The 56360-nt window shown below is 70.7% G+C and carries 56 protein-coding genes (2 of these 56 only partly in view); 39 read left to right on the top strand and 17 right to left on the bottom strand.

Annotation, left to right across the window (positions count from 1 at the left end; translation table 11 throughout):
• The 7 genes from JO379_RS15935 to JO379_RS15905 form a co-directional block, all read left to right on the top strand.
• Positions 1–471, top strand: partial view of an MFS transporter gene (locus JO379_RS15935; RefSeq protein WP_209515446.1) — the final stretch only. The gene continues 798 nt to the left of window position 1, outside the view; only the last 471 of its 1269 coding nucleotides appear in the window; its start codon lies beyond the left edge, outside the window; its stop codon occupies positions 469–471.
• Complete coding sequence (locus tag JO379_RS15930) at positions 422–1594, top strand: acetoin utilization protein AcuC (protein ID WP_209515445.1); 1173 nt, start codon at positions 422–424, stop codon at positions 1592–1594. Before JO379_RS15935 ends, JO379_RS15930 begins: the two co-directional genes overlap by 50 nt.
• A gap of 212 nt (positions 1595–1806) precedes the next feature.
• Complete coding sequence (locus JO379_RS15925; protein ID WP_130878850.1) at positions 1807–2622, top strand: phosphatase; 816 nt, start codon at positions 1807–1809, stop codon at positions 2620–2622.
• Positions 2623–2750: 128 nt separating this feature from the next.
• Positions 2751–2960 carry a helix-turn-helix domain-containing protein gene (locus JO379_RS15920; protein WP_067299677.1) on the top strand — a complete coding sequence of 70 codons (210 nt, stop codon included), beginning with the start codon at positions 2751–2753 and terminating at the stop codon, positions 2958–2960.
• 110 nt (positions 2961–3070) lie between these two features.
• Complete coding sequence (locus JO379_RS15915) at positions 3071–3169, top strand: 30S ribosomal protein bS22 (protein ID WP_003948845.1); 99 nt, start codon at positions 3071–3073, stop codon at positions 3167–3169.
• Positions 3170–3398: 229 nt separating this feature from the next.
• Positions 3399–4445, top strand: coding sequence for an NAD-dependent epimerase/dehydratase family protein (locus JO379_RS15910; protein ID WP_130878851.1), 1047 nt, complete (start codon positions 3399–3401; stop codon positions 4443–4445).
• Between the two features lie 14 nt (positions 4446–4459).
• Complete coding sequence (locus JO379_RS15905; protein WP_130878852.1) at positions 4460–5482, top strand: lysophospholipid acyltransferase family protein; 1023 nt, start codon at positions 4460–4462, stop codon at positions 5480–5482.
• Positions 5483–5772: 290 nt separating this feature from the next.
• Here the strand turns inward: JO379_RS15905 and JO379_RS15900 are convergent, their stop codons facing one another.
• From JO379_RS15900 to JO379_RS15885, 4 genes are all read right to left on the bottom strand, one after another.
• A complete protein-coding gene (locus JO379_RS15900) occupies positions 5773–6984 on the bottom strand; it encodes a DUF5667 domain-containing protein (protein WP_130878853.1) in 1212 nt (403 codons plus the stop codon).
• A gap of 203 nt (positions 6985–7187) precedes the next feature.
• The gene (locus JO379_RS15895) at positions 7188–7970 is read right to left on the bottom strand and encodes an ECF subfamily RNA polymerase sigma factor, BldN family (protein WP_130878854.1); all 783 of its coding nucleotides are present in this window, start codon (positions 7968–7970) and stop codon (positions 7188–7190) included.
• A gap of 438 nt (positions 7971–8408) precedes the next feature.
• Entirely contained in the window at positions 8409–9368 is a 960-nt protein-coding gene (locus JO379_RS15890; RefSeq protein WP_130878855.1) for an HAD family hydrolase, read from the bottom strand.
• 125 nt (positions 9369–9493) lie between these two features.
• The gene (locus JO379_RS15885) at positions 9494–9772 is read right to left on the bottom strand and encodes a glutaredoxin family protein (protein ID WP_130878856.1); all 279 of its coding nucleotides are present in this window, start codon (positions 9770–9772) and stop codon (positions 9494–9496) included.
• 347 nt (positions 9773–10119) lie between these two features.
• On the opposite strand from JO379_RS15885, the gene JO379_RS15880 reads away from it, so the two are divergent.
• The 6 genes from JO379_RS15880 to JO379_RS15855 all read left to right on the top strand — a co-directional run bounded on the left by JO379_RS15880 (position 10120) and on the right by JO379_RS15855 (position 16696).
• On the top strand, positions 10120–10887 hold the full coding sequence (locus tag JO379_RS15880; RefSeq protein ID WP_130878857.1) for a redox-sensing transcriptional repressor Rex: 768 nt from the start codon (positions 10120–10122) through the stop codon (positions 10885–10887).
• A 70-nt stretch (positions 10888–10957) separates the two neighbouring features.
• Positions 10958–12400, top strand: a complete 1443-nt coding sequence (locus JO379_RS15875) for a glutamyl-tRNA reductase (protein ID WP_130878858.1) — start codon at positions 10958–10960, stop codon at positions 12398–12400.
• 83 nt (positions 12401–12483) lie between these two features.
• Positions 12484–13473, top strand: a complete 990-nt coding sequence (gene hemC, locus JO379_RS15870) for a hydroxymethylbilane synthase (protein WP_278046324.1) — start codon at positions 12484–12486, stop codon at positions 13471–13473.
• Complete coding sequence (locus JO379_RS15865; protein WP_130878860.1) at positions 13470–15119, top strand: bifunctional uroporphyrinogen-III C-methyltransferase/uroporphyrinogen-III synthase; 1650 nt, start codon at positions 13470–13472, stop codon at positions 15117–15119. The genes hemC and JO379_RS15865 overlap by 4 nt, the downstream gene beginning before the upstream one ends.
• Positions 15116–16105 carry a porphobilinogen synthase gene (gene hemB / locus JO379_RS15860; RefSeq protein WP_130878861.1) on the top strand — a complete coding sequence of 330 codons (990 nt, stop codon included), beginning with the start codon at positions 15116–15118 and terminating at the stop codon, positions 16103–16105. Before JO379_RS15865 ends, hemB begins: the two co-directional genes overlap by 4 nt.
• Positions 16106–16270: 165 nt before the next feature.
• On the top strand, positions 16271–16696 hold the full coding sequence (locus tag JO379_RS15855; protein WP_130878862.1) for an ATP-binding protein: 426 nt from the start codon (positions 16271–16273) through the stop codon (positions 16694–16696).
• Between the two features lie 66 nt (positions 16697–16762).
• Here JO379_RS15855 and argS read toward each other — a convergent pair whose 3' ends face one another.
• The gene (gene argS / locus JO379_RS15850; RefSeq protein WP_130878863.1) at positions 16763–18520 is read right to left on the bottom strand and encodes an arginine--tRNA ligase; all 1758 of its coding nucleotides are present in this window, start codon (positions 18518–18520) and stop codon (positions 16763–16765) included.
• Between the two features lie 156 nt (positions 18521–18676).
• On the opposite strand from argS, the gene lysS reads away from it, so the two are divergent.
• Positions 18677–20425 carry a lysine--tRNA ligase gene (gene lysS / locus JO379_RS15845; protein WP_209515442.1) on the top strand — a complete coding sequence of 583 codons (1749 nt, stop codon included), beginning with the start codon at positions 18677–18679 and terminating at the stop codon, positions 20423–20425.
• Between the two features lie 81 nt (positions 20426–20506).
• Here lysS and JO379_RS15840 read toward each other — a convergent pair whose 3' ends face one another.
• Both JO379_RS15840 and JO379_RS15835 read right to left on the bottom strand, forming a co-directional pair.
• Positions 20507–21214, bottom strand: a complete 708-nt coding sequence (locus tag JO379_RS15840) for a hypothetical protein (protein ID WP_130878865.1) — start codon at positions 21212–21214, stop codon at positions 20507–20509.
• Between the two features lie 129 nt (positions 21215–21343).
• Positions 21344–22222, bottom strand: a complete 879-nt coding sequence (locus tag JO379_RS15835; RefSeq protein WP_130878866.1) for a hypothetical protein — start codon at positions 22220–22222, stop codon at positions 21344–21346.
• 163 nt (positions 22223–22385) lie between these two features.
• Between JO379_RS15835 and JO379_RS15830 the strand changes: the two genes are divergently transcribed.
• Entirely contained in the window at positions 22386–23579 is a 1194-nt protein-coding gene (locus JO379_RS15830) for an RtcB family protein (RefSeq protein ID WP_130878867.1), read from the top strand.
• A 79-nt stretch (positions 23580–23658) separates the two neighbouring features.
• Here JO379_RS15830 and JO379_RS15825 read toward each other — a convergent pair whose 3' ends face one another.
• The 3 genes from JO379_RS15825 to JO379_RS15815 form a co-directional block, all read right to left on the bottom strand.
• Positions 23659–24054, bottom strand: a complete 396-nt coding sequence (locus JO379_RS15825; RefSeq protein ID WP_242626148.1) for a VOC family protein — start codon at positions 24052–24054, stop codon at positions 23659–23661.
• 176 nt (positions 24055–24230) lie between these two features.
• Positions 24231–24989 carry an SDR family NAD(P)-dependent oxidoreductase gene (locus JO379_RS15820; RefSeq protein ID WP_130878868.1) on the bottom strand — a complete coding sequence of 253 codons (759 nt, stop codon included), beginning with the start codon at positions 24987–24989 and terminating at the stop codon, positions 24231–24233.
• Between the two features lie 119 nt (positions 24990–25108).
• The gene (locus tag JO379_RS15815) at positions 25109–25462 is read right to left on the bottom strand and encodes a YnfA family protein (protein ID WP_209515439.1); all 354 of its coding nucleotides are present in this window, start codon (positions 25460–25462) and stop codon (positions 25109–25111) included.
• A gap of 502 nt (positions 25463–25964) precedes the next feature.
• On the opposite strand from JO379_RS15815, the gene JO379_RS15810 reads away from it, so the two are divergent.
• The 3 genes from JO379_RS15810 (at position 25965) to JO379_RS15800 (ending at position 27883) form a co-directional block, all read left to right on the top strand.
• Positions 25965–26348, top strand: coding sequence for an anti-sigma factor antagonist (locus JO379_RS15810; RefSeq protein WP_165451568.1), 384 nt, complete (start codon positions 25965–25967; stop codon positions 26346–26348).
• Between the two features lie 69 nt (positions 26349–26417).
• The gene (locus JO379_RS15805) at positions 26418–27149 is read left to right on the top strand and encodes an ANTAR domain-containing protein (RefSeq protein WP_242626149.1); all 732 of its coding nucleotides are present in this window, start codon (positions 26418–26420) and stop codon (positions 27147–27149) included.
• A 5-nt stretch (positions 27150–27154) separates the two neighbouring features.
• Complete coding sequence (locus JO379_RS15800) at positions 27155–27883, top strand: ANTAR domain-containing protein (protein ID WP_242626150.1); 729 nt, start codon at positions 27155–27157, stop codon at positions 27881–27883.
• Between the two features lie 22 nt (positions 27884–27905).
• On the opposite strand, the gene JO379_RS15795 is transcribed toward JO379_RS15800, so the two are convergent.
• The gene (locus JO379_RS15795; protein WP_130879193.1) at positions 27906–28463 is read right to left on the bottom strand and encodes a hypothetical protein; all 558 of its coding nucleotides are present in this window, start codon (positions 28461–28463) and stop codon (positions 27906–27908) included.
• 127 nt (positions 28464–28590) lie between these two features.
• On the opposite strand from JO379_RS15795, the gene hemL reads away from it, so the two are divergent.
• The 8 genes from hemL (at position 28591) to JO379_RS15755 (ending at position 37072) form a co-directional block, all read left to right on the top strand.
• The gene (gene hemL, locus JO379_RS15790) at positions 28591–29907 is read left to right on the top strand and encodes a glutamate-1-semialdehyde 2,1-aminomutase (protein ID WP_209515436.1); all 1317 of its coding nucleotides are present in this window, start codon (positions 28591–28593) and stop codon (positions 29905–29907) included.
• Positions 29907–30626, top strand: a complete 720-nt coding sequence (locus tag JO379_RS15785; RefSeq protein WP_372449141.1) for a histidine phosphatase family protein — start codon at positions 29907–29909, stop codon at positions 30624–30626. The genes hemL and JO379_RS15785 overlap by 1 nt, the downstream gene beginning before the upstream one ends.
• Before the next feature lie 189 nt (positions 30627–30815).
• A complete protein-coding gene (locus tag JO379_RS15780; RefSeq protein ID WP_130878873.1) occupies positions 30816–32018 on the top strand; it encodes a polysaccharide deacetylase family protein in 1203 nt (400 codons plus the stop codon).
• Positions 32019–32158: 140 nt separating this feature from the next.
• A complete protein-coding gene (locus JO379_RS15775; RefSeq protein ID WP_130878874.1) occupies positions 32159–32782 on the top strand; it encodes a TlpA family protein disulfide reductase in 624 nt (207 codons plus the stop codon).
• Between the two features lie 4 nt (positions 32783–32786).
• The gene (locus JO379_RS15770; protein WP_130878875.1) at positions 32787–33560 is read left to right on the top strand and encodes a cytochrome c biogenesis CcdA family protein; all 774 of its coding nucleotides are present in this window, start codon (positions 32787–32789) and stop codon (positions 33558–33560) included.
• 4 nt (positions 33561–33564) lie between these two features.
• A complete protein-coding gene (gene resB, locus JO379_RS15765) occupies positions 33565–35307 on the top strand; it encodes a cytochrome c biogenesis protein ResB (protein WP_130878876.1) in 1743 nt (580 codons plus the stop codon).
• Positions 35308–35336: 29 nt separating this feature from the next.
• Positions 35337–36458, top strand: coding sequence for a c-type cytochrome biogenesis protein CcsB (ccsB, locus tag JO379_RS15760; protein ID WP_130879195.1), 1122 nt, complete (start codon positions 35337–35339; stop codon positions 36456–36458).
• 83 nt (positions 36459–36541) lie between these two features.
• Entirely contained in the window at positions 36542–37072 is a 531-nt protein-coding gene (locus JO379_RS15755; RefSeq protein ID WP_130878877.1) for an SRPBCC domain-containing protein, read from the top strand.
• A gap of 1 nt (position 37073) precedes the next feature.
• Here JO379_RS15755 and JO379_RS15750 read toward each other — a convergent pair whose 3' ends face one another.
• Positions 37074–37397: a PLD nuclease N-terminal domain-containing protein gene (locus JO379_RS15750; RefSeq protein WP_130878878.1), complete on the bottom strand. Its 324-nt coding sequence runs from the start codon at positions 37395–37397 to the stop codon at positions 37074–37076.
• 86 nt (positions 37398–37483) lie between these two features.
• Here JO379_RS15750 and JO379_RS15745 point away from each other — a divergent pair, with 86 nt between their 5' ends.
• The 3 genes from JO379_RS15745 to JO379_RS15735 all read left to right on the top strand — a co-directional run bounded on the left by JO379_RS15745 (position 37484) and on the right by JO379_RS15735 (position 40635).
• Complete coding sequence (locus JO379_RS15745) at positions 37484–38935, top strand: menaquinone biosynthesis decarboxylase (RefSeq protein WP_130878879.1); 1452 nt, start codon at positions 37484–37486, stop codon at positions 38933–38935.
• The gene (gene mqnP, locus JO379_RS15740; RefSeq protein ID WP_130878880.1) at positions 38932–39849 is read left to right on the top strand and encodes a menaquinone biosynthesis prenyltransferase MqnP; all 918 of its coding nucleotides are present in this window, start codon (positions 38932–38934) and stop codon (positions 39847–39849) included. The genes JO379_RS15745 and mqnP overlap by 4 nt, the downstream gene beginning before the upstream one ends.
• Positions 39850–39948: 99 nt before the next feature.
• Positions 39949–40635, top strand: a complete 687-nt coding sequence (locus JO379_RS15735; protein ID WP_130878881.1) for a UbiX family flavin prenyltransferase — start codon at positions 39949–39951, stop codon at positions 40633–40635.
• Here the strand turns inward: JO379_RS15735 and JO379_RS33700 are convergent.
• Entirely contained in the window at positions 40632–40760 is a 129-nt protein-coding gene (locus JO379_RS33700; protein WP_278046327.1) for a hypothetical protein, read from the bottom strand. The genes JO379_RS15735 and JO379_RS33700 overlap by 4 nt on opposite strands.
• A 123-nt stretch (positions 40761–40883) precedes the next feature.
• Here JO379_RS33700 and JO379_RS15730 point away from each other — a divergent pair, with 123 nt between their 5' ends.
• The 6 genes from JO379_RS15730 (at position 40884) to JO379_RS15705 (ending at position 46330) form a co-directional block, all read left to right on the top strand.
• The gene (locus JO379_RS15730) at positions 40884–41339 is read left to right on the top strand and encodes an Lrp/AsnC family transcriptional regulator (protein WP_130878882.1); all 456 of its coding nucleotides are present in this window, start codon (positions 40884–40886) and stop codon (positions 41337–41339) included.
• Between the two features lie 260 nt (positions 41340–41599).
• The gene (gene mqnE / locus JO379_RS15725) at positions 41600–42763 is read left to right on the top strand and encodes an aminofutalosine synthase MqnE (RefSeq protein ID WP_130878883.1); all 1164 of its coding nucleotides are present in this window, start codon (positions 41600–41602) and stop codon (positions 42761–42763) included.
• Positions 42764–42881: 118 nt separating this feature from the next.
• Entirely contained in the window at positions 42882–43418 is a 537-nt protein-coding gene (locus JO379_RS15720) for a GNAT family N-acetyltransferase (protein ID WP_209515433.1), read from the top strand.
• A 67-nt stretch (positions 43419–43485) separates the two neighbouring features.
• On the top strand, positions 43486–43776 hold the full coding sequence (locus JO379_RS15715) for a DUF4229 domain-containing protein (protein ID WP_130878885.1): 291 nt from the start codon (positions 43486–43488) through the stop codon (positions 43774–43776).
• A 375-nt stretch (positions 43777–44151) separates the two neighbouring features.
• On the top strand, positions 44152–45474 hold the full coding sequence (locus JO379_RS15710; RefSeq protein ID WP_130878886.1) for a dicarboxylate/amino acid:cation symporter: 1323 nt from the start codon (positions 44152–44154) through the stop codon (positions 45472–45474).
• Positions 45475–45703: 229 nt separating this feature from the next.
• A complete protein-coding gene (locus JO379_RS15705) occupies positions 45704–46330 on the top strand; it encodes a TetR/AcrR family transcriptional regulator (RefSeq protein ID WP_130879196.1) in 627 nt (208 codons plus the stop codon).
• 116 nt (positions 46331–46446) lie between these two features.
• On the opposite strand, the gene JO379_RS15700 is transcribed toward JO379_RS15705, so the two are convergent.
• Positions 46447–47607, bottom strand: a complete 1161-nt coding sequence (locus JO379_RS15700) for a lipase family protein (RefSeq protein ID WP_209515430.1) — start codon at positions 47605–47607, stop codon at positions 46447–46449.
• A gap of 85 nt (positions 47608–47692) precedes the next feature.
• Positions 47693–48757 carry an AraC family transcriptional regulator gene (locus JO379_RS15695; RefSeq protein ID WP_130878888.1) on the bottom strand — a complete coding sequence of 355 codons (1065 nt, stop codon included), beginning with the start codon at positions 48755–48757 and terminating at the stop codon, positions 47693–47695.
• 113 nt (positions 48758–48870) lie between these two features.
• Here JO379_RS15695 and JO379_RS15690 point away from each other — a divergent pair, with 113 nt between their 5' ends.
• Entirely contained in the window at positions 48871–50754 is a 1884-nt protein-coding gene (locus tag JO379_RS15690) for an AMP-dependent synthetase/ligase (RefSeq protein WP_209515427.1), read from the top strand.
• 214 nt (positions 50755–50968) lie between these two features.
• Here JO379_RS15690 and JO379_RS15685 read toward each other — a convergent pair whose 3' ends face one another.
• Positions 50969–51172: a cold-shock protein gene (locus JO379_RS15685; protein ID WP_003984261.1), complete on the bottom strand. Its 204-nt coding sequence runs from the start codon at positions 51170–51172 to the stop codon at positions 50969–50971.
• Positions 51173–51464: 292 nt separating this feature from the next.
• Here JO379_RS15685 and JO379_RS15680 point away from each other — a divergent pair, with 292 nt between their 5' ends.
• Complete coding sequence (locus JO379_RS15680) at positions 51465–52358, top strand: menaquinone biosynthetic enzyme MqnA/MqnD family protein (RefSeq protein ID WP_130879197.1); 894 nt, start codon at positions 51465–51467, stop codon at positions 52356–52358.
• Positions 52359–52448: 90 nt separating this feature from the next.
• Here JO379_RS15680 and JO379_RS15675 read toward each other — a convergent pair whose 3' ends face one another.
• Complete coding sequence (locus tag JO379_RS15675) at positions 52449–53558, bottom strand: alpha/beta hydrolase (RefSeq protein WP_130878890.1); 1110 nt, start codon at positions 53556–53558, stop codon at positions 52449–52451.
• Between the two features lie 165 nt (positions 53559–53723).
• Here JO379_RS15675 and JO379_RS15670 point away from each other — a divergent pair, with 165 nt between their 5' ends.
• On the top strand, positions 53724–55382 hold the full coding sequence (locus tag JO379_RS15670) for a serine/threonine-protein kinase (RefSeq protein ID WP_209515424.1): 1659 nt from the start codon (positions 53724–53726) through the stop codon (positions 55380–55382).
• Positions 55383–55482: 100 nt separating this feature from the next.
• A protein-coding gene (mqnC, locus tag JO379_RS15665) for a cyclic dehypoxanthinyl futalosine synthase (RefSeq protein ID WP_130878892.1) crosses the window boundary here: on the top strand, positions 55483–56360 show its 5' portion. The gene runs 334 nt beyond the window's last position; the window shows 878 of its 1212 coding nt (coding positions 1–878); it begins with the start codon at positions 55483–55485; its stop codon lies off the right edge, out of view.

Here is a 56360-nt window from a genome sequence, read left to right as displayed (position 1 = left end):
TTGCTCGGCCGCGCCGTCGGGGATGCAGGGGTGCGGCGCTTCGGGCCTGACGCGGTCGTGCGGGCCGGGGCGGTGATCGCGGCCGGGGGCTTCGGGGTGGTGGCCGTGGCGCCGGGGGCGTGGGTGGGGATAGCGGGGTTCACGGTGCTGGGGCTCGGGCTCTGTGTGATCGTGCCGCAGACCTTCGCCGCGGGCGGCCGGCTCGCCTTTGAACGTCTCGGCCCGGAGGGCTCGGACGCCGCAGTCGCACGGCTGAATATCTTCAACTATGTGGGTTTTCTGGTGGGTTCGCCGCTTGTGGGGGCACTCGGGGAGGTGTGGAGCCACCGCGGGGCCATGCTCGTACCGCTGCTGCTCGTGCTCGTGACCGCGCCGTATGCCCGCGCCTTCGGCCCCGCCGCCCGCCCTATACCGTGTCGCCATGAGCGGCCGCGCACAACTGATGTGGGACGAGGCAGTAACGGGCTATGACTTCGGGCCCGGGCATCCGATGGATCCGGTGCGGCTCGCGCTGACCATGCGGATGGTGGAGACGTTCGGGCTGGACCGCGCGGTCCGCCTGGCGGCGGCCAAGCCCGCGGGGGAGTCGACGCTGCGGCTGGTGCACCGGCCGGACTATGTGGCGGCGGTGCGGCGGGCGTCGGCCGATCCGGGGTCGGCCGACGGCTCGTACGGGCTGGGTACCGAGGACGATCCGGCGTTCGCGGGGATGCACGAGGCGTCGGCGCTGATCGCCGGGCAGTCCGTGGGCGCGGCCGAGGCGGTGTGGCGCGGTGACGCGCTGCACGCGGTGAACTTCGCGGGTGGGCTGCACCACGCCATGCCGGGGTCGGCCGCGGGTTTCTGCGTGTACAACGACGCCTCTCTCGCGGTGGCGCGGCTGCTGGAGCTGGGGGCCGAGCGGGTCGCGTACGTGGATGTGGACGTGCACCACGGGGACGGGGTCCAGGCGGCGTTCTGGGAGGACCCCCGGGTGCTCACGATCTCGCTGCACGAGCACCCCCGGACGCTCTTCCCCGGGACCGGGTGGCCGGAGGAGGCCGGCGGGCCGGGGGCCGAGGGCGGCGCGGTGAACCTCGCGCTGCCGGCGGGGACGGGGGACGCGGGGTGGCTGCGGTCCTTCCACGCCGTCGTGCCGGAGCTGCTGGCGGAGTTCCGGCCGCAGGTGCTGGTGACGCAGCACGGCGCGGACACCCACTTCGACGATCCGCTGGCCCATCTCGCGGTGTCGCTGGACGCGCAGCGGCTGGTGATGGAGGCGTGCCACGACCTGGCACACGCGTACGCGGACGGGCGGTGGGTCGCGCTGGGCGGTGGGGGATACGCGGTGGTGGACGTGGTGCCGCGGTCGTGGACCCATCTCGTCGCGATCGCCGCGGGGCAGCCGGTGGACCCCGAGGCGGCGGTGCCGCAGGAGTGGCGGGACGAGGTGTACGCCCGTACCCGGCAGCTGGGGCCGCAGCGGATGACGGACGGGCTGCGGCCCCAGTGGCGGGACTTCGAGGCGTCCGGGTACGACCCCGCCGACCGGCTCGACCAGGCGATCCTGGCGACGCGCCGCGCGGTGTTCCCGGCGCACGGCCTGCTGCCGTAGCCCGTCCTTCGGAGGGCGCGGCGGCCACGGCGGCCGGAGCCGGCCTTCCTGGTCGTCATCCGGCCTTCCCGGTCCGGCGAGAACCTTCCCGGTCCGGCGAGAGCTGTCCCGGTGCGGCGAGAACCGTCCCGGACCCCCCCTCGTTAGCCCACGCGTGGGACGCCGGGGACGAATCGCGGTGGGGTGCGGGGCGGTCCGCCAGCATCGGGAGCGTGTTGAGCCCCCGCGCCCTGCGCGCACATCTGCTCGTCGCCCGACTGGCCGGCACGGTGGCCACGACCCGCGAGCGGAGTCTGAGCCGGTACCGGATGTTCGCGGCCCGTGATCCACGGGCGCTGATCGGGTTGGAGCCCGAATACGACTGGTGTTTCGATGAGTTGTTACAGCTGATGGGTCAAAAGTGCGGAGTTTCGGCCGATCCCGCGCGCACTTCAGGGCAGGATGTGATCGACCCTGATCGCACGATCGCGGCACTCGATGCCTTCGCCGACCGCCTCGCGACGGTGGCCGCGACAGGCGCTCCGGTGCTGATCGGCACCGGCCACCCCCACCGGCTCCTCGGTTTCTACGCCGCGTTGGCCGCCGGTCTCTCGGCGGCCGGATGCGGTGTTCTCACCCCGGCGCAGGGTCGAAGTGTCGACATAACGACCCGGTTCGGCGTACGCACTTACAACCTTGACTACGTCAGGGGAGTCGCGCTGATGCGTGAACCCGGCGCGCGAGCGCCCCGGAGTGAGCCGGGCGCGCATACCCATTCTCCCCTCCCGGTTCGGGTCGCTCTGGGGGCCGCGGCGGACTCCGGCGGACCCCTTCCGGCCCTGGTCATCGGGGACCACGGATGGGTCTGCGCGGCAGGTCAGCTGGGTTTTGAGGCCATCGGCCTGGCGGACTCCGACGACCCGGCGCCCTTCGTCGGAGAGGCCGAGGGACGGGTGTCCGTGGTCGTTCCGCTTGATGACGCTGTGCGGTCTGATTACTACCGACCGCTTACTCGCTATGTACTCAATCGAGCGTGTCTGTCACAGTAGGCGGCCGATGGCTGCTCCTCTTCCCCACTCGCATCACACGCCCCTAATCTGGGGAGTGAGCGCGCAGCGACGAGGAGTCACCGGAGGGGAAGCCGGTGCGCGTCATGTGCGGAAGGTTCAGGTGTGTCATGGCTGCTGGCGAAAGGCCTCTCAACGAGGTCGTGTTCCTGACCGTGGCGGAAGTCGCCGCGGTGATGCGAGTGTCCAAGATGACCGTGTACCGCTTGGTGCACAGTGGTCATCTGCCGGCGATCCGGGTGGGTAGGTCGTTCCGGGTCCCAGAGCAGGCGGTGCACGAGTACCTCCGTGAGTCCTATGTGGGGGTGGAAACCGCCTAACGAGGACCTCGGATTACGCTGTTCGCCCGGTGCCGGGTAGGCTGGCCCGATGTAGGTCGTGTGGGCTCGGACGCCCCGCACCGAGTGAATCGATGTAAGCGAGGGTAGTCGTGGGCTCTGTTATCAAGAAGCGGCGCAAGCGGATGGCCAAGAAGAAGCACCGCAAGCTGCTCAAGCGCACGCGCGTTCAGCGTCGCAACAAGAAGTAAGCAGCGCCGCTGTGATCATCCCGCAGCCCTCCCACCGGTCCACGGTGGGAGGGCTGCGGTGCTTTCCGGGCCCGGCACCGCCCGCCTTACGTCGCGGTCAGTAAAGCCATCGCTACGGCTTGAAATATCGCCCGGGGGATCGGGTGGTCATCACAGCGCAACAACGAGCCGCTACGGTTGCCGCCAGGCACCGCTCGTCGCGTAAGGGTGGGAAGGGAAGGCGCTGATCTTGGGCAAGGTCGTGCTCGTCACCGGGGTCGCACGGCAACTGGGCGGACGCTTCGTCCGCAGGATCCAGCGCGAGCCCGAAGTCGACCGGGTCATCGGGGTGGACGCGGTGCCACCCGAGCACCACCTCGGCGGGGCCGAATTCCTACGGGCGGACATCCGCCACCCCGCGATCGCCCGGGTCCTCGCGGAACACGCCGTCGACACGGTCGTCCACATGGACGTCAACGGCACCCCGCTCGGCAAGAGCGGCAGCCGGGCCACGGTCAAGGAGACCAACGTCATCGGCACCATGCAGCTGCTCGGTGCCTGCCAGAAGACCCCGTCCGTCAGACGGCTGGTCGTCAAGTCCAGTACGAACGTCTACGGTTCCGCGCCCCGCGATCCCGCGATCTTCACCGAGAGCACGCCGCCCAAATCGCTGCCCAGCGGAGGCTTCGCGAAGGACGCCGTCGAGGTCGAGGGCTATGTGCGCGGCTTCGCCCGCCGCAGGCCCGATGTGGCCGTGTGCGTGCTGCGCTTCGCCAACATCCTCGGGCCCTGCGCCGACTCGCCGCTCGCCGAGTACTTCTCGCTGCCCGTCCTGCCCACGGTCCTCGGCTTCGACCCCAGGCTCCAGTTCGTGCACGAGGACGACGCGATCGAGGTCCTGCGGATAGCCGCCGGGGAGCCGCGCCGCGGCACGCTCAACAGCGGAACGTTCAATGTCGCGGGCGACGGCGTGCTGCTGCTCTCACAGGCCGCCAGGCGCCTCGGGCGCCCCACGCTCCCCTTCTTCCTGCCGACCGTCACCTGGGTCGGCTCAGCGCTGCGCTCGGTCGGCGTCCTGGACTTCTCGCCCGAGCAGATCCGGCTGCTCACCCACGGGCGGGTCGTTCAGACCGCCCAGATGCGCGAGACACTGGGCTTCCACCCCCGCTATACGACCGCTGAGGCCTTCGCGGACTTCGCGCGCAGCCGCGGCACGGGGCTGCTGCCGCCCGAGACCCTCGCCCGTACCGTCGACCGGATCGCCGCGGTCCTGCCTGCCGGCCGCGGCCAGAACTGAGGAGCGCAGCCACCATGGCGGATGCGAAGGTCATCCCGTTCGGCGAGGAGCCACGGTCGAAGCGGAAGGGCAAGCGGGTGGGCCGCGCCCGGACGAACCAGCCTCCGGTGCCGCTCGCGCCCGTACCGCCGCAGCGTGACGAACCCTCGGGGACGGCCGAGCAGGCCGAGCCGGCCGGGAGCCCGCGCGAGCCGGACGGCGGCTGGGACCGGAAGCTGGCCAACGGGCTGAGCTTCCTGCGCCGCCGCGTCACGGGCGAGTACGAGGTCGACGACTTCGGGTACGACCAGGAGCTGACCGACCAGGTCCTGATGTCCGCGCTGCGCCCGATCTACGAGAAGTACTTCCGCGTCGAGGTGAAGGGCATCGAGAACATCCCGGAGAAGGGGGCGGCGCTGATCGTCTCCAACCACTCGGGGACGGTCGCCGTCGACGGTCTGATGCTCCAGATGGCGATCCACGACCAGCACCCCGCCAACCGCAATGTACGGATGCTCGCGGCGGACCTCGTCTTCATGCTGCCGGTCGTCAACGAGCTGGCCCGTAAGTTCGGGCACACCCTCGCCTGTGTCGAGGACGCGCAGAAGCTGCTGGAGCGCGGCGAGCTGGTGGGCGTGATGCCGGAGGGCTTCAAGGGGGTCGGGAAGCCGTTCTCGGAGCGGTACAAGCTGCAGCGCTTCGGGCGGGGCGGCTTCGTCTCCACCGCGCTGCGGGCCGGGGCGCCGATCGTGCCGTGCTCGATCGTCGGGGCGGAGGAGATCTACCCGATGGTCGGCAACGCGAAGACGCTGGCGCGGCTGCTCGGCATTCCCTACTTCCCGCTGACGCCCACCTTCCCCTGGCTCGGGCCGCTCGGCATGGTGCCGCTGCCGACGAAGTGGACGATCCAGTTCGGCGAGCCGATCCCGACGGACGGCTATGCGCCGGAGGCTGCGGACGACCCCATGGTGATGTTCAACCTGACCGACCAGGTGCGCGAAACGATTCAGCACACGCTGTACAAGTTGCTGGTGCAGCGGCGGTCGGTGTTCTTCTAGACGGAAGCGAGCCTTGCCCGGGGTCGGCGGACGGAGTCCGACGCGATGGCCCTTCGGGCCGGATTTCGCAGCGGCGGCCGGTCACGCCCCCCTGCCGGAGGCAAGCCGCCGCGGCGGTTTCGTTCTGAGCGGGAGCGCGCCTTGCGTGAGAAAAGCGGACGGAGTCCGACGCGGTCGGCGCGGCGGTCAGCCTTGCCCCGCCGGAGGCGAAGCGCGGCGGCCGGTGTTCTTCTGAGGCGTTGTCCGCGCCTCTGTCCGAGTGAAGAACACCGACCGCCTGTTTCCGCCGTCTAGCTCGCGTCCTCGCCGTGGATGCCGAGGCCCGGGAGGATGTCCGGGAGGAGGGGCGGGATGGTGATGTCCGGCTGCTTGGACGGCTTGCCGTCCTTGCCGTGCTGGGGCTGCTTGGCCGATCCCGAGCTGTCGGAGCTGGGCTGGGGCTGGAGCAGGCCCGTGCCGCCGAGGAGGCCCTGGCCGTCGTCGTGGCCGCCGGGGGACGCCGAGCGGGGCTTGCCGCCCGAGCGCTTGCCGTCGGAAGTGGACGACGCCTGGGGCGGCTGCGCGGAGTGACCCGCGCGTCCCGGGGTGCCGTGCTTGGGTGCGTGCGGGGCACCCGGCGCGTCGTGCTTGCCCCCCGGGGTGGTGGGCAGCAGCGGTCCGACCTCGTCGTCTATGGCGGCGAAGACCGAGCTGACCTGGTCGCCCACGTCGTGCAGCTGGAGGGGCAGCTTCTCGCGCAGCTGGCTCCAGCCCTCGCGGTGCGAGGAGGCGAACGAGGACAGCCGCTGGATCGCGCCGAGCGAGCCGTCCCGCTCGTAGGCCTTGTGGAGCAGGCGGTGGCCCTCCGAGGCGTCGTGGGTCATGCCGGAGAGGGTCTTGCGGATCTCGCCCAGGGACTCGTGGTCGAGGTGGCCCACCCGGCCGCGCTCCATGAGGCGGCGGGCCTCGAACAGCCGGGTGGAGGCCCGGTCGAGGAACAGACTGCCGCGGTCGGCCTCGTCGTCGGTCAGACCGAGCCTGAGGTCTTCCATGCCGCGCTTGAGTCCGTAGAGCGAATCGCCGGGCAGGGCATTGGAACTCGCCGCGGCCACGCCGCCGAACGCGCCTGCCGCCACGCCCACGGTGAGCCCGCCGGCGGCGAGCCCCTTGGACCAGCGGGAGCGTGGCTTGAGCCGGCTCAGTGGCCCGGCCCGGTGGGTGCCCTTGCCCGCGGTCCGGCCGCCCGCCGCGCCCGTGCGGGGCTCGGGGACCGTGGCCGCTTCACCGGCGAAGTGGGACTCCATGGCAGCGATCAGCTGCGCCCGCTGCACGGTCCTGACCTCGGGATCCAACTCGGGTGCGGGCAGCTCTCCGAGCCCGCTCGCCAAGGCCAGCAACTTCCCCTGCTCGGTGTCGTCCACCGATGGGCCGGGCTGTGCGGCCGCCGCGCCCTGGAGTTCCTGGTCCTCCAGGGCCTGGGCGAAGGCGTTCGCCCGCCGGTGCGCCGAAACGTTCGCGATCACAGGCGGCACCTCCTCTCGTCATGACGGTCGACTCCCCTGAAACCTGGAGGGTTGCACGCCTTGAGCGCATCCACTCGATCGAGTGAGTTGCTACGGGCATGGCGCGACGGCAGGGAGTCTGCATCCCGCACAACGAGCGGTTCCGCAGTCGGGTTACGCGATCGGGGCGATGTGACCGCTGGTGAGTGAACGGGTGCACAGGGTCAGCGCGCGTCGTCCGGGAGGAGCCGGGCCAGAGTGCGCACGGCTCGGTACTGGAGGGTCTTGATCGCGCCCTCGTTCTTCCCCATCACGCGGGCGGTCTCGGCGACGGACAGGCCCTGGAGGAAGCGCAGGGTGACGCACTCCTGCTGCTGTGGGTTGAGCTTGCGCACCGCCTCCAGGAGGGCGGCGTTGGAGAGGGACTCCAGGACGGAGTCCTCGGGGCTGCGCTCGACCTCGTTGGCGTCGAGCATCTCGCCGGTGGTCACCTCGAGCCGGAACCGCGACGACTTGAAGTGGTCGGCGACCAGATTGCGCGCGATGGTCACCAGCCAGGCCCCGAAGTCGCGGCCCTGCCAGGTGAACGTGCCGATGCGGCGCAGGGCGCGCAGGAACGTCTCGCTGGTGAGGTCCTCGGCCGTGGCCCGGCCGCCCACGCGGTAGTAGATGTAGCGGTAGACGGTGTCGGCGTACTGGTCGTAGAGGCGGCCGAAGGCTTCGGCCTCGCCGGCCTGGGCGCGCTCGACCAGGTCGAGCATGCGGGCGCTGTCGCTGTCGGCACTCGGGCGGCGGGTCGTAGTGGACGTACCGGCGCCGGCGCCGCGGCGGGCGCGTCTGCCGACCGCCGCACTGCCCTCGGCGAGGGCGTAGCAGGGGCCGGCGGGGACGGGTGTGGCGAAGGCGGGGACGGCGTACGCGGTGGGGACGAAGCCGCGCAGACGGTCGATGACCGTTGCGCGCAGCGTAGCCAGGCCCGAGGCGTCAACCCCGACGTGTGGGTACACGGGACTCCCAGAGGCAGAGCTTCCATCACGTGCAGTGCGGGACCGTTCACTCGTCGTAGGGACAAGGGGGTACCGGTTTGCGTCTGAGGAGAATAACGCTTCGTACAGGCAGCGCTACACCGAGTTGCTCAAATCATCGTTTCCGTTCGATCTCTTACTGATTGACGCTCGATCAAATATCGAACTGTGAACGGAAGTTGACGCAATGGGGCACATGTGTGGCCGATTGGGCAGCGTGTTGTGGCAATCCGGACACGGAAGGACTGTCGGGGGCCGTGTGGGGGTATGACAACAGGATTGCCTGTGGGTCACCTTCGGTTACGCCCTGTTGCCGCCCGTTCGGCACAGATGGCCGAATACGGGCCGACAACGGCAGCGGGGGGTGACACCCGCCCGGGGGAAGGCGACGCGGGGAGCGCTCCCCGATCGGTCAGGTCGTCAGCGGCGGCGGCGGTGCAGGGCGACGGCCGCGGCCGCGCCGCCCGCCAGGGCGCCCGCGGCGGCCGCTGCCGGGATGCCGACCTTGGCCGCCTTGCGGCCCGTCCGGTAGTCGCGCAGCCGCCAGCCGCGCTCCCGCGCGTGCTTGCGCAGCCGGCTGTCCGGGTTCACGGCGTAGGGGTAGCCGACGATCGACAGCATCGGGATGTCGTTGGCGGAGTCGCTGTAGGCCGCGCAGCGGGAGAGGTCCAGGCCCTCGGCCGCGGCCAGCGCCCGCACCGCCTCGGCCTTCGCGGGGCCGTGCAGCGGCTCGCCGACGAGCTTGCCCGTATAGACGCCGCCGACGGACTCGGCGACCGTGCCGAGCGCGCCGGTCAGGCCCAGCCTGCGGGCGATGATGGTCGCGGTCTCGACGGGCGCGGCGGTCACCAGCCACACCTTCTGGCCCGCGTCGAGATGGGCCTGGGCCAGCGCCCGGGTGCCCGGCCAGATGCGCTCGGCCATGTACTCGTCGTAGATCTCCTCGCCGATGGACATCAGCTCCGAGACCCGGTGGCCCTTGACGATGGACAGGGCGCTGTCGCGCGCGTCCTGCATGTGCTCGGGGTCCTCGACGCCCGCCAGCCGGAACCACGCCTGCTGCCAGGCGAAGCGGGCCAGCTCGCGCTTCTGGAAGAAGTGCCGTTTATAGAGGCCGCGGCCGAAGTGGAAGAGGGCGGCGCCCTGCATGACGGTGTTGTCGAGGTCGAAGAAGGCCGCGGCCCGTACATCGCCGGCGACGGGGAATTCGGGCTCGGCGGGCTTCTCCGGGGCGGGTGGCCGCCGCTCGGCCTGCGCGGCGGTCTCGTCCGCGTTCTCCTGCGCGGACTTGCGGGCTGCCTCCGCCGCGGCCTCGCCGGCCAGCACGCTGCGTGCGGTGGCGGAGCGCCTGCGCGGAGTGATCCATCCCAGTGCGGCCATGTCGGGAGCATAGCCAGTTTGTTCGGGGTAACCGGAGTCGGAACGATTCAGTGACGTGAACTTCACGAGACGTGTTCGTCACTCTCCGCGCGGGGAGTGGCCGCGGGGCCGTGCGGGCAGCGGGGTCAGCCGCCGAGGGCCTTCCGCAGGCGCGCCGGATTCACCCGCCAGAAGTCGTGCTGCGCGCCGTCGACGAGGATCACCGGAATCTGCTCCCAGTACTTGCGGTACAGCTCCTCGTCCTCGGTGATGTCCTTCTTCTCCCAGCGGGCGCCCAGCTCGCCGCAGATCTCGGCGATCACGGCCTCCGCGTCGTCGCACAGGTGGCAGCCGGGCTTGCCGATCAGCGTCACCGTGCTGTCGGCGGGGTTCTTACGGGCGTTTCGGCGCAGCAGCGGGCTCATGCAGGCCATTGTGCCCGTAGGGCGCGCGAGCTCGGCGGCTCGATTGGGTGCCTGAGTCGACTACCATCATGTGGCGATTTGTTGGTGTCCGGGGGTATGGCGATGAGGAGTGAGCGCGCGTGTCCCCGTCGGCGCACCCTTGGTGCGGGAGTGATCGGTGTGGCGGTCGCGATGGTGCGGGCAATGGTTCCCGGACCGGGCCGAAACACCGCGTGACGCCGGTCACTTTGCCCGGACAAAGCGGACACCATCTTTGTGCACGCGTTCACAAAGGCATAGCCTGCGTTCGACGGGGCGGTCCTGGGACAAGGCGCCGCCCGCAGCCCCGCTCTACCCGCAGGAGCACCGTGGCAACTGGCCGAACTCACCGACCGGCGACCCGAAGCCGAGGGATTCCCGAGGCCACCGTCGCCCGGCTTCCGCTGTATCTGCGTGCGCTGACCGCGCTCTCCGAGCGTTCGGTCCCCACGGTCTCCTCCGAGGAGCTCGCGACCGCGGCGGGGGTCAACTCAGCCAAGCTGCGCAAGGACTTCAGCTACCTCGGCTCGTACGGCACCCGCGGTGTCGGCTACGACGTCGAGTACCTCGTCTACCAGATCTCCCGTGAGCTCGGCCTGACCCAGGACTGGCCGGTCGTCATCGTCGGCATCGGCAACCTCGGCGCCGCCCTGGCCAACTACGGCGGCTTCGCCTCCCGCGGCTTCCGTGTCGCGGCGCTGATCGACGCCGACCCGGCCATGGCCGGCAAGCCGGTCGCCGGCCTGCCCGTGCGGCACACCGACGAACTCGAAGCGATCATCACGGACAACGGCGTCTCCATCGGCGTCATCGCCACCCCCGCGGGTGCCGCACAGCAGGTCTGCGACCGGCTCGTCGCGGCCGGGGTCACGTCCATCCTCAACTTCGCGCCCACCGTCCTCTCCGTGCCCGAGGGCGTGGACGTCCGCAAGGTCGACCTCTCGATCGAGCTGCAGATCCTCGCCTTCCACGAGCAGCGCAAGGCCGGCGAGGACGCCGCGCAGACCACCGCCGCCACCCCGCCCCGCGTGCCGCGCACGGCCGGCGGCGGCCGAAAGGGACCGGACGGGGATGTCCCCGCCGTGATGCCGGCATGAGCGAGCGCATCGAGCGATCCGACGGGCGCGTCGGGGACGCAGGCCTGCCCGAGCGAAGCGAGGGTGGAGCATGAGCCTGCTCGTCGTCGGCCTGAGCCACCGCAGCGCGCCCGTCAGCGTGCTGGAGCGCGCCGCCCTCACGGCGGACGCCCAGGCCAAGCTGTTGCACGACACGCTGGCGGCCGAGCCCGCCACGGAGGCGACCGTGCTCGCCACGTGCAACCGCATCGAGCTGTACGCCGACGTGGACAAGTTCCACGCCGGTGTCGCCGAGCTGTCCACGCTGCTCGCCCGGCACACGGGCGTCGGCCTGGACGACCTGACCCCCCACCTCTACGTGCACTACGAGGACCGGGCCGTCCACCACCTCTTCTCGGTGGCCTGCGGGCTGGACTCGATGGTCGTCGGCGAGGGGCAGATCCTCGGCCAGATCAAGGACGCGCTCGCCCTCGGCCAGGAGCTGCACACCGCGGGCCGCCTGCTCAACGACCTCTTCCAGCAGGCCCTGCGCGTCGGCAAGCGCGCCCACAGCGAGACCGGCATCGACAAGGCCGGCCAGTCGCTGGTGACCTTCGGCCTGGAGCAGCTCGCCCGCGACACGCCCGTCGCCGACTGGGCCGCGGGCAAGCGCGCCCTCGTCATCGGCGCCGGCTCCATGTCCTCCCTCGCCGCCGCGACCCTCGCGCGCGCGGGCGTGGCCCACGTGGCTGTCGCCAACCGCACGGTCGAGCGGGCGCGGCGCCTCGCCGCGATCCTCACCGAGCCCGCGGGCCCCGCCGCCCGCGGCGGCTTCACGGCCTCCGCCGTGGAGATGACCGCCGTGGCGGACGAGCTGTCCCGCGCGGACGTCGTCGTCTCCTGCACCGGTGCGACGGGCCTGGTGCTGACGGCCGACGCCATACGCCTTGCCCTCGCCGCCCGTACGGACGCCGGTCACGGTGACGCGCTCTGCGCCGTCGACGAGACCTGCCGGGACGGCTCGGACGTCCCGGGCACCCCGGCTGACGGGGTCGTCCTCGCGCTCCTCGACCTCGCGATGCCCCGCGACATCGACGCCGCCGCGCACGCGGTCGACGGCGTGCGCCTCGTCGACATCGAGTCGCTCGCCGAGGCCTCCGCCGACGCGCCCATGGCCGCCGACGTCGACCAGGTGCGGTCCATCGTCTCCGACGAGGTCGCCGCCTTCGGCGCCGCCCAGCGGGCCGCGCACATCACGCCCACCGTGGTCGCCCTGCGCACCATGGCCGCGGACGTCGTCGCGGGCGAGATCGCCCGGCTCGACGGCCGCCTTCCCGACCTCGACGACAAGCAGCGCGCGGAGATCACGCAGACCGTGCGGCGCGTCGTCGACAAGCTCCTGCACGCGCCCACCGTGCGGGTCAAGGAGCTGGCTTCGACCCCCGGTGGCGCCGGCTACGCCGACGCCCTGCGGGAACTCTTCGATCTCGACCCGCAGGCGGTCGCCGCCGTCAGCCGGGCCGACACGCGTGACCCCGGACGGGAGCCGGCATGAACGACACCCCCTCCACGGCCGCCTGGGGCAAGGCCGCGGCCGGTGCGCACAGCACCGCCGGCGCGCCCGGCCCGCACGGCGCCGTGTCCGACCAGCGGCCGCTGCGCCTCGGCACCCGCCGCAGCAAGCTCGCCATGGCCCAGTCCGGCCAGGTGGCACAGGCGGTCCACCAGCTCACCGGGCGACCGGTCGAGCTGGTCGAGATCACGACGTACGGCGATGTCTCGCGGGAGCACCTCGCGCAGATCGGCGGCACCGGAGTCTTCGTCTCCGCGCTGCGTGACGCGCTGCTCTCCCACGAGATCGACTTCGCCGTGCATTCCCTCAAGGACCTGCCGACCGCGCAGCCGGACGACCTCGTCCTGGCCGCGATCCCGGCCCGTGAGGACCCCCGGGACGTCCTGGTCGCCCGTGACGGGCTGACCCTGGAGACCCTCCCGGCGTCCTCCCGGAACGGGGTGGCCCGGATCGGCACCGGATCGCCGCGCCGCATGGCGCAGCTCAACGCGTGGGCGCGGTCGCACGGACTCGAGATCGAGACCGTGCCGATCCGCGGCAACATCGACACCCGCGTCGGTTTTGTGACCGATGGCGAGCTCGACGCAGTCGTTCTCGCCGCCGCCGGTCTCACCCGCATCGGCCGGATCGGGGAGGCGACCCAGTTCCTGGACGCCGACGCGGTCCTGCCCGCCCCCGGTCAGGGGGCGCTGGCCATCGAGTGCCTCGCCGTGCACCAGGTGCACGGCACGGCCCTCGCGGCACAGCTCGCCGAGCTCGACGACCCGTACACCCGGGTCGCCGTGACCGCCGAGCGTTCCCTGCTCGCCGCCCTGGAGGCCGGCTGCTCCGCACCTGTGGGTGCGCTGGCCGACCTGTTGGCCGACGGGCAGATTGTCACTGAAATGCGCCTGCGCGGCGTCGTCGGCTCGACCGACGGCACGACGTTGGTGCAGCTGTCCACCACTGGTCCCGTACCGTCGTCCAGCGAAGAAGCCGTGGCCCTCGGCCGCGAACTCGCCGCCGAGATGCTCGACAAGGGTGCGGCCGGTCTTATGGGGGAGCGAGCACTTTGAACCCCACCGCCCCGATCCACCCCGTGCACGGGCACGTCACCTTCCTCGGTGCCGGCCCCGGAGACCCGGGACTGCTGACGCTGCGCGCCGTGGAGGCACTTGCGACCGCTGACGTCCTGATCGCCGATCCGCAGGTGCTCGACGTGGTGCGTGCGCATGCGCGCGCCCATGTGGACATGCCTGCCCAGACGGTTACTGATGAGGCATCAAAAACCGCCGACATCCCCGTCCTTAGGGACACTGCCAATCTTGTCATGACGGCCGCGCGCGGCGGCAAGCGGGTCGTCCGTGCCGTCCTCGGCGACCCGGGCCTCGACGGCAACGCGGCCGACGAGATGCTGGCCTGCGCGAACGAGGGCATCACCTTCGAGGTGGTGCCGGGCGTCGCCACGGCCGTCGGCGTGCCCGCCTACGCCGGTGTCCCGCTGCGCGACGGCAAGGGCGCCGACGTACGGTTCCTCGACGCCCGCACCGCCTCGGACACCTGCTGGTCCGAGGTCGGCGCGAGCGAGGTGACCGCAGTCGTCTCCACCACCCTCGACTCGGTCGTCGCGGCCGCCGGTGAGCTGGTCTCCGCCGGGCGCAAGCCCGACACCCCGCTCACCGTCACCGTCGCCGGCACGACCACCCGCCAGCGCACCTGGACCGCGACCCTCGGGACGCTGGCGCAGGTACTCAAGGCCGCCAAGGTGCTGCCGTCCCCGGACGGCGGCCAGCCGGTCATAGCCGTGGTCGGTGAGCGCAGCGCGGCCGCGCAGCGCGACCGGCTCTCGTGGTTCGAGTCCAAGCCGCTCTTCGGCTGGAACGTTCTCGTCCCGCGGACCAAGGAGCAGGCCGCCTCGCTCTCCGACCAGCTCCGTTCGTACGGCGCCGTGCCCAGCGAGGTCCCGACCATCGCGGTCGAGCCGCCGCGTACTCCGCAGCAGATGGAGCGCGCGGTCAAGGGCCTGGTCACCGGCCGCTACGAGTGGATCGCCTTCACGTCCGTCAACGCCGTCAAGGCGGTGCGCGAGAAGTTCGAGGAGTACGGGCTCGACGCGCGTGCCTTCGCCGGCATCAAGGTCGCGGCCGTCGGTGAGCAGACCGCCAAGTCGCTGATCGAGTTCGGTGTGAAGCCCGACCTCGTGCCCAGCGGCGAGCAGTCGGCCGCCGGTCTGCTGGAGGACTGGCCGCCCTACGACCCGGTCTTCGACCCGATCGACCGCGTCTTCCTGCCGCGCGCCGACATCGCCACCGAGACCCTGGTGGCGGGCCTGATCGAGCTGGGCTGGGAGGTCGACGACGTCACCGCCTACCGGACCGTACGGGCCTCCCCGCCGCCGGCCGAGACCCGCGAGGCGATCAAGGGCGGCGGCTTCGACGCCGTGCTGTTCACCTCCTCCAGCACCGTGCGGAACTTGGTCGGCATCGCCGGCAAGCCGCACAATGTCACCGTCATCGCCTGCATCGGCCCCGCCACCGCGAAGACCGCGGAGGAGCACGGCCTGCGGGTGGACGTGCTGTCGCCTGAGCCCTCGGTGCACAAGCTGGCCGAGGCGCTCGCGGACTTCGGTGCGGCCCGGCGCGACGCGGCCCTGGAGGCCGGCGACCCGGTCACCCGCCCGAGCGAGCGGCGGCCCGGATCGCGTAGAAGGGCACGGAGTTGAGCACGTACGGAACCTTCCCCGGGGCTCGCCCCCGGCGGCTGCGGACCACCCCGGCCATGCGCCGCATGGTCGCGGAGACCCGGCTGCACCCGGCAGAGCTGATCCTTCCCGCCTTCGTGCGGGAGGGCATCGGCGAGCCGGTGCCGATCTCCGCGATGCCGGGCGTCGTCCAGCACACCCGCGACACCCTGCGGAAGGCGGCCGTCGAGGCACGTGAGGCCGGCGTCGCCGGGATCATGCTCTTCGGCGTGCCCGAGGACGCCAAGAAGGACGCGGCCGGTACCGCCGGCACCGACCCCGACGGCATCCTCCAGGTCGCCATCCGCGATGTGCGGGCCGAGGTCGGCGACGAACTCGTCATCATGTCCGACCTGTGCCTCGACGAGTACACCGACCACGGCCACTGCGGGGTCCTCGACTCCGAGGGCCGCGTGGACAACGACGCGACGCTGGAGCGCTACGCCGAGATGGCGCAGGTCCAGGCCGACGCGGGCGTCCATGTGGTCGGTCCGAGCGGCATGATGGACGGCCAGGTCGGCGTCATCCGTGACGCGCTGGACCAGACCGGCCACGAGGACGTCTCGGTCCTCGCCTACACCGCGAAGTACGCCTCCGCGTTCTACGGCCCCTTCCGGGAGGCCGTCGGCTCCTCGCTCCAGGGCGACCGCAAGACGTACCAGCAGGACCCGGCCAACGTCCGCGAGTCGCTGCGCGAGCTGTCGCTCGACCTCGCCGAGGGCGCGGACATGGTCATGGTCAAGCCGGCCCTGCCCTACCTCGACATCCTCGCCAAGGTCGCCGAGTCGGTGGACGTCCCCGTCGCCGCCTACCAGATCAGCGGTGAGTACGCGATGGTCGAGGCCGCCGCGGCCAATGGCTGGATCGACCGCGACCGGGCCATCATGGAATCGCTCACCGGCATCAAGCGGGCGGGCGCGAACATGATCCTCACGTACTGGGCCACCGAGGTCGCCCGGCAGCTGTAGCCCGGCCGCCGCTCGTACGCGCACACACCGATGGCGGCGTCCCCCCGAGGGGGACGCCGCCATCGTCGTTTCCGGATTCGGGGGCGTTCACGCATTCCCGCCTGGAAACCGGGGCACTGCCTTCCTTACGGTGTGTAGCACACCGCTTACAGTCCGGAGGCGTGCATGAGTACCGATCCCGAACTCACCGACGACTGGGAGTACACGCTCCAGGTGCCCGCCGACCCCATGGCACCCTGCATCGCCCGCCGTACGCTCCGCACGATCTTCGAGGAGCACGGCTTCCCGGAACTGGCCGACACCGCCGAACTGCTGACCTCGGAACTGGTCACCAACGCCTACCGCTACTCCGACGGCCCCGCGTCCGTGCGGGTCAAGCAGGACGGCGACCGGGTGCGGGTGGCCGTGTGGGACACCAACCCCCGGCTGCCCCGGCTGGATCTGGCGGCGCTGCCCGAGGTGGACGCCGAGCAGGGGCGGGGGCTGGGGCTCGTACGCATGTGCGCCGACAGCTGGGGCGGCTTCGAGCTGCGGGACCAACCACAGGGGCTGTCGGGCAAGTTGATCTGGTTCGAACTGGGAGCGGGGTAGGGCTCACTTCCGCGAATTCCCGTGACGCACGGGACGTCCGCGAAAGGGGCCCCACCCCGCGTCCGACTACAGCTGCTCGGGCGTCCGGATGCCCAGGAGCGACATGCCCTGCCGCAGGGTGCGGGCCGTCAGGTCGCAGAGGAAGAGACGGTTCTCGACGTGCTGCGGGGTGTCGGCCTTGAGGACCGGGCACTCGGCGTAGAACGTCGTGTAGAGCGAGGCCAGCTGGTAGAGGTAACCGGCCAGCTTGTGCGGCTCGTAGGAGGCCGTGACCTCGGCGAGGTTCTCCCCGAACTGGTCCAGGTGCATGCCCAGCGCGCGCTCGGCCGGGGCCAGCGCGAGCTCCGGGTGGGCCACCGGACGGGCCCCGCCCGCCTTGCGGAGGATCGACTGGATCCGGGCGAAGGCGTACTGGAGGTAGACGCTCGTGTCGCCGTTGAGCGACACCATCTGGTCCAGGTCGAACTTGTAGTCCCGGGAGACCGACGTCGACAGGTCCGCGTACTTCACCGCGCCGATGCCGACCTGCGCACCCCGCTCGGCGATCTGCTCCTCGGTCAGGTCCTGGGCCTTCTCCCGGACGACGGCCGTCGCGCGGTCGATCGCCTCGTCGAGCAGGTCGACCAGCCGGACCGTCTCGCCCTCACGGGTCTTGAACGGCTTGCCGTCCTTGCCGAGCACCGTGCCGAAACCGAGCTGGACGGCCTTGGTGCCCTCGGTCAGCCAGCCGGCCCGGCGGGCCGTCTCGAAGACCATCTTGAAGTGCAGGGACTGCCGGGCGTCCACCACGTACAGCAGGGTGTCGGCCTGGAGGTTGCCCACCCGGTCACGGATCGCGGACAGGTCCGTGGCCGCGTAGCCGAAGCCGCCGTCGGACTTCTGGACGATCAGCGGCGAGGGCTTGCCGTCCGGGCCCTTGACGTCGTCGAAGAAGACGCACAGCGCGCCGTTGGAACGGACGGCGACACCGGACTCCTCCAGCAGCCGGCAGGTCTCGGCGAGCATGTCGTTGTAACCGGACTCGCCGACGATGTCCTCGTCGCGGATCTCCACGTCGAGCTTGTCGAAGACCGAGTAGAAGTAGATCTTCGACTCGTCGACGAACCGCTGCCACAGCGCGAGGGTCTCCTCGTCACCGGCCTGGAGGTCGACCACCCGGCGCCGGGCCCGGGCCTTGAACTCCTCGTCGGAGTCGAAGAGCGTCCGCGACGCCTTGTACAGCCGGTTGAGCGACGACATGGCCTCCTCGCCGGAGACCTCGCCGCCCTTGTGGTCCAGCTCGTGCGGGTGCTCGATCAAGTACTGGATGAGCATGCCGAACTGGGTGCCCCAGTCGCCGATGTGGTGCCGGCGCACGACCTTCTCGCCGGAGAACTCCAGGATCCGCACGACCGCGTCGCCGATCACCGAATTGCGCAGGTGGCCGACGTGCATCTCCTTGGCCACGTTCGGCTGGGCGTAGTCGATGACCGTGGTGCCCGGCTGCTCCGCGAACGGCACGCCGAGACGGTCGTCGGCGGCGCGCTCGGCGAGGGTCCGGGTGATCGCCTCGTCGGTGATCGTGATGTTCAGGAAGCCGGGGCCCGAGACCTCGATGTCCTTGATCAACTCACCGGCCGGCAGCTGCTCGACGACCTTCGCCGCGAGCTCGCGCGGGTTGCCCTTCAGCTTCTTGGCGAGCGCCAGCATCCCGTTGGCCTGGAAGTCGGCCCGGTCGCTTCGTCGCAGCAGCGGGTCGGCGGCACCGGCCTCCGGCAGTGCTGCCGAAAGGGCGTCCGCGATGCGCCGGTCGAGCGAGGAAGCGAGGGAAGGAACCGATGCCATGGGGTGGGTGCCGTTCCGGTAGAGGGCATTTTCGATACGACCGAGTATCCCACGCGCCCCTCGCGGGCCGGGATGGTATTTCGCCCGGCTGCGAGCAACCCCGGAGCGCCCCCTTCCGTCTGGGACAATGGTCATGCCAGGACCACAAGGAAGGAAGTGCCGCACGTGGCTCAGAGCACCGAGGCCGACTGGGTCTCCCGTTTCGCCGACGAGGTCATTGCCGAGGGTGAGCGCCGCGCCCCGGGCAAACCGATCGTCGTCGCCTCGGGCCTCAGCCCCTCCGGCCCGATCCACCTGGGCAACCTCCGCGAGGTCATGACCCCGCACCTCGTCGCGGACGAGATCCGCCGCCGCGGCCACGAGGTCCGGCACCTGATCTCCTGGGACGACTACGACCGCTACCGCAAGGTGCCCAACGGCGTCCCCGGTATCGACGGGTCCTGGGCCGAGCACATCGGCAAGCCCCTGACCTCGGTGCCCGCCCCGGCCGGATCGGCGCACCCGAACTGGGCCGAGCACTTCAAGGCAGCCATGGTCGAGGCCCTGGCCGAGCTCGGCGTCGAGTACGACCCGATCAGCCAGACCGAGCAGTACACCTCCGGTGTCTACCGCGAGCAGATCCTGCACGCGATGAAGCACCGCGGTGACATCGACGCCGTCCTCGACCAGTACCGGACGAAGAAGGACCCCGCCGCGGCCGCCAAGAAGCCGCAGCAGAAGCAGCAGAAGCCGGTCGACGAGGCCGAGCTGGAGGCCGCCGAGGGCTCCGGCGCGGCCGCCGAGGACGACGGCAGCGGCTCCGGCGCGGGCTACTTCCCGTACAAGCCGTACTGCGGCGCGTGCGAGAAGGACCTCACCACCGTCACCGCCTACGACGAGACGACCACCGAGCTCGCCTACACCTGCGTGTGCGGGCACTCCGAGACCGTCCTGCTCAGCGAGTTCAACCGCGGCAAGCTGGTCTGGAAGGTCGACTGGCCGATGCGCTGGGCCTACGAAGGCGTGATCTTCGAGCCCTCCGGCGTCGACCACTCCTCGCCCGGCTCCTCCTTCGTCGTCGGCGGCCAGATCGTCCGCAAGGTCTTCGGCGGCGAGCAGCCCATCGGCCCCATGTACGCCTTCGTCGGCATCAGCGGCATGGCCAAGATGTCCTCCTCCAAGGGCGGCGTCCCCACCCCGGGCGACGCGCTGCGGATCATGGAGGCCCCGCTGCTGCGCTGGCTGTACGCGCGCCGCAAGCCCAACCAGTCCTTCAAGATCGCCTTCGACCAGGAGATCCAGCGGCTCTACGACGAGTGGGACAAGCTGGCCTCCAAGGTCGCCGACGGCACCGTGCTGCCCGCCGACGCCGCCGCGTACAGCCGCGCCGTCCGCACCGCCGCCGGTGACCTGCCGACGACCCCGCGCCCGCTGCCGTACCGCACGCTCGCCTCGGTCGTCGACATCACCGGCGGCCACGACGAGCAGACCCTGCGGATCCTCAGCGACCTCGACCCCGCGAACCCGGTCACCTCGCTCGACGAGACCCGCCCCCGGCTCGACCGGGCCGAGCACTGGATCAACACCCAGGTTCCGGCCGAGTCCCGCACGATCGTCCGCGACGAGCCCGACACCGAGACCCTCGCCACCCTCGACGACCAGGCCCGCGAGTCGCTGCGGCTGCTGATCGCCGGGCTCGACGACCACTGGTCGCTCGACGGGCTCACCACGCTCGTCTACGGCGTGCCGAAGATCCAGGCGGGCCTGGAGCCGGACGCCAAGCCCACCCCGGAGCTCAAGGTCGCGCAGCGCTCCTTCTTCGCGCTGCTCTACCAGCTGCTCGTGAGCCGGGACACCGGCCCGCGCCTGCCCACGCTGCTGCTCGCAGTGGGGGCGGACCGGGTGCGCAAGCTGCTCGGGGCGTAACCCGCACGACGGCCGAAGGGCCGCCGCCCGGTTTCCACCGGGCGGCGGCCCTTCGCCGTGTGCGCCTGCCGCCTGCGCGCGTTACTTCTTGTTCGCGTCGCCGACCGAGGTGACGGCATCCTTGGTCGCGCCCTGCGCGTCCTTCGTCATGTCGCCCACCTCGGGCGACTTCGCACCCTCGTAGCCGGCGCCGCTGTACTTCACGGTGATCACGACATTGGCGGTCCGGGCGACGACGGTGACGTTCTTGAAGTCGTTGTCGTCCTTCTTGGAGTCGGCGGTGACCGTGGAGGCCTCGTCACCGATCCCGCTGGTCTTCTCGGTCTTGGCGTTCTTCGCCCCGTCGGACGTGGTCGCCTTGGTCGTCTGCTGCGCCAGGAACGCCTGGGCGCGCTTCTCGCCGGAGCCGAGCGTCGGGTCGGAGGCGAAGCGCTTGAGCGAGACGGTCAGGGAGCGGTACTGGAGGTCCTTGACGTCCTCGTCGTCCAGACCGCTGTAGAAGCAGCTGGCCGAGTCATTGGTGTCGCTGGCGGGGAGGGCCTTGCCCTCCTTGGGGTCCGCCTTGGCCACCAGCTTCTCGACCGTCTTCGCCGGGACGGTCTTGCAGGCCTCGGGCAGCTTGGCGAACGCCGCGGGCTTGAGCGTGGGCGTCGCGTTCGCGGTCGGCGCCTTGGTGGGCGTCGTTTCCTTCTTGTCGTCGTCCGACGAGCAGCCGGTGGCGACGAGCATCACCGGTACTGCGGCGCAGGCGAGGATTCGGGCGAGTCGCGGGGCTGTTCGTCGGTGCATGGGTCCTTCGCTCGTTCGGTGTCGAGGGCTTCGAGTTGCTCGTGGGGCGGTTGTGCTCCGCCCGTGTCCAGACGGCACGGTACGCGGCCGACGCGGGGCGGCGGTCGAAATGGGGCGGTACTCGCCGGGCTAATTGCCGAAGTGCCCCGCGTCGACCTCGCGGGCCAGGGCCTGCGCCTTGCCCTGCAGATCCGCGCTGCTGGGGATGTGCGCCTTGTCGGTCGACCACTGGTCGTAGGTGATGGTCACGAGGACGTTGGAGGACCGGAAGACGACCTTGATGTCACGGTGCACACCGGTGCCGGTGGTGGCCAGCTCGTCGTCGACGAACGCGTCGTCGCCGAGGTCGTCGAGGACGCGCGGCGCGAGATCGGCGTCGGTCCCCTTGCCGGCGGGGCCGCCCGGGGCGGTGGAGCCGCCGGTGGACGACGGCGTGGGCGACCCGGACACCGGGGCGCTCTGCTTCTTGGCGCCGGCCCCGCCCTGGGGCTTGGCGCCCGCCGACGCGGCGGCGCTCGGGCTCGTGCCCGACGACGGCGAGGCGGAGGCGGCGGCCGGGATGTTCGCGGCCGTGGCCAGCCGCGCGTACAGCTGCCGCGCCCGGTCCTCGTCGCTGACGTCGGTCTGGTACGACACGACCCGCTCGAAGTCGACCGTCAGGTGCCGGGTCCCCTCGGGGGCCTCCAGCTTCCAGCGGCAGCCGACGCGGCGGTCGGTGTCGTAGGTGATGGTGGCCTGGCCGCGGTAGCGCCGCTCGGCCTCCTCCTCGCTCTCGTCCTCGGCGCCGGGCAGCATGCGCCGCAGCGTGGCGGGGCTGACGTAGCCGCAGGGCTCGGGGAGGGTGTGGTACTTCCCCGGCGCGCCGCCGGAGGCGGAGGCGCCGAGCTGGCCGGGCTTGGAGTCGTCGCCGCCGGCACCGGAAGCGGAATCCCCGCTGCACCCGGCGAGCGCCGTGGTGAGCACCGCCGCGGCCAGTGCGGCGGCTGGTGCGTACGCCCTTCGCTGCACTGTCCGTGGCTCCCTTCACCGGAAAACTGGTTGCCGCCACAAGGTGACGGCCGGACACAATGTGTACCGCACGCGCCGCCGCGTCCGCCGGTTTCCTGTCGAGAATCAGGTGATACGTCCGGCTTTTGCGTTTACTGTGTTTTACGGGGGAATGAGGAGAATCATGACGTACACCGAGGTGCCCGGCGCCCGGGTACCGATCCGCATGTGGGCCGACCCGGCCGCGGTCGAGGACGTCGCCATGCAGCAGCTGCGCAACGTCTCCACACTGCCGTGGATCAAGGGCCTCGCGGTGATGCCGGACGTGCACTTCGGCAAGGGGGCGACGGTCGGCTCGGTGATCGCGATGCAGGGCGCGGTCTGCCCGGCGGCGGTCGGCGTGGACATCGGCTGCGGAATGTCGGCGGTCAAGACGTCGCTGACGGCGAACGACCTGCCGGGGGACCTGTCGCGGCTGCGGTCGAAGATCGAGCAGGCGATTCCGGTGGGCCGGGGGATGCACGACTCCCCGGTGGACCCGGGGCGGCTGCACGGCTTCGCGACGGCGGGCTGGGACGACTTCTGGGGCCGGTTCGACGGCGTCGCGGACGCGGTCAAGTTCCGTCAGGAGCGCGCCACGAAGCAGATGGGAACGCTCGGGAGCGGAAACCACTTCATCGAGTTCTGCCTCGACGAGTCGGGTGCGGTCTGGCTGATGCTGCACTCCGGCTCCCGGAACATCGGCAAGGAGCTGGCCGAGTACCACATCGGCCAGGCCCAGAAGCTGCCGCACAACCAGGGCCTGATCGACCGGGACCTCGCGGTCTTCGTCGCGGACACCCCGCAGATGGCGGCCTACCGGCACGATCTGTTCTGGGCGCAGGAGTACGCGAAGCACAACCGCGAGATCATGATGAGCCTCTTCAAGGACATCGTCCGCAGGGAGTTCAAGAAGGCCAAGGTGACCTTCGAGCCCGTCATCTCCTGCCACCACAACTACGTGGCCGAGGAGCGCTACGAGGGCATGGACCTGCTCGTCACCCGCAAGGGCGCGATCCGCGCGGGCAGCGGCGAGTTCGGCATCATCCCGGGCTCGATGGGCACCGGCTCGTACATCGTGAAGGGCCTCGGCAACGCCGACTCCTTCAACTCCGCCTCGCACGGCGCCGGCCGCCGGATGAGCCGCAACGCCGCGAAGAAGCGCTTCTCGGCGCGGGACCTGGAGGAGCAGACGCGGGGCGTGGAGTGCCGCAAGGACTCCGGTGTGGTGGACGAGATCCCGGCCGCCTACAAGCCGATCGAGCAGGTCATCGACCAGCAGCGGGACCTGGTCGCGGTCGTCGCCAAGCTCAAGCAGGTCATCTGCGTCAAGGGCTGACCGGCTGCGTGGCTGACCGGCTGCGTCAAGGACCGACCGAAGGGGGTGCCGGGCCCGGCACCCCCTTCGGTCGCTCGCGTCAGGCGTCCTGCGGGTACCAGCGGAGTTCGACGGTGTTGCCGTCCGGGTCGAGGACGTAGAGGGACTCGCCGTCGCCGCGGGCGCCGAAGCGGGGACCCGGGCCGTCGACGACCGTGAAGACGCCGGAGTCGATGACCTCCTGCCAGTCCAGGGGCTCGACGACGAGGCAGATGTGGTCGACGTTGGACTCGCCCCGGGGGCGTTCGAAGAGGTCGATGATGGTGCCCTCGGAGACCCGGACCGAGGGGAACGAGACCTTGCCCGCGCGCCATTCGTCCACGCGGACCGGCTCCAGCCCGAGCGAGCCGAGGTAGAAGGCCAGGGACCGCTCGACGTCGGAGACGTTGAGCACCAGGTGATCGAAGCCGATGACGCGCAAGGTGAGGCCTTTCATGCTCGGTGAGCGGGCGGCTGACGGCCGCCCGTACCCGGAACCGTATCCGGGAGTTGATCTTGGGGCCATGGCCGCGGGCCGTCTTTGCCGCCTGCGGCGGCGAGCGCCCCGCGGGCGCGTCCTCAAACTCCCCCAGCTACCGCTGGGAGGTGCCCCCAGCAGGCTTGATCGGCGGCCTAGACCTCGCGGTGGACCTTGTAGTTGGAGGCCTGGGCGCGCGGGCGGACCACCAGCAGATCGATGTTCACGTGGGACGGACGGGAGACGGCCCAGGCGATGGTCTCGGCGACGTCGTCGGCGGTCAGCGGCTCGGCGACGCCCGCGTAGACGGCGGCGGCCTTCTCCTCGTCGCCGCGGAAGCGGGTGACCGCGAACTCGTCGGTCCGCACCATGCCGGGGGCGACCTCGATGACGCGCACCGGCGCCCCGCACAGCTCCAGGCGCAGCGTCTCGGCGATGACGTGGGCGCCGTGCTTGGCCGCGACGTACCCCCCGCCGCCCTCGTAGGTGGCGAGACCGGCGGTGGAGGAGAGGACGACGACGGTGCCGTCGCCGCTTTCCGTCAGCGCGGGCAGCAGGGCCTGGGTCATGTTGAGCGTGCCGAGGACGTTGACCTCGTACATCGTGCGCCAGTCGGCCGGGTCGGCGGTGGCGACGGTCTCGCTGCCGAGGGCGCCGCCGGCGTTGTTGACCAGCACCTCGACGGAGGCGCCCGCGGCGGCGGCGAAGGCGTCGACGGCCGCGCGGTCGGTGACGTCCAGCGCGTGGGCGACCGCGTCGTGGCCCGCCCCGGTCAGCTCGGCGGCCAGGGCCTCGATGCGGTCCGCGCGGCGGGCGGTGAGGAGGACGCGGTAGCCGGCGGCGGCCAGGTGCCGGGCGGTCGCGGCACCGATGCCGCTGCTCGCTCCGGTGACGACTGCGGTGCGGGTGCTCATGCTGGGCCTCCTGGGGCGCGGCGGGCGTGATCCATTCGCAGCCGCAGGATATGTCGGGCCTCCGGGGCCTTCCCCGGAAGGCCTGCGGGGCCCGCCCCCGGAACGTCGTGGCTCCGGCCTCAGCGGCCGCGCGGCGCGTACATGATCACCGCGACCCCGGCCAGACAGACGAGCGCGCCCACCACGTCGTAGCGGTCGGGGCGGTAGCCGTCCAGGATCATGCCCCAGGCGAGCGAGCCCGCGACGAAGACACCGCCGTACGCGGCGAGGATCCGGCCGAAGTCCGCGTCGGGCTGGAGGGTGGCGACGAAGCCGTACGCGCCGAGGGCGAGGACGCCCGCACAGATCCACGCCCAGCCGCGCCCCTGTCCGGCCTCGCCGCTGCCGCGTACGCCCTGCCAGACGAGCCAGGCGCCGCCGATCTCCAGGAGGGCGGCCAGGAGGAAAAGGGCGATGGAGCGGACGACGAGCATGAGCGCCAGGCTACGGGCCGGGGTGCCGGCCGGGAGCCGGCCGGCGCTCCACCCTCCTTTGGTCGGGCGCCGGCCGGTCCGTTCTCGTCCGCGGGGCACCGGCAGGGCAGGAGGCATCCGGCGCGTCAGCGGGAGACGGCGGCCGGGGGCCCGGGCCACGCGGTCACCCTAGGGCGCCGGCGGGGCGTGCGGAAGACGACGAGGGCCGCGCCCGCATCCGATGGGTGACGTCTCGGCCATGGACGGGCCCATGAACGGGGCCATGGACGGGGCCACGGACGGCCGCGCCGGGATACAGGCCTCCCGAGTCAAGCACCGAGCACCGTACCCGTGGGGTCGAAACTGGCGATTTTCATACCTTCGGGGGCTTGAATATGCCCTGGGCCTTGAGTGAAGTCGATGGGACATACCTTCGCAGTAGCCACCCCGGACCCTGTTGGCGACGGTGCGCGCGGGCCCGACCCCGCGCCCCGTCCCATGCGGTCCGAGCCGGGGAGCAGATGTGACGCAGTGGCAGGGTGAAGCCCGCATCCGAGTGGTGGGCCGGTGGGGCGTGCTGGAGCTCGCCGGCGAGATCGACATCGCGGCGGTGCCGGAGATAGAGGAACTGCTCATGCGTCTGTTGGCGCTGGGCAAGCCCGTCGTCGTGGTCGATCTTCGCGCGGTGACCTTCTTCGACTGCGCCATCCTGGGCGTGCTCTACCGGGCCCGGGCCGGACTGCTCGCGACGGGCGGTGGCTTCGAGGTCCTCTGCACCCGGCCGTGGGCCCTGAAAATCATGAGCATGGCCGGTCTGCTGGACGTCTTCCGGCCCGTTGCCTCGCTGACGGATGTGGCCGATCTCGATGCCCTCGACGGCGCCCGGCACGGGAGCCCGAAGGCGTAGGGTGAAGACGGCGGGCCGTCCACTCCGGGCGACGCGTGGCGGGACGGCCCGGGGAAGCGGGTGTCATCGGTGGCGACCAGCGCGGGCATGGCCCGTTTGCTGCGCGACCTGTCCTCGAGATCGGGCCCAGGCCTGATCAGCGGGGACCCTCTGGAGTGCGCCGGCATCCTCGGCGTGGACGGGGTGGCGGTGTCCCTCGCCACCGGCGGCGCGCTGAGCGAGGTGGTGTGGTCCTCCCCGGGTGCCAGCGAGCGCCTCGAGGACGAGCAGTACACGCTCGGCGAAGGGCCGGGGGTGGACGCCATGGGCTCCTGCTCGGTGATCGTCGAGCCGGATCTGACCCGGGTCCGCCCGGACCGGTGGCCGGTGCTGCTGCCGATGCTGGACGGGCTCGGGGTGGACGCCCTCTTCTGCTTCCCGCTGCGCATCGGTGGCGTGTGCCTGGGCGTGCTGACCGCGCAGCGGTCCACCGCGGGCCCGCTGTCGGCGGCCGCGATGGACGACGCCCTGATCCTGGCCGCGGCGCTGACCGCGGTGGTGCTGGACGGCGGGGAGCGGATGGCCCTGTTCGCCACCGCCGAGTCCGCCGCTCAGCTGCACCGGGCCGCGGTCCACCAGGCCAGCGGCATGATCAGCATCCAGGCGGGGGTGTCCGTCGCCCAGGCCCTGGTGCTGTTGCGCGCCCACGCCTATCGCCATGAACTTCCGCTGCTGCGGGCCGCGGAGGACGTGGTTGCCCGTCGTCTGCGCTTTCGGGACATTGATGACGGGCTGGACCCGTCTTTTGAGAGAAGAGGATGATGGCCATGGCTAGCCAGCAACGCACGCTGGAGATCCTGGTCGAGGCCGTCGATTCACTGATCGACGACTTCGATCTGATCGACTTCCTGCACCGGCTCGCCAGCCGCTGTGTCGAGCTGCTCGACGTCGACGCCGTCGGTGTGATGATCGTCGACCCCCACGGTGAGCTGCAGGTCATCGCGGCCTCGGACGAACACACCCGGCTGCTGGAACTCTTCGCCCTCCAGCACGAGCAGGGGCCCTGCGTGGAGTGCTATCACAGCGGACAGGCGCAACTGAACATCGACCTGGAATCCCCGCAGGTCACAGCGGCTTTCGGGCCCTTCGCCCAACGGGCTCGCGCGGCCGGGTTCCGCACCACGCACGCCATTCCCATGCGGCTGCGCCACCAGATCATCGGTGCGCTGAACCTCTTCCACTCCCGCACCGCGCGGATCACCGAGTCCGATGTCCAGCTGGCTCAGGCGCTGGCGGACGTGGCCACGATCGCCATCCTCCAGCAGCGCACGATCGAGCAGGGCAATGTCGACAAGGCGCAGTTGCAGGCCGCGCTCCACAGCCGGGTCGTCATCGAACAGGCCAAGGGCGTGCTGGCCGAGCGCTGGCAGGTCGGGCTGGACGAGGCGTTCGAGAGCCTGCGGAGCTACGCCCGTCCCCGTCGGCTGCGGCTGGCGGATCTCGCCCAGCAGGTGGTGCAGGGGACCTTGGACACGTCGGTGCTCACGCAGCGCTGACCGCGGCCGCGCCGGGCGGGGCTCAGGGCCAGACCAGGCAGTACGGCTGATGGCCGGCCTCGTGCAGCCGGTGGGAGAAGTCCTGCCATTCGTGGAGCAGCTGGTAGACCGTGAAGGCATCGCGCGGGCCGCCGCGGTCGGGGACCGTGGACCAGATGAACGCGGCGGCGCCCACCGATTCCTCGCCGATTCCGCGCAGCGGGTCGACCACGGTCATGGGGAGCTTGACGACCGCGTAGTCGGGGTGGAGAACGACCAGCTCAAGCGGGGGGACCTTGTGCAGGGGTATGCCTTCGATGCCCGTGAGGACCATCGCGGCCACCGTCTCCGGCTTGATCTTGGTGAACATGCCGCCCATGCCGAGCTCGTCACCGCCGAGCTCCTCCGGGCGCATCGAGATCGGCACCCGGGCAGCGGTCGCCCCGTTCGGTGCCCCGAAGTATTTGTAGGTCACCCCCACGCGGCCACTCCTGCTCCCAGCGCTTTCTTCCTCGCGCCGGTGGCGCCCCCTGTGGGCCCTCTGCGCTCGCTCGGGGCCCAGGTCATCGGTGCCCTCACCCAGTCCGCCACCGCGATGCATATCTTCCACCCGACTGCTTTTTAGGTGGCACAGCCCCCGCCGCGCAACCCGATCATCGTCTCAGAGACCTCCCCCGTGAACGGCGGACGAAACGCCCGGACGCGACTGCCCGTGAGGCTCTGAGACCATGGCTAGCGTGAGCTACCCATATGAAGCCCCAGTCTCGCAGGTCCTGTTCGACCGTGCGGCGGTCGTGACGCCCGGTGGCGTGAATTCTCCGGTCCGCGCGTTCCGCGCCGTGGGCGGTACGCCCAGGTTCATGGTGTCCGGTACCGGTCCGTACCTGACGGACGCGGACGGCCGGGAGTATGTGGACCTCGTGTGCTCGTGGGGCCCGATGATCCTCGGTCACGCGCACCCCGAGGTGATCGCGGCCGTTCAGGACGCCGTCGCCCGCGGCACGTCGTTCGGCACGCCCGGTGAGGGCGAGGTCGCGCTGGCCGAGGAGATCGTCGCCCGCGTCGAGCCGGTCGAGCAGGTGCGGCTGGTGTCGTCCGGCACCGAGGCGACGATGTCGGCGATCCGGCTCGCGCGCGGTTTCACCGGCCGCGCCAAGGTGATCAAGTTCGCGGGCTGCTACCACGGGCACGTGGACGCGCTGCTGGCCGCGGCCGGGTCGGGGCTGGCGACGTTCGGGCTGCCGGACACGCCCGGGGTGACGGGCGCGCAGGCCGGGGACACCATCGTGCTGCCGTACAACGATCTGGAGTCGGTGCACGCCGCCTTCCACGCCCACCCGGGTGAGATCGCGTGCGTGATCACCGAGGCGTCGCCGGGCAACATGGGCGTGGTGCCGCCGCAGCCGGGCTTCAACGCGGGGCTCAAGGCGGCCTGCGAGAAGAACGGCGCACTGTTCATCTCGGACGAGGTGATGACGGGCTTTAGGACGAGCAGGGCCGGCTGGTACGGCATCGACGGCGTCAAGCCGGACCTGCTGACCTTCGGCAAGGTCATGGGCGGCGGCTTCCCGGCGGCGGCCTTCGGCGGCCGCGCCGATGTGATGGCGCACCTGGCCCCGGCGGGCCCGGTCTACCAGGCGGGCACGCTCTCGGGTAACCCGGTGGCGACGGCGGCGGGCCTCGCGCAGCTGCGGCTGCTGGACGACGCGGCGTACGAGAAGGTCGACGCGGTCTCGGCCGAGATCCGTGGCCTGGTGGGTGCCGCGCTGACCAAGGAGGGGGTCGCGCACCGCCTCCAGGTCGCCGGGAACATGTTCTCGGTGTTCTTCACGGACCGCGAGGTCAGGGACTACGACGGGGCGAAGGCGCAGGAGTCCTTCCGCTTCACGGCCTTCTTCCACTCGCTGCTGGCGCAGGGTGTGTACCTGCCGCCGTCGGCGTTCGAGTCGTGGTTCGTCTCGACGGCTCTCGACGGTGCGGCGATCGAGAAGATCGCGGCGGCGCTGCCGGCCGCGGCGCGGGCGGCAGCCGAGGCGACGGAATGATGGGTGGCATGACCAGCGACATGACGAGTGGCCCGGCGAAGCGCGACGACGACATCACCGTCGTCCACGTGATGCGGCACGGCGAGGTCCACAACCCGGACGGCGTGCTCTACGGGCGCCGGGCGGGCTATCACCTGTCGGAGCTCGGCCGGCGGATGGCCGACCGGGTGGCCGAGCATCTGGCCGAGCGGGACGTGACGCACGTCGTCGCCTCGCCGCTGGAGCGGGCGCAGGAGACGGCGATGCCCGTCGCCAAGGCGCACGGCCTGGACCTGGCGACGGACGAGCGGCTGATCGAGGCGGCGAACGTCTTCGAGGGGAAGACGTTCGGCGTGGGTGACGGCGCGCTGCGCAAGCCCGCCAACTGGCGGCATCTGACGAACCCCTTCAAGCCGTCCTGGGGCGAGCCGTACATCGAGCAGGTCGTGCGGATGATGGGCGCGCTGGACGCCGCGCGGGACGCGGCGCGCGGCCATGAGGCCGTGTGCGTGAGCCATCAGCTGCCGATCTGGATCCTGCGGAGCTTTGTGGAGCGGCGGCGGCTGTGGCACGACCCGCGGAAGCGGCAGTGCACGCTGGCGAGCCTGACGACGTTCACCTATAGGGGGGACAAAATCGTTTCGGTGGGTTACAGCGAGCCCGCCCGGGATTTGGTGCCGGCGCACCTGTTGGCGGGTGCCAAACCGGTGAAGGGCGGGGCAAAGGCGTTCGGCGCCTGACCTCGGGCGCTGTCCGATCTCCCGCTGGTCGACCGGCGCTTGACGATCCCAAAGCGAGGCAAAGCCAAGTAAAGGGTCGTAAAGACCGGCGAATTCGCGCAACCGCCGTACTCGACGCGCTCTCTCACCCAATGTCGTTTTATATGGACGACAGGTGGGTGAAGCACGGCGAGTACGGACGGAGACGACATGCGCGACATCAGCCGACGAGGTCTCCTCGGAATGGGGGTGGGAGCGGCGGCCGCGCTGGGCGCGGCGAGTTGCTCCGCACCCCCGGGCTCCGACCAGGCGCAGGACCCCGCGGCCAAAGCGAGCGAGCAGGCCAAGGCCAAACCCATCGGTGACGGTTCGACCGCCGACGCGGGTCGGCAGCCGAACCAGCCGCCCGAGCCCGAACCGCTGGAGCGGGGCCAGAAGCCCCCGCAGTTCGTGATCTTCTCCTGGGACGGCGCCGGTGAGGTCGGCAACGGGCTGTTCCCCCGCTTCCGGAAGATCGCCCGTGACCACGGTGCACGGATGACGTTTTTTCTCTCTGGCATCTATCTCCTGCCCGAGTCGAAAAAACGCCTCTACGAGCCCCCCAACAACCCGGTCGGCGCATCGGACATCGGCTATCTCACCGACGACCACATCAAATCGACCCTGCGCAATCTGCGTGCGGCGTGGTTCGAGGGGCACGAGGTCGGCACCCACTTCAACGGGCACTTCTGCCAGGGCTCCGGTTCGGTGGGGAATTGGACGCCTTCGGACTGGCGGTCCGAGATCGAACAGGCGATCTCCTTCGTCACCGAATGGCGTACGAACAGCGGATTCACCGATGTGGAACCGCTGCCGTTCGACTACCGCAAGGAACTCGTCGGCGGTCGCACCCCGTGTCTGCTCGGCCAGGACAATATGCTGCCGGTCGCCCGCAAGCTGGGCTGGCGTTATGACGCGAGTTCACCGGGCGGGCTGCAGATGTGGCCGAAGAAAAGGCAGGGGGTATGGGATCTGCCGTTGCAGCAGATGCCCTTTCCCGGTCATTCGTTCGAGGTCCTCTCCATGGACTACAACATCCTCGCCAACCAGTCGAAGAACACCACCCGGGGCCGCCGGTCCAACTACCCGTACTGGCGCAAGCAGGCGACGGAGTCCTACATCCAGGGGTTCCAGCGCGCCTACGAGACGAACCGGGCGCCGTTCTTCGTCGGCAACCACTTCGAGCAGTGGAACGGCGGCATCTATATGGACGCCGTCGAGGAGGCGATCAAGCACATCGCCGACGAGCGGCACAAGGACGTCCGGCTGGTCTCCTTCCGGCAGTTCGTCGACTGGCTGGACGTCCAGGACCCGAAGATCCTCGCGCGCCTGCGCACCCTCCGGGTCGGGGAGAAGTGGAGGGCGTCGCTCTAGCGACGGGGCAGGGTCGCGGGGCCTCCGCGACCCTGCCGCCGGAGGGCCCATAGGCCCGTACGAGGGGCCCGGGAACCCGTACGAGGGGCCCCGGAGGGGGGCGCGGAAGATCCCCAAATGGACCATGCGAAACTTTTCACATGAGTGCCTGCCGCGCCCCTCGACGCCCTGTCCCACGCCGGCGTACCACCCTGCCGGTCATGTTCGCCGCGCTCGCGGCACTGTCCCTGACCGCGTGCGGCACGGGTGACAAGCCCAAGAGCGGTGGCGGTACCCAGTTCGTGCAGGGCACGGGCGGGGTGAGCGTGGTCAAGGACCGGGCCGACCGCCAGAGCGCGCCCGGCCTCGACGGCAAGACGCTCGACGGCAAGCAGCTCGACATCGCCGAGGACTACAAGGGCAAGATCATCGTCCTGAACGTCTGGGGCTCGTGGTGCTCGCCCTGCCGGGCCGAGGCCAAGAACCTCGTGAAGGTCTCCAAGGCCTACCAGGACAAGGGCGTGCAGTTCGTGGGCATCAACTCCCGCGACCCCAACCCCGCCCCGGCCCTCCGCTTCGAGAAGGAGTACGAGGTCCCGTACCCGAGCCTGCACGACTCCTCCGGCAAGCTCCTGCTGCGCTTCCCCAAGGGCAGCCTGAACCCGCAGGCGCTTCCCTCGACCCTCTTCATCGACCGCGACGGCAAGATCGCCGCACGCGCGCTGAAGGCGCTGACCGAGGACGAGCTGCGCAAGACGCTCGAGCCGCTGGTCGCGGAGAAGTGACCCCGTGACCGCCGTCACCACCCTCGCCGCCGTCGGCGACCTGAACCAGACCGTTCTGACCGGGGCACTGCTGCTGGCCCTGCCCGTCGCCGTGCTCGGCGGGCTGGTCTCCTTCTTCTCCCCGTGCGTGCTGCCGCTCGTGCCGGGCTATCTCTCCTACGTCACCGGGGTCACCGGCGCGGACATGGCCGAGGCCAAGCGCGGCCGGATGGTCGCCGGGGCCTCGCTCTTCGTCCTCGGCTTCAGCGCCGTCTTCGTCTCCATGGGGGCCTTCTTCGGCTTCTTCGGCGAGACCCTGATGGAGTACAAGAGCACGATCTCCACGGTGCTCGGAGCCTTCACGATCGTCCTGGGCCTCGCCTTCATGGGCGCCCTGAACCTCTTCGGGCAGCGCGAGTTCCGCTTCCACACCAAACCCGCCATGGGGCTCGCCGGGGCGCCGCTGCTCGGCATCCTCTTCGGGGTCGGCTGGACGCCGTGCATCGGCCCCACGCTCGGCTCCGTCATGGCCCTGTCCCAGAACCAGGCGAGCGCCGGACGGGGGGCGGTGCTGACGGCCGCCTACTGCGTCGGCCTCGGCCTGCCGTTCATACTCGCCGCGGTGGCCTTCCGGCGTGCTCTCGGCGCGTTCGGCTGGGTCAAGCGGCACTATGCCTGGGTCATGCGGATCGGCGGCCTCATGCTGGTCGTCGTCGGTGTCCTCCTCGTCACGGGTATGTGGGACCGCTTGGTCACCGACCTCCAGACGTGGTCCAGTTCCTACGTTCCCGAGGTCTGATCAGATGGCCAAGTCGCAGACAAGCACCGTCCAGGAAGACAAGGACATCGGTGACGCCGGCTCACAGCTGTCCACGGCCCCGGCCGAGGAGAGCGGGCAGTCGCACCCCGGCTCCTTCGGCGGCGTCCGCGCGCCCGGTGCGCTCGGCGCGCTGGCCTGGGCGGGGCGGGAGACCACCGGCTGGGTGCGCTGGTTCTGGCGTCAGCTGACCTCCATGCGGGTCGCGCTGATCCTGCTGTTCATGCTCTCGCTCGGCACCATCCCCGGCTCGCTCATTCCGCAGACGAGCGTCGACGCGGTGAAGGCCGAGAACTGGAAGAAGGCCCACGAGACCCTCGCGCCGCTGTACGACAAGGTCGGGCTCTTCGACGTCTACAGCTCGGTGTGGTTCTCGGCGATCTACATCCTGCTGTTCACCTCCCTCATCGGCTGCATCGTGCCGCGCACCTGGCAGTTCGTCGGCCAGCTCCGCGGCCGGCCGCCGGTCGCGCCGCGCCGGCTGGCGAAGCTGCCCGCGTACACCACCTGGCGCACCGGGGCGGAGCCGGAGCAGGTGCTGGCGGCGGCGGAGAAGCTGCTCAAACGGCGGCGGTTCCGCACCCGGGTGTCCGGTGACGCGGTGGGCTCCGAGAAGGGCTATCTCCGCGAGGCCGGCAATCTCCTCTTCCACATCGCGCTGATCGTGATGCTGGTGGCCTTCGCCTCCGGGCAGCTGTGGAAGTCCGAGGGCCAGAAGCTGATCGTCGCGGGCGACGGCTTCGCCAACACCATCACCCAGTACGACGACTTCAAGTCCGGCTCCCTCTTCAAGATCGACGACCTCGATCCCTTCAGCTTCACGCTGGACGGCTTCGAGGGCACGTACGAGCGCTCCGGGCCGCAGCGCGGCACCCCCCGCACGTACGAGGCGCACGTCACCTACCGGGAGGGCGCGGACGGCGCCCCCCGCAAGAAGACGATCAAGGTGAACGAGCCGCTGGAGGCGGCCGGCTCGAAGGTCTATCTGATCGGGCACGGCTACGCGCCGGTCGTCACCGTCCGCGACGGCCAGGGGAACATCTCCCACCAGGGCGCGGTGCCCTCGCTGCCGCTGGACGGCAATGTCACCGAGTCCACCGTGCTCAAGGTCGGCGACTACCGCGACAAGGACGGCAAGAAGGACCAGCTCGGTTTCAAGGGCAACTTCGTGCCGACGCTGGACCTGCGGACCGGCACGATGATGTCCCAGTTCCCCGCCCTGGACAATCCGCGGCTCATCCTGACCGCGTACCGCGGCAGCCTCGGTATCGACTCGGGCATGCCGCAGAGCGTCTACCAGCTCGACGTGTCCAAGATGAAGCAGTTCAAGGACAAGGACGGCAGCCCGTTCGCGAAGGTCCTCAAGGTCGGCGACACCATGACGCTGCCCGACGGCGCGGGGACGCTGCACTTCGACGGCATCAAGCCGTGGGCCACCTTCCAGATCTCCCAGAAGCCCGGCAACACCACCGCCCTCGCCGGAGCGGTCGCCGCGCTGATCGGCGTGGCCGGCTCGCTGTTCATCCAGCGACGCCGGGTCTGGGTGCGGGCCGTCCGGGACGCCGACGGGCACACCGTCGTCGAACTGGCCGGCCTGGGCCGCAGTGAGTCCGCGAAGCTCCCCGAGGAGCTCTCCGACCTCGCCGCCGCCCTGCAGCCCGAAGCGCCGCCCCTTCCCACGCCCGACCCCGCAGATTCCGCCGATTCCTCCGAAGGAGCGCGCGCGTGACCTCGATCGCTGCCGCAGCCAACGAGAACATGGCCGAGATCAGCAATGTGCTGATCTATTCGGCCATGGCCGTCTACACCCTGGCCTTCCTCGCGCACATCGCCGAATGGGTGCTCGGCAGCCGTAGCGCGGTCGGCCGCACGGCCGCGGCGCTCACCGCACCCCAGGCCGCCGCGGCGGCCGCCGCCGGCACGGCCGAGCGGCAGGGCGGCGGCACGGCCGTACTGGAGCGTCCCAAGGTCGTCACCCGCTCCGGCGCGGGCACCCGCGACGTCCCCGACGGTCCGGGCGCGGCGGGCACCAGCGAGAAGGGCGACGTCTACGGACGGATCGCCATCTCCCTGACCGTGCTCGCGTTCGTCCTGCACGCCGGCTCGGTCCTCACCCGCGCGCTGTCGGTCGAACGTGCCCCCTGGGGCAACATGTACGAGTTCTCCACGACCTTCGGCATGACCGTGGTCGCGGTCTACCTCGGGCTGCTCGTCGCCAAGAAGAACGTGCGCTGGCTCGGTCTGCCCCTGGTCACCACCATCCTGCTCGACCTGGGCCTCGCCCTGTCGGTGCTCTACACCGACAGCGACCAGCTGGTGCCCGCGCTGCACTCCTACTGGCTGTGGATCCACGTCTCCTGCGCGATCATCTCCGGCGCGGCCCTGTGGGTGGGCGCCTGCTCCACCCTGATGTACCTCTTCCGCGACGGCTACGAGGCGCGGCTGGAGAGCGGCTGGACCGGCCGCGGGCTGGAGCGGCTGCTGGCCGAGCTGCCGTCGAACCGGCGGATCGCGCGCTTCAAGGCGCACCTGGCCAAGTACACCGACGGCTTCGTGATGCGGCTGCCGTCGGCGGCGTCGCTCGACAAGTTCGCGTACCGGATCAACGCGACGGTCTTCCCGCTGTGGACCTTCACGATCATCGCGGGTGCCATCTGGGCCGAGGCCGCGTGGGGCCGCTACTGGGGCTGGGACCCCAAGGAGGTCTGGTCCTTCATCACCTGGGCCGCCTACGCCTCCTACCTGCACGCCCGTGCCACCGCCGGATGGAAGGGCCGCAAGGCCGCGTACATCGCGCTGGCCGCCTTCGGCTGCTACCTCTTCAACTACTACGGCGTGAACATCTTCGTCACCGGCAAGCACTCCTACGCCGGCGTCTGAGCCCCGCCGGGACGGCTTCGACGGCCCGCTGCCCACGCCTCGCCGAGGCGCGGACAGCGGGCCGTCGTGGTAGAGCTGATGGCATGGAGATTCCCTCCCCTTACGGCTCGTCCGACACCCGGGGTGACATCCACACCCTTCGCTACGAGCTGTCGCTGCCCCATCCCGTCGAGGACGTCTGGGCCGCCGTCGCGACCGCCGAAGGACTGCCGACCTGGCTGGCGGCCGCCGACCCCTTCGAGCCGACCGCGGGCGGGGCGATCACCCTCCGGTGGCTGAACACGGATACCGAGGGCAAGGCCACGGTGGCCCCCGGCCGGGTCACCGCGTGGGAACCGCGGCGGCTCGCCGAATACACCGTCGAGGTCCACGGACGCATCCGTTTCGAACTCGAACCGGCCCCGGCGAGCGTCGGTGGGACGCTGCTGCACTTCACCAATGAGATGACGGGTACGGAGGACGTCCGGCTGGACTGCCTGGCGGGCTGGCACCACCACTTCGAGTACCTGACGAAGGCACTGGCGGGCCATCCCATGGACTGGTCGCAGTGGACCCTGAACCGGTGGCGGCAGTTGCGCGGGGAGTACGAGGCGGGAGCGCCGGACGGCACCTAGGTCAGCTCTTCGGGCCCTTGCCGTCCTGGTCCGGGTCCTCGTCCTTCTTCAGCGACTTGAGGAACTCCGGGTTGTCGTCCGGGGCCACCCACTGCCCGCCGCGCCCGCGCCCGTAGGCACGTCCGCCGCCGGTGGCGGCGCGGCGCGGGCGGCCGGCGAAGAGCCAGGCGACGGGGCCGATGAGGACCTCGCCGAAGAGCAGGATGATGAACACCCAGGCGATCTTCGGCAGCCCGCGCACCTCGTTCTCCGGGGTGTTGAGGCAGTCGATGAAGGCATAGATCCACAACGCCAGGATCAGCAGGAACGGCAGATACCTGAGCATGGTGCGGGCCCCCAGAGAGCGGTGTGCGGGCCGCCCGGCGGCCCCCGTGACCGCTCCAGGGTAGTGCGTGCTTGATACTGGAACGCATGGCTTATGACGATCTCCGCTCGTTCCTCCGGGCGCTGGAGCGCGACGGTGACCTCAAGCGCATCAAGGCCGAAGTCGACCCGTACCTGGAAATCGGGGAGATCGTCGACCGAGTGAACAAGGCGGGGGGTCCCGCGTTGCTCTTCGAGAACGTCAAGGGCGCCTCGATGCCGCTCGCGATGAACGTCTTCGGCACCGACCGCCGGCTCCTGAAGGCGCTCGGCCTGAAGTCCTACGACGAGATCAGCGACAAGATCGGCGGGCTGCTCAAGCCCGAGCTGCCGCAGGGCTTCGTCGGGATGCGGGAGGCGTTCGGCAAGCTGGGCGCGATGGCGCACGTGCCGCCGCGCAAGGTCAAGGACGCCCCGGTCCAGGAAGTCGTGCTGACCGGCGACGACGTCGATCTGGAGCAGCTCCCGGCGCTGTTCACCTGGCCCGAGGACGGCGGCTCCTTCTTCAACCTGGGGCTCACGCACACCAAGCACCCCGAGACGGGCGTGCGCAATCTCGGCCTCTACCGCCTCCAGCGCCACGACAAGCGCACCATCGGCATGCACTGGCAGATCCACAAGGACAGCCGCAACCACTACCAGGTGGCGGCCAAGCGCGGCGAGAAGCTGCCCGTCGCGATCGCCTTCGGCGCCCCGCCGGCCGTGACGTACGCCTCGACCGCACCGCTGCCCGGCGACATCGACGAGTACCTCTTCGCGGGCTTCGTCCAGGGCAAGCGGATCGAGATGGTCGACTGCAAGACCGTCCCGCTCCAGGTCCCGGCCAACGCCGAGGTCGTCATCGAGGGCTGGCTGGAGCCGGGCGAGATGCTGCCCGAGGGCCCCTTCGGCGACCACACCGGCTTCTACACGCCGCAGGAGCCGTTCCCGGCGCTGACCATCGACTGTGTGACGATGCGCCGGCGCCCGCTGCTCCAGTCGATCGTGGTGGGTCGGCCGCCGACCGAGGACGGTCCGCTGGGGCGGGCCACCGAGCGGTTCTTCCTGCCGCTGCTCAAGATCATCATCCCGGACATCGTGGACTACCACCTGCCGGAGTCGGGCGGCTTCCACAACTGCGCGATCGTCTCGATCGACAAGAAGTACCCGAAGCACGCACAGAAGGTCATGCACGCCATCTGGGGCGCGCACATGATGTCGCTGACCAAGCTGATCATCGTGGTCGACGCGGACTGCGATGTGCACAACTTGCACGAGGTGTCCTGGCGGGCGCTCGGCAACACCGACTACGCCCGTGACCTCACCGTCGTCGAGGGCCCGGTCGACCACCTCGACCACGCCTCGTACCAGCAGTTCTGGGGCGGCAAGGCGGGCATCGACGCGACCGCGAAGTGGCCCGAGGAGGGCTACACCCGCGACGGCGGCTGGCCGCACATGGTCGAGTCGGACCCGGAAGTCGCCGATCGGGTGACGAAGCGCTGGAAGGAACTCGGGCTGTGACCGCCGCCGAAGGGGTCCTCGGCCCCGGCCCCGCGCCGTCCACCGGCAAGGTGAAGGCCTTCCTGCGCCTGGTGCTCATCGAGCACTCCGTCTTCGCACTGCCCTTCGCCTATATCGCCTCCCTGACCGCGATGCACCAGTGGGACGAGAACATCCACTGGGTCCGGCTGCTGCTGGTCACCGTCGCCATGGTCGGGCTGCGCACCTTCGCGATGGCCTGCAACCGGATCATCGACCGCGAGCTCGACGCCCGTAACCCGCGCACCGCCAATCGCGAGCTGGTCACCGGCGCCGTCTCCGTGCGCTCCGCGTGGACGGGCGCGCTGATCGCCGTCGCCGTCTTCCTGGGCGCCGCCGCGCTGCTCAACCCGCTGTGTCTGGCGCTCGCGCCGCTCGCCGTGATCCCGATGGTGGTCTATCCGTACGGCAAGCGGTTCACGAACTTCCCGCACGCGATCCTCGGTCTCGCCCAGGCCATCGGCCCGGTCGGCGCCTGGCTGGCGATCACCGGCGAGTGGTCCTGGGACGCGGTCATCCTCGGTCTCGCGGTCGGCGTGTGGATCGGCGGCTTCGACCTGATCTTCGGTTCCCAGGACGTGCTGGCTGACCGGGCGGAGGGCGTGAAGTCCGTTCCGGCCCGCTTCGGTGTGCCGGCCGCGCTGTACGGCGCGCGGGCCTGTCACGTCGTCACGACGGGCCTGCTGGTCTGGTACGCGCTGGCCACGGACGCCGGGGTGTTCTTCTGGGCCGGACTGGTCGTGGTGGCCGGGGCGTTCCTCTACGAGCACTCGATCGTGAAGCCGCACGACCTGTCGCGGCTGAACCGGGCGTTCTTCACCGTCAATGGGTTCATCGGCATTGCCCTTTTCGTGTGTGCGTTGCTCGATCTGCTGGTGCGCGGCCTGACCGTGTGAGTAGCCTCGACGCCCGGCCGTCCGTGGTTCCCGGCGGTTGATCCCCGGTCGCCGCAGGTGACCGGCGGGCTTCCGTTGCGCTGCGGATAGGCTCGGGACGTGGAGCCGTACGAACACACAACGCAACGCCGGCCCTGGGTGGTCGGGGTGTCCGGTGCGTCCGGGACGCCGTATGCCGCGTCCGTGCTGCGCGGGCTGCTGGCCGCGGGCGAGGATGTGGACCTGGTGGTCAGCCGCGCGTCGAGACTGACGCTGCTGGACGAGACCGGGATCGCGTTCCGTGACGCGCACTGGCGCGAGGATCTGCGGGACTGGCTGGCGCTGGGCGCCGACGGCAAGCCCGGCACCTTCGAGACCGACCTCGCCCGGGTGCGCTACTGGCCGGCCGGGGACCTCGCGGCGGGGCCGTCCTCCGGCAGTTACGCCGTCAAGGGGATGCTGATCGTCCCGGCGAGCACCGCCTGTGTGGCCGGGGTGGCGCTGGGGTTGTCGAAGGACCTGCTGCAGCGCGTCGCGAGCGTGACGCTCAAGGAGCGGCGCCGACTGGTGGTCGCGGTGCGGGAGACGCCGCTGAGCGGTCAGACGCTCAAGCAGCTCGTGACGCTGGACGAGGCGGGCGCCGTGGTGCTGCCCGCCTCTCCGGCGTTCTACGCGGGGGCGACACACATCCAGGATCTCGTGGACTTCGTCGCCGGGCGGGTGCTGGACGCGGCGGGGGTGCCGCACCAGCTCTACCGCCGGTGGAAGGGAGAGCTCGGTGCCGCGCGCTCCCCGGGTGAGGACTAGCGCTTCTTGGCGCGGCGGGTCTTGGCCTCGGCGCGGCGCTGGTCGGCGGTCTGGTGGGCACGCGAGCGGTTGGCCAGGTCCTGCAGCTCGCGCATCCGGGCGTAGGCCATCTCGATCGAGTACACGGGAAGCTCACTCCTGAAGGATCAACGTCGATCTGGTGAATGATTTACAGGGCGTCACCCCTGTATGCCTTAGATTCTACACGTAAACCGGCGACTTCGCTGATTATTGAAAGGTGCCAGCCAATGGACGCGGTGGACAGGCAGCTCATCCAGGCCCTGCGGGAGAACGGCCGGGCCTCGTACGCGGAGCTGGGCAGGCTCGTGGGCCTCTCCGGGCCGAGCGTCACGGACCGGATCAACCGCCTGGAGGCGGCGGGTGTCATCACGGGCTACCGCGCGACCGTCGACTCCGCTTCGCTCGGCCTCGGGGTCACGGCGCTGATCGGCATCCAGCTCTCCGACGCCGCCGACCACGAGGACGTGGCCCGCCGGCTGCGCGACCTGGCGGAGATCGAGGACTGCTGGTTCATCGCCGGCGACGACTCGTACATGCTCAAGGTGCGCGTCGGTGACGTGGACGGCCTGGAGCGCACCATCCGGCGGCTGTCCGGGACCAGGGGCGTCGCCCGCACCCGGACGACGATCGTCCTCTCGACCAAGTGGGAGAACCGGGTGGGGGAGCTGCCGGACGAGGCGTAGGCCTCTTCTGGCGGGTGTTCGCCCGGCCCTGCGCGCTGTGGCGTGTACACCTGCGCTGCGCGGCGGTGTCCTCAATCGCCGGACGGGCTGGTTTCGGCTGAGCTCGGCCACATCCAGCCCGTCCGGCGATTGAGGACGCGCCCGCAGGGCGCTCGCCGCCGCAGGCGGCACGGGCGGGCGCCGGGCCGCACCTCATCGCGGAAATCCGGAGGAGTAAGGTCGAGACGGTTGTAAACGCGGATGTTTGGAGAGGCGGGCGCATGGACGCGGGGCTCAAGCGCGAGCTGGAGGAGAAGGTCCACGCCGGGGAGCGGCTGACCCGCGAGGACGGCATCGCCCTCTACGAGTCCGACGACCTGGCCTGGCTGGGCGGCCTGGCCCACGAGGTGCGCACGCGCAAGAACGGTGACGTCGTCCACTTCAACGTCAACCGGCACCTCAACATGACGAACGTGTGCACCGCGTCGTGCGCGTACTGCTCGTTCCAGCGGAAGCCGGGCGAGAAGGACGCGTACACGATGCGCATCGAGGAGGCCGTCCGCCTCGCCAAGGCGATGGAGAACGAGAACCTCACCGAGCTGCACATCGTCAACGGCCTGCACCCCACGCTGCCCTGGCGCTACTACCCGCGCTCGCTGAAGGCCCTCAAGGAGGCGCTGCCGAACGTCTCCCTCAAGGCCTTCACCGCCACCGAGATCCAGCACTTCGAGAAGATCTCCGGCATGCCCGCCTCCGAGATCCTCGACGAGCTGATCGACGCCGGTCTGGAGTCGCTGACCGGCGGCGGCGCGGAGATCTTCGACTGGGAGGTCCGCCAGCACATCGTCGACCACGACACCCACTGGGAGGACTGGTCGCGCATCCACCGTCTGGTGCACGAGAAGGGGCTCAAGACCCCGTCCACGATGCTCTACGGGCACATCGAGGAGCCGCGCCACCGGGTGGACCACGTGCTGCGGCTGCGTGAGCTGCAGGACGAGACCGGCGGTTTCCAGGTCTTCATCCCGCTGCGCTACCAGCACGACTTCGTGGACATGAAGGACGGCAAGGTCCGCAACCGGCTCCAGGCGCGCACGACCATGGCCACCGGCGCCGAGGCGCTCAAGACCTTCGCCGTCTCCCGGCTGCTCTTCGACAACGTCCCGCACGTGAAGGTCTTCTGGGTCATGCACGGTGTGCAGACCGCGCAGCTCGCGCTGCAGCACGGCGCGGACGACATGGACGGCTCGGTCGTCGAGTACAAGATCACGCACGACGCCGACAACTACGGCACGCCGAACAAGCTCGGCCGTGAGGACCTGCTGGACCTCATCCGCGACGCCGGCTTCCGCCCGGTGGAGCGCAACACGCGCTACGAGATCATCCGCGAGTACCCCGGCCCGGACGCCGCGCGCCGCGAGTCGCCGCAGCCGATGCGGATCTGACGTCCCGGAGCCGCATGCCGGTTCACGACAGAAGCCCTGGTGGACGCGTCCACCAGGGCTTCTGTCGTGTCTGCTCAGGCCATTGCACTGCGATCTTCGTAATGGTTGCATGGCGTCTATGTCCCTTACGTTAGTCCGTGATCCCCAGCTCACCCCCGCACTCCGCGAGGAGCTCGCCGACCTCTGGCTCGATGTCTCGCAGGCCGGTGGCGCCGTCGGTTTCGTGCCGCCCGTCACCGCCGAGGACATAGCGCCCGTCATGCGGCGGCAGCTGGACGACGTGACCGCCGGCGGGACGCGGATGCTCGGTGCCTACGAGGGGGCCGAAGGGGACGCGCGCGGCCGGCTGATCGGCACGGCCTTCCTCAAGCTCAACTCGCACCACCTGATGACTCACTGGTGCACCCTCGTCACGGTCATGGTCCATCCGGCGCTCCAGGGCGGCGGCCGGGGCAAGGCGATGATGCGCGAGGCGATAGAGATGGCCCGCGACCTGGGCTTCCACGCCGTGCGGCTGGGTGTGCGGGGCGGCGAGGGCACCGAGCGCTTCTACGAGACCGTCGGCTTCAAGGAGGTCGGCCGGGTGCCCGCCGCGATCCGCGTCGCGCCGGACGATCATCGCGACGACATCACGATGTGGCTCCCCCTCGTCTGATCCACATCGGTCCGTGCTTGACTGGTCGGTGACCCTTTCGGTTGCCGTTGAGAAGAAGGTCCCGTCCGTGAGTAGCCAGAAGTTCGCCTCGCTCCGCTACACCGCTCTGCGTGTCGGCCTGCTCATCGCCTGCTTCGCTGTGGTCTACGGGCTCTGCTGGGCGGGCGCCGTCCCGATCGCCGCCCGCGGCTCGAACCTGGTCTGGATGATCCTGCTCGCGCTCGTCATCTCCGCCCCGCTCAGCTGGGTGCTGCTGCGCAAGCAGCGCGAGGCCATGTCCGAGCAGATCGTCGAGCGCGTGGACCGCGCGAAGCAGAAGCTGGCCGCCAACAGCGGCCAGGAGGACGCGGCAGTCTGAATCCCCCCAAGCGGGCTCAACCCGGACCAGCGGGTGTAATCCCGCTCACAACGCATCGACGCCCCCTCGCAGAGCGACCGCTCCGCGAGGGGGCGTCCGGCGTATTCCGGCCGTACGCGTGTGCTTGAACTCAAAGGAGAGCTTTGAGTTGCCCAAAGTCCGAGTGTTAACGTATTCGACATGAAGACAGCAGCAGCGCACCGATCAGCCGTGAGCCCCGTGCTCGTGGCGCGCCTGCACGTCGATCTTTGCCGCTGCGTGTCCGCGGCCTGTTGCCGCCGCTGACGTCACGACCGCCGCGGCCGGAGATCCCGTCTCTACGGACCTCCTGGCGCCTGAACGCCCTTTTTCTTACTTCCGTCCCCGGAGATCCCCGTGCCTTCGACACCCGCGTCCGCCGCCACGGCCACCCGCCGGCGCATACCCAAGGTCCCGTTCTGGGCCCAGATCCTGCTCGGCCTCGTGCTGGGCGCCCTGCTCGGCTGGGCCGCCCAGAGCGGTGACATCCACTGGCTCGAGGTCACCCTCGGCAAGATCGGCGACATCTTCGTCCAGCTGCTGATGGTCGTGATCGCCCCGCTGGTCTTCTTCGCCATCCTGGTGTCGATCACCAACCTGCGGAACGTCTCCAACGCCGCCCGGCTGGCCACCCGCACCCTGCTCTGGTTCATGATCACGTCGCTGATCGCGGTCGTCATCGGCCTCGCGATCGGCCTGCTCACCAACCCCGGCTCCGGCACGGGCCTCACCCCGGCCGACGGCGCCGAGCCCAAGAAGCACGGCTCGTGGCTGGACTTCCTGACCGGGATCATCCCGACCGACGTGATCACGCCGTTCACCGAGCTGAACGTGCTCCAGATCGTCTTCATGGCCGCCGCCGCGGGCATCGCCATCCTCCAGATCGGCGACAAGGCCAAGCCCGTCCTCGACCTCAGCCAGTCCGCGCTGGACCTGCTCCAGAAGGTCCTGTGGTGGGTCATCCGGCTCGCCCCGCTCGGCAGCCTCGGCCTGGTCGGCACGGCCATCGCCACCTACGGCTGGAACCTGATCGGCAAGTACGCGACCTTCACCGCCGACATCTACGTCGGCTGCGCCATCGTGCTCTTCGGTGTCTACCCGGTGCTGCTCGCCACCGTCGGCAAGGTCAACCCGCTGCAGTTCTACAAGGGCGCCTGGCCGGCCATCCAGCTGGCCTTCGTCTCCCGCTCCTCCGTCGGCACGATGCCGCTGACGCAGAAGGTCACCGAGCGCCTGGGCGTGCCGAAGGAGTACGCGTCCTTCGCCGTGCCGTTCGGCTCGACGACCAAGATGGACGGCTGCGCCTCGATCTACCCCGCCATCGCCGCGATCTTCGTCGCGCAGGTCTTCGACGTGCCGCTGGAGATCCGCGACTACGTCCTGATCGCCTTCGTCTCCGTCATCGGCTCGGCCGCCACGGCCGGTCTGACCGGTGCGACCGTGATGCTGACCCTCACGCTGTCGACGCTGGGCCTGCCGATGGCCGGTGTCGGTCTGCTGCTGGCCATCGACCCGATCGTGGACATGATGCGCACCGCGACGAACGTCGCCGGTCAGTCGGTGGTTCCGATCCTCGTCGCCTCGCGGGAGAAGATCCTCGACCGCGCGGCGTACGACTCGGCCGACGGGTCCAAGCTCGACGACGCCCCGGTCGCGGAGCCGCAGCCGGCCACGGCGTGACCCCTGCGGCGTGATCCGCACGACGTAATGCGCACGGCGTGATCTGTACGGCTTGATCCGCACCCTCGACGACGTCCCTCCTCCCCGTAAAATTACCAGCCGGTAACGTGACGGGGGCGGAGGGATGTTTGTTGTGAAAACAGCACAGACTGCACAGACCGACGCTGCTCAGGTCAGGGCCGGTGTCAGGACCGGGGCCGGGATCAGGACCAAGGTCAAGGCCAAGCGGATGCCGCGCGAGGTACGCGAGCGCCAGATGCTCGACGCGGCGGTGGAGATCTTCGCGCGACGCGGCTACGCCGCGGCGTCCATGGACGAGATCGCCGAACTGGCGGGGGCCTCGAAACCATTGGTCTATCTCTATCTGAACTCGAAGGAAGACCTCTTCAGCGCCTGCATACGGCGCGAGTCCGAGGCGCTGGTGACCGCGGTGCGGTCCGGCATCGACCCGGAGGCGTCCCCCGACGGGCGGCTGTGGAGCGGGCTGCTGGGCTTCTTCGCGCACACCGCGGCCCACCCCGACGCCTGGGCGGTGCTGCACTGCCAGGCCCGCACGCACGGCGAGCCGTTCGCCTCGGCCGTCTGCGCCATGCGGCAGGAGATCGTCGACGTGGTCACCCAGCTGATCGCCGCGACGGCCCGGGAGGCCGCCTGCGCCGTCGAACCCGACGGACGGGAGATCACCGGCCTGGCGCACGCGCTCGTGGGGGCCGCCGAGTCGCTCGCCGCGTGGGCCAACACCAGCGGCGACGCCGCCCCCTCGGAGAAGGAGACGGCGGCGACGCTGATGAACCTCGTCTGGGCGGGCCTGGGCAACCTCATGAACGGCCGGTGCTGGTCGGCGACGCGCCCCTGACCGGACCTGATCGGCCATGACCCCCCGGCGGGCGGGGCTGAGCCCCGGGCTCGGCCCGCCCGGCCCGGGCCAGGGGGCCGGCCGGCGCGCCCATGGACGAGCGCGCCCTCTCCGGATCACCCGCAGTTGCCGCCCGTCGGCCTGCCCGCGAAGCGGGCCGCCAGCCAGTCGGCCGCCGGGATCGACTCGGTGATCACGCCCAGCACGTGCTCGCCGAGCGGCAGCGCCTTCCACTGCACGTTCGCGCCCTTGGCGCACCAGTCGGCGCGCAGCTTCTTGCCGACCGCGTACGGGATCAGCTCGTCGATGACGCCGTGGTAGAGGTACACGGGCCGGTCGGGGGCCCGGGTGCCGAGCTCGGAGGAGCGCAGGGCGCGCTGCCAGTCCGCCTCGTAGAGCGGGTTCTTGACGGTGACATCGGAGATCTTCCGGAAGAGGCCCGCCACCGCGTCGATCGCCACGCAGTGCTTCTTCATGAAGTCGACGTAGCCGCGGCCCTTGTCGTTCAGGTAGCGGTCCAGGTCCAGCTCAGGGAAGGCCGCGTTCTGGCCCGTGGCGGCCATCAGGACGAGACCGGCGCCTATGCCGCCGTTGTTGAAGTCGGCGGTCTTGAGGAGGTCGGCCGGGACGCCGCCGGTGGCCGTGCCTCTGAGGTCCAGCTCGGGTGCGTAAGCCTCGTGCAGCTCGGCGGCCCAGCTCGACGCCTGCCCGCCCTGCGAGTAGCCCATGATCCCGACGGGAGAGTCCTTGCCGAGGCCCGCTTCCGGCAGCCGCTGCGCGGCGCGCGCCGCGTCGAGCACGGCATGGCCCTCGGCGCGGCCGACCGCGTACGTGTGCTCGCCGGGCGTGCCGAGGCCCTCGTAGTCCGTGACGGCGACGGCCCAGCCGCGCAGGGTCAGCTGCTGGATGAGATTGGCCTCCAGGGTGGTCCCGTACGGGAAGCCGGCCGAGGGGGCGCACGCGTCACCGAGGCCGACGGTACCGACCGCGTACGTGATCAGCGGGCGCGGCCCCTTCCGGCCGTCCCGGGGGACGATCACGGTGCCCGAGACGACGTTCGGGGTGCCCTTGGCGGTGGTGGAGCGGTACGTGATGTGCCAGGCCCGGGTGTTCGTGGGCTGGCCCGGCAGGGGGTGGAAGGACGTGGGCGCGGAACTGACGACGTCACCGGGGGCCCCGGCGTCCCGGGCCGGCTGTCCGGCCGAGGCGGGGCCCGCCAGGCCGAACGCGGCCGCCAGCGCGGCGAGAGCGGTGAGGGCTGTGGTGCGCAGGTGCATGCGACTCTCCCAACTGTCCAGTGATGCTGAATCAGTTGGGGCGACCGTAGTGACCGGTGGGGCACCCGGGCGCTGACCGGGACGCTCAGCTTTGCTGACCCCGCCGCACGCTCCCCTGCCATTCGCCGCTCTCGGCGCCCAGCAGCCGGTACGCGCCCGGTGTGGTCCCCGTCCAGCGCCGGAACGCCCGGTGGAAGGCGGTGTCCTCGGAGAACCCCAGCCGGGCCGCGAGCTCGGCGATCGGCTCCCGGCCCGCCGCGAGCCCGCTGATCGCCGCGTCCCGCAGCACCCCGTCCCGCAGCAGCCGGTAGGAGGTGCCCTCCTCCTGGAGCCGCCGCCGGAGCGTCGCCGGGCTCATCGCGAGCCGCGCCGCGACCTCGGCCACCTCCGGCAGCCGGGCGGGCCGCCTGCCCTCGCGCAACGCGGTGACGAACGCCCGCCGCACCTGCTCGGCGACCGTCGTCCCGTACTCGCGGCGGCTGAGCAGATCGGCGGGCGCCCGCCGCAGCAGCTCCGCGAGGCCCGCCTCGTCGCGGACCACGGGCGCGGCCAGCCAGTGCGCGTCGAACCCGGCCCCGGTGCGCCGCGCGCCGAACCGCACGGGGCAGCCGAAGAGCAGCCCGTACTCGCCCGCGTACGGCGGGGCGGGGAAGGCGAACTCGGCCCAGCGCAGGGCGATCCGGCGGCCGATCAGCCAGCTCGCCAGCCGGTGCCAGACGATCACCACGCACTCGGCGAGGAAGCGGCCCTCGGCGTAGCCGCGCAGGTCGTTGCGGACGGTGAACACCGCCTCGGCGCCCCGGAGTTCGAGCGCCAGATCGGGGCCGCCGGGGAAGAGCCCGTAGAAGCGGACGCCCCGCTCCAGTGCCGCGCCGAGATCGCGGCAGCCGAGGCACGCGGAGCACATCATGGCGAACGTACCGTGCCTGCTGGGCGTGGGCCCGAGGCCCAGGAACTCGTCCCGCGTCGCCCGGTGCAGCGCCTTCACCAGCGAGGTGAACTGCTCGGGCGTCACCCGCGCCCGGTCGTCCGCGAGCAGCAGCGGCGGGATCCGCGCGGTCTGCAGCAGGGGCACGGTGTCGATGCCGAGCCGCCGGGCGCCGCCGAGCGCGGCCCGTACGTGGTGCACGGTGATCGTCCGCCTGCCCATGCCTGCACGGTAGCCCCGATGAGCGCCGGGGTCAGCGGCGCTGACGCTTCCGGTCATCCCCGGCCCGGGGCCGCGCTTCGTAGCGTCGGGCCCACGGATCCTAGGGAGGCGTCATGCGCGACGGTCGGCACGTACCGGGCACGCTCGCGGTGTTCGTGGAGGAGGCGGCGAGGCGGTACGGGGAATTGCCCGCCCTGCGCTTCAAGTCCCCGGGCGGCGACTGGACGGAGGTCGGCTACGACGGGCTGCGCGAGGCCGTACGGTCCGTCGGGCGCGGTCTTGTCGCCCTCGGTGTACGGCCGGACGAGCGGGTGGCGATCCTGGCCGAGACCTGTCCGGAGTGGACCTACGCCCATTTCGCGATCCTGGCCGCCGGCGCGGTCGTCGTCCCCGTCTATCCGACGGCGGGTGAGGACGAACTCGCCTGGGTGCTCGGGGACTCGGCGGCGACGGTGGTGATCTGCGAGGACGCGACCCAGGCGGCCCGGGTCGAGGCGCTGCGGGCGAAGCTGCCGGAGTTGCGGCACGTGGTGCGGATGGCCCGAGAAGGGGGCGGCGAGGAGCGGGGGCCGGGCGAGGACGGCGGCAGACGGGCAGTGGCGACCGACGCAGCAGCCGCCACCGGGGCCGGCTCCGAGGACGCTCCCGGCCGACGCGGCGGCGGCCCGCTGTTCCTGCGGGCGCTGCCCCGGGCACCCTTGGACGATCTCCTCGCGCGGAGCGCACACCGCACCGGCGACGACCTCTGCGCCATCGTCTACACCTCCGGCACCACCGGCCTCCCCAAGGGCTGCCGGCTCACGCACGGCAACTTCACGGCCGTCCAGGACGCCACCGACGACCTCATCGAGGGCGGCCCCGGCGACACCACGTACCTCTACCTCCCCCTCGCCCACCTCCTCGCCCAGCTCATCCAGCTCACGTGCCTGGGCCAGGGCGGCACGCTCTGCTATTTCGGCGGCCGGATCGAGAACGTCGTCGCCGAGCTCGCCGAGGTCCGGCCCACGCATCTGCCGTCCGTGCCCCGGCTCTTCGAGAAGGTGCACGCCACCGTGGCCTCGCTGGCCGAGTCGCGGGGCCAGGGCGGCCGGGACCGCTTCGGGGCCGCCGTACGGACCGGGGTCGAGATCGCCGAGCTGCGCGCCCGGGGCGAGGAGCCCACCGGCGCGCTCCGCGCGGCCTGGCAGGCGGCGGACGAGAGCCTCTTCTCCCTCGTCCGGGCGGCGTTCGGCGGGCGGCTGCGCTGGGCGCTCACCGGCGGCGCACCCATCGCGCCGCAGACCATGGACTTCCTGCGCGCCTGCGGCATCCGGGTCTTCGAGGGCTACGGCATGACCGAGTCGGCCGGGGTGATCTCTCTCAACCACCCGGGGGCGGTCCGGTACGGGACGGTCGGCCGGCCGGTGCGCGGCTGTGAGGTGCGGATCGCGGAGGACGGCGAGGTGCTCGCCCGGGGGCCCGGGGTCTTCCCCGGCTATCACGCGAATCCGGCCGCGACCGAGCAGGCGCTGGATCCGGACGGCTGGCTGCGCACCGGCGACCTCGGCAGCCTCGACGCGGACGGGTTCCTCCGCATCACCGGCCGCAAGAAGGACCTGATCATCACCTCGGGCGGCAAGAACCTCACGCCCTCGCTCGTGGAGGCCGCCCTCCAGCAGTCCCGCTGGATCTCGCGCGCGGTGATGATCGGCGACGCCCGGCCGTACCCCGTCGCGCTGATCACCCTCGACGCGGAGGAGATCGCGGCCTGGGCCCGGAGCGAGGGGCTGGACCCGGGCTGGGGGTACGCCGGGCACCCCCTCGTGCGGGCCCGCTGCCAGGAGGCCGTCGACGCCGCGAACGCCCAGGTGGCCGGGCCCGCCCGGATCCGGGCGTTCACCATTTTGGAGGAGGACTTCACGGTCGGCGGCGGGGAGCTGACACCCACCCTGAAACTGCGGCGCTCCGCGATCGCGAACCGTTACGCGGCAGAAATCGATGCGTTGTACGAGCGATAGCGGAAAAGGATGATCCGCTTAGCGATGAAAGCCGTACGGGCTCTGTGCGTCATGAGTTCAACAAGGTTCGGCAGAGCCGTGAGATCCGGGTGAGCCGGGAGTCATGAGAAAAGGCAGGAGCCCTGCCCCTCCGCCGAAGCGGGGGAGCAGGGCTCCTTGGGTACAGCACGTCGACCGCGATCGGTCGAGCCGTCGCACCGGAGGGATCCGAGGATCAGACCGGGGTGACGTTCTCCGCCTGCGGGCCCTTCGGGCCCTGCGTGACGTCGAAGTTGACCTGCTGGTTCTCCTCGAGGGAGCGGAAGCCAGAGGCGTTGATCGCGGAGTAGTGGACGAAGACGTCGGGGCCCCCGCCGTCCTGGGCAATGAAGCCAAAGCCCTTTTCAGCGTTGAACCACTTCACGGTTCCGGTAGCCATAAAGCCCTCCTTGGGCCCAAAGGGTTGCCCTGCTCCAGAACCTGCGAGAAGTCTGAAAACTACAAAAGCCTGCGGGGTCACATGCTCCGCAGGCTCTGTACTGCAAGGGAAACCAAACTGCAACTTGCGGCGAGCGTAGCACGCTGGGTTCGCACTGGGAAAGAGTCGAAGATCACGCTGTTCACAGGTTTTCCGAGCCCTCCGCACGGAAAAGATCGACGATCGGGCCCGGCGCGGCGCGACCCCCGCCCCCGCCTCCCCGACGGCCCGGGGCTAGCCTCCGGATGTGGACATTTCAGCCTCGGACCCAGCGATCCCCGCCACCCGCGCCGGCCTGCCGGAGCGGCTGCGCAGCCGCCCCCGCGTCGGACACATCCAGTTCCTCAACTGTCTGCCGCTCTACTGGGGCCTCGCGCGCACCGGCACGCTGCTCGACCTGGACCTGACCAAGGACACCCCCGAGAAGCTCAGCGAGCAGCTCGTCCGGGGCGAGCTGGACATCGCCCCCGTCACCCTCGTCGAGTTCCTGAAGAACGCCGACGACCTCGTCGCGCTGCCGGACATCGCCGTCGGCTGCGACGGGCCGGTCATGTCCTGCGTGATCGTCTCCCAGCTGCCGCTGGACCAGCTCGACGGGGCCCGGGTCGCCCTCGGCTCCACCTCGCGGACGTCCGTGCGCCTGGCGCAGCTGCTGCTCGCCGAGCGGTACGGGGTGCGGCCCGAGTACTACACCTGCCCGCCCGACCTGGGGCTGATGATGCGGGAGGCGGACGCCGCCGTGCTGATCGGGGACGCCGCGCTGCGGGCCTCGCTGCACGACGCCCCGCGGCTCGGCCTGGAGGTCCACGACCTCGGGCAGATGTGGAAGGAGTGGACGGGGCTGCCGTTCGTCTTCGCCGTCTGGGCCGCCCGCCGCGACTACCTGGCCCGCGAGCCGCGCATCGTCTCCCAGGTGCACGAGGCGTTCCTCGCCTCCCGGGACCTGTCCCTCCAGGAGGTCGGGAAGGTCGCCGAGCAGGCGGCGCGCTGGGAGTCCTTCGACGCGGAACTGCTGGAGCGCTACTTCACGACCCTGGACTTCCGCTTCGGGCCGGACCAGCTCGCCGGGGTGGCCGAGTTCGCCCGGCGCACGGGCCCGACGACCGGCTTCCCGGCCGACGTGCGGGTGGAACTGCTGAAGTCCTGACCCCCGGGCGGGGATCAGGACTTCAGAGGGTGCGTGCGGCGGGGCGGCGGGCCCGGGATCAGGTCACCGGGCCGCCGCGCGCCTGGCGCGTCAGGAAGCCGGCGTCGGGCCTTCCATGTTCTTGCTGATGTACTGGATCAGGCCCTCGCCCATGCTCGGCACGTAGGTGTGCGCGTTGTGCGAGCCGCCCGGGATCTCCCGGAGCATGGTGTGGACCGGGCCCTTGCCGTACGTCGCCATGAACTTCTTGACGTGCTGCATGACGATCGGGGGCTCCTTGGTGCCGACCTGGAAGGCCAGGTAGACGTCCGGGCCCTTCCTGTTGATCAGCTCCTGGGCCAGCTTCTCCGGGTTGTTCTCCTGCTTCTCCTTCTCGTGACCGGCCCACAGCGGGGAGTCCGGCACGATGTCCGGGCCGGACGCGATCACGGCCTTGAAGCGGTCCGGGTACTTCATGACGGCCTTCAGGCCGGCGAAGCCACCGGAGGAGGAGCCCATGAACGCCCAGCCGTCACGCGACTTCAGGGTCCGGAAGTTCTGCTTGACCAGGTCCGGGACGTCCTCGGTCAGCCAGGTGCCCATCTTCGCCTGGCCGGGGATGTCACTGCCGTCGTAGTAGTACTTCTCGTCCGGGTTCAGGACCGGCATGGCCAGGATGAAGGGCAGGCTCTTGCCTTCCTTCGACCACTTGGCGATGGAGGACTGGAGCTTGAGGTCCGTGCCCATCCAGTAGTTGTTCGGGTAGCCGGGACCGCCGGGCAGGGCGATCATGACCGGGAAGCCGCTCTTCTTGTACTGCGGGTCGTTGTACTGCGGCGGGGCCCAGACCCACACCTTGCCCTTGAAGCCGGACTTCTTGCCGTCCAGCGTCACGACGCCGATCTTCGTGCCGTCGCCCAGGGAGTTGGCTATTCGGAAGTCCGCCTTGGGTCCGGTCGGCATGAGGACCTTGGAGTCCGCGGGCTGCGCGCCGTTCTGGCCGCCGGCCTGGCCGCCCGTGCCACCGGCGGCGGGCTCGTCGTTGCCGAAGCTGACGGGCTTGCCCTTGTCGGTGAACGGGGGGATCTCGAAGTAGCTCATGACGGGCCAGGCGATCAGCCCGAGCACGGCTATCGACGCCACAACGATGATCCATCGTTTGGCGCGAGAGGCCCGGTGGTGGCCCTGGGACCGGTAGGCCCCCTCGTGTGAGTGCGGCATCGCGTCGCTCCGGATGATCCTGCTGCCCCGAAGGACATGACGGTTTGTTCCGACCTTGCAGATGGGCAAACCAGGCTGCGGGGTTCCTGCCGGGCGTCGTGAATTGAGTCATAGGCTGATTTCCGGGGCCGTACCGGCCCCCACCAGGGGGAGACGGGGAGCCCGATGCAACCACTTCTGTCCGAGGATCCGCAGGTCATCGGCGCGTACCGACTGCTGGGCCGGCTCGGGGCGGGCGGCATGGGCCGGGTCTACCTGGGCCGTAGCGCGGGCGGCCGCACGGTGGCGGTGAAGGTCGTCCACCCCCACTTCGCCCTCGACGACCAGTTCCGGGCCCGCTTCCGGCGCGAGGTGGAGGCCGCCCGGCGGGTCGGCGGCGCGTGGACGGCGCCGGTGCTGGACGCCGATCCGGACGCCGCCGTGCCGTGGGTGGCCACCGGCTATGTGGCGGGCCCCGCGCTCTCCCGGGCCGTGACGGATACGGGCCCGCTGCCGGAGCCGGCCGTGCGGGTGCTGGGCGCCGGCCTCGCGGAGGCCCTGGCGGCGGTGCACGCGCAGGGCCTGGTGCACCGGGACGTCAAACCGTCGAACGTGCTGCTGGCCCTCGACGGCCCCCGGCTGATCGACTTCGGCATCGCCCGCGCGACGGACGGCACCGCCTCCCTGACCGCGACGGGCGTCTCCATCGGCTCGCCCGGCTACATGTCGCCCGAGCAGATCCTCGGCGAGGAGGTGACGGGGGCGGCCGACGTCTTCTCCCTCGGCGCGGTCCTCGCCTACGCGGCCACGGGCGAGCCGCCGTTCTCCGGCGACAACTCCGCCTCCCTGCTCTACAAGGTCGTCCACGAGCCCGCGGAGCTCGGCCCGCACCTCACCGGCGAGCTGCGCGCCCTGGTCTCCGACTGCCTGGCCAAGTCCCCCGCCGACCGCCCCACCCCCGGCGACATCGTCCGCCGGATTGCGACGGCGGCCGGTCCGCTGCCCCGCGTACGGTCCGGGTGGCTGCCCGCGCCGCTGGTCGAGCAGGTGAGCCTGCGGGCGGTGGAACTCCTGGACCTGGAGCCGGCGGAGGCCGCCGCGGCGGGCGGCGGCTTCGGGCCGCCCGATCCGTCGTACGGCAGGGGCGTGGCGGACGCCCGCCCGCCGGCACACCCGCTGACACAGCCGTCGTACCCGCCGCTGCCGCCGCAGCGCCGGCCCGCGCCGGAGGAGGACGAGACGGCAGGGAACGCGGCCGGGAACCAGGGGGACAAGAAGATCGCGCTGTCCCTCGGCGCGAGCGGCCGGGACCGGGAGCCGGGCAGACCACGGCGGGTGAGCTGCACGCTCGTGCTGTCGGTGGCCGGGGCGCTGGCCGCGGCGACGACGGCGGCGTTCGTCTTCGACCTGCTGCCGGGGTCCGGCAAGGCCGCCCACAAGGAGGCCGGGCGGAAGCCGTCCGCGACCGTCTCGTCATCACCGGGGACGTCCGACGTGCCGCAGGCCTTCCGCGGCACCTGGACCGGCAATGTCCGGCAGTCCGACGGCACCCCCAACGGCACGATGACCAGCGTCATCACGGGCGGCGCCAAGGGCACGTACGTGATCCGGACGAAGTATTCGGTGCTGGACGTCGTGGAGTGCCGCAGCAAGGCCAAGCTGGTCGCCGCCACCGACCGGAAGCTCACGCTGGAGGAGGTCACCGACGGGCAGCGCAGCCCGCTCTGCACGGGCTCGACGTCCACGGTCACCTACACCCTCGAAGGGGACGGCAAGCTGGCGTTCACCTCCGACGACCCCAAGGGCGGCAAACCCACGTCCTCGCTCACCCGGAGCGCCGGTTGACGGCCCCGCACCGCCCAGTCCCACTGCCCTGGCCCACCGGTCTGTCAAGGCCCTGGCGTAGGGTGAATCGTCGTACACAACCCCTCCGAAGGGACGCCCGGTGACCGAGACCGCCGACCTCACGTCCGTCAATCTCGCAGCCGTCCTCGACCGGGCCGCCGCGGGTGGCCGGATCACCCCGGAGGAGGCGCTCGACCTGTACCGGTACGCGCCGCTGCACGCGCTGGGCTCGGCGGCCGACGCCGTGCGCCGCAAGCGCTACGCGGGTACCGAGCACATCGCGACGTACATCATCGAGCGCAACATCAACTACACCAACGCATGCGTCACCGCGTGCAAGTTCTGCGCCTTCTACGCCGCGCCGAAGAGCGACAAGGTGTGGACCCGCGACCTGGACGACATCCTGCGCCGCTGCGAGGAGACCGTCGCGCTGGGCGGCACGCAGATCATGTTCCAGGGCGGTCACCACCCGGACTACGGCGTCGAGTACTACGAGACGCACTTCTCGGCGATCAAGAAGGCGTACCCGCAGCTCGTCATCCACTCCCTCGGCGCCTCCGAGATCGAGCACATGTCCCGGATCTCCGGCGTCACCGCCGAGGAGGCCATCCGCCGCATCCACGCCGCGGGCCTCGACTCCTTCGCGGGCGCGGGCGCCGAGCTGCTCCCGGAGCGGCCGCGCAAGGCGATCGCGCCGCTCAAGGAGTCCGGCGAGCGCTGGCTGGAGATCATGGAGCTGGCCCACAACCTGGGTGTCGAGTCGACCTCCACCATGCTGATGGGCACCGGCGAGACGAACGCCGAGCGGATCGAGCACCTGCGGATGATCCGCGACGTGCAGGACCGCACGGGCGGCTTCCGCGCCTTCATCCCGTACACCTACCAGCCCGAGAACAACCACCTGAAGGGCCAGACGCAGGCGACGCTCTTCGAGTACCTGCGCATGATCGCCATCGCGCGGCTCTTCCTGGACAACGT

Source organism: Streptomyces syringium (genome assembly GCF_017876625.1).
GTDB classification, from domain to species: domain Bacteria; phylum Actinomycetota; class Actinomycetes; order Streptomycetales; family Streptomycetaceae; genus Streptomyces; species Streptomyces syringius.
The sequence above is the reverse complement of the archived record's forward strand: the minus strand, read 5'-3'. Positions and strand labels throughout refer to the sequence as shown.

Coding starts and splice junctions, on each gene's coding strand:
- JO379_RS15930 (WP_209515445.1), top strand. CDS start 422: ATGAGCGGCCGCGCACAACTGATGTGGGACGAGGCAGTAACGGGCTAT.
- JO379_RS15920 (WP_067299677.1), top strand. CDS start 2,751: ATGGCTGCTGGCGAAAGGCCTCTCAACGAGGTCGTGTTCCTGACCGTG.
- JO379_RS15905 (WP_130878852.1), top strand. CDS start 4,460: ATGGCGGATGCGAAGGTCATCCCGTTCGGCGAGGAGCCACGGTCGAAG.
- JO379_RS15890 (WP_130878855.1), bottom strand. CDS start 9,368: ATGGCCGCACTGGGATGGATCACTCCGCGCAGGCGCTCCGCCACCGCA.
- JO379_RS15885 (WP_130878856.1), bottom strand. CDS start 9,772: ATGAGCCCGCTGCTGCGCCGAAACGCCCGTAAGAACCCCGCCGACAGC.
- JO379_RS15875 (WP_130878858.1), top strand. CDS start 10,958: ATGAGCCTGCTCGTCGTCGGCCTGAGCCACCGCAGCGCGCCCGTCAGC.
- JO379_RS15855 (WP_130878862.1), top strand. CDS start 16,271: ATGAGTACCGATCCCGAACTCACCGACGACTGGGAGTACACGCTCCAG.
- argS (WP_130878863.1), bottom strand. CDS start 18,520: ATGGCATCGGTTCCTTCCCTCGCTTCCTCGCTCGACCGGCGCATCGCG.
- JO379_RS15840 (WP_130878865.1), bottom strand. CDS start 21,214: ATGCACCGACGAACAGCCCCGCGACTCGCCCGAATCCTCGCCTGCGCC.
- JO379_RS15830 (WP_130878867.1), top strand. CDS start 22,386: ATGACGTACACCGAGGTGCCCGGCGCCCGGGTACCGATCCGCATGTGG.
- JO379_RS15825 (WP_242626148.1), bottom strand. CDS start 24,054: ATGAAAGGCCTCACCTTGCGCGTCATCGGCTTCGATCACCTGGTGCTC.
- JO379_RS15820 (WP_130878868.1), bottom strand. CDS start 24,989: ATGAGCACCCGCACCGCAGTCGTCACCGGAGCGAGCAGCGGCATCGGT.
- JO379_RS15815 (WP_209515439.1), bottom strand. CDS start 25,462: ATGCTCGTCGTCCGCTCCATCGCCCTTTTCCTCCTGGCCGCCCTCCTG.
- JO379_RS15800 (WP_242626150.1), top strand. CDS start 27,155: ATGGCTAGCCAGCAACGCACGCTGGAGATCCTGGTCGAGGCCGTCGAT.
- JO379_RS15795 (WP_130879193.1), bottom strand. CDS start 28,463: ATGCATCGCGGTGGCGGACTGGGTGAGGGCACCGATGACCTGGGCCCC.
- hemL (WP_209515436.1), top strand. CDS start 28,591: ATGGCTAGCGTGAGCTACCCATATGAAGCCCCAGTCTCGCAGGTCCTG.
- JO379_RS15785 (WP_372449141.1), top strand. CDS start 29,907: ATGGGTGGCATGACCAGCGACATGACGAGTGGCCCGGCGAAGCGCGAC.
- JO379_RS15780 (WP_130878873.1), top strand. CDS start 30,816: ATGCGCGACATCAGCCGACGAGGTCTCCTCGGAATGGGGGTGGGAGCG.
- JO379_RS15775 (WP_130878874.1), top strand. CDS start 32,159: ATGAGTGCCTGCCGCGCCCCTCGACGCCCTGTCCCACGCCGGCGTACC.
- resB (WP_130878876.1), top strand. CDS start 33,565: ATGGCCAAGTCGCAGACAAGCACCGTCCAGGAAGACAAGGACATCGGT.
- ccsB (WP_130879195.1), top strand. CDS start 35,337: ATGGCCGAGATCAGCAATGTGCTGATCTATTCGGCCATGGCCGTCTAC.
- JO379_RS15755 (WP_130878877.1), top strand. CDS start 36,542: ATGGAGATTCCCTCCCCTTACGGCTCGTCCGACACCCGGGGTGACATC.
- JO379_RS15750 (WP_130878878.1), bottom strand. CDS start 37,397: ATGCTCAGGTATCTGCCGTTCCTGCTGATCCTGGCGTTGTGGATCTAT.
- JO379_RS15745 (WP_130878879.1), top strand. CDS start 37,484: ATGGCTTATGACGATCTCCGCTCGTTCCTCCGGGCGCTGGAGCGCGAC.
- JO379_RS15730 (WP_130878882.1), top strand. CDS start 40,884: ATGGACGCGGTGGACAGGCAGCTCATCCAGGCCCTGCGGGAGAACGGC.
- mqnE (WP_130878883.1), top strand. CDS start 41,600: ATGGACGCGGGGCTCAAGCGCGAGCTGGAGGAGAAGGTCCACGCCGGG.
- JO379_RS15720 (WP_209515433.1), top strand. CDS start 42,882: ATGTCCCTTACGTTAGTCCGTGATCCCCAGCTCACCCCCGCACTCCGC.
- JO379_RS15705 (WP_130879196.1), top strand. CDS start 45,704: ATGCCGCGCGAGGTACGCGAGCGCCAGATGCTCGACGCGGCGGTGGAG.
- JO379_RS15700 (WP_209515430.1), bottom strand. CDS start 47,607: ATGCACCTGCGCACCACAGCCCTCACCGCTCTCGCCGCGCTGGCGGCC.
- JO379_RS15695 (WP_130878888.1), bottom strand. CDS start 48,757: ATGGGCAGGCGGACGATCACCGTGCACCACGTACGGGCCGCGCTCGGC.
- JO379_RS15690 (WP_209515427.1), top strand. CDS start 48,871: ATGCGCGACGGTCGGCACGTACCGGGCACGCTCGCGGTGTTCGTGGAG.
- JO379_RS15685 (WP_003984261.1), bottom strand. CDS start 51,172: ATGGCTACCGGAACCGTGAAGTGGTTCAACGCTGAAAAGGGCTTTGGC.
- JO379_RS15675 (WP_130878890.1), bottom strand. CDS start 53,558: ATGCCGCACTCACACGAGGGGGCCTACCGGTCCCAGGGCCACCACCGG.
- JO379_RS15670 (WP_209515424.1), top strand. CDS start 53,724: ATGCAACCACTTCTGTCCGAGGATCCGCAGGTCATCGGCGCGTACCGA.